Below are 40,863 nucleotides of genomic sequence, written 5' to 3' on the forward strand. Positions count from 1 at the left end.
TGCGGTGGACGTCGCCACTGTTCGGTTGGCTCGGCAAGCTGCCGCTGGTCGGACGGATGAGCGTGGTTCGCGCTGCCTGATTGATCACAGGGGCCGCTTTGCGGTCCCTTTCATTCGAAGCTGCCATGCAGTTGATGAATCTGCCGCCGCTGCTTCTTGTTCGGTCGCCCGTCGGTGGTCATGCCCAGGGCGCCGGCCTTGCGCATCTCGGCCGCCTGCTCGCGGCGCTTCACGCTTTCAGCCGTCTCCTCGTAGAGCAGCTGCGCATCCGGCGCCCCGCGCCGCACCAACGACAGCGCCTTGACCACCACGGTGCGCTCGTCGAAACCGGTGCGCAGCACGAACTCGTCGCCCACCCGTGGCTCCTTGCCCGGCTTGCAGCGCTCACCCCGGCAGTGCACCTTGCCGCTTTCGATCGCCGCCTTGGCCAGGGCGCGGGTCTTGTAGAAGCGCGCCGCCCACAGCCATTTGTCCAGGCGTACCTTGTCATCGTCTTCAGGCTTTTGTGCCATGGTTTTTCCTCGAATTCTGTCTTTCACGGAACTGTACTACCGTGACTGACGGATGCAAAAAATCCGTGCCGTCATTACAGTTCATCTCCATATCCCCAGGGCACGCTTCGTGAAGACATTTGACCACCTGACTGTGATCGGCCTGCGCGAGTGGGTCGCCCTGCCCGAGCTGGGTGTCGCCGGCCTGCGCGCCAAGATCGACACCGGCGCCAGCACTTCTAGCCTGCACGCCACCGAGGTCGAACCGTTCGAGCGCGATGGCCAGCCATGGGTGCGCTTCACCGCGCACCTGGGCTCGGTGGTGCAGTTGCGCCACCGGCGTTGCGAGGCGCCACTGGTGACCATGAAGACCATCAAGAGCTCCAACGGCCAGGCCCAGATCCGCTACGTGATCCGTACGGCCCTGGCGCTCGGCGACCGGGTCTGGGAGGTCGAGTTCACCCTGGCCTGCCGCAAGAGCATGCGCTATCGGCTGCTGCTCGGCTCGAAGGCGCTCATCCATGGCCAGTTGGTGGTCAACCCAGGCCTTAAGTACGTCCAGGACAAACCGGCCTTCCCGGCCACCCTTTCCCCTGTCACAGGTGCTGCATGAAGATCGCTGTGCTGTCGCGCAATCCGCGTCTGTATTCCACCCGCCGCCTGGTCGAGGCCGGTACCCAGCGGGGCCACGAAGTGGTGGTGATCGACACGCTCCGGGCCTATATGAACATCGCCAGCCACAAGCCGCAGATCCATTACCGCGGCAAGCCGCTGGAGGGGTTCGATGCGGTGATCCCGCGCATTGGCGCATCGGTCACCTTCTATGGCTGCGCGGTGCTGCGCCAGTTCGAGATGATGGGCGTGTACCCGCTCAACGAGTCGGTGGCCATCGCCCGCTCCCGCGACAAGCTGCGCTCCCTGCAGCTGCTGTCTCGGCGCGGTATCGGCCTACCGATCACCGGTTTCGCCCACTCGCCGGACGACATCCCCGACCTGATCCAGATGGTCAACGGCGCGCCGCTGGTGATCAAGGTGCTCGAAGGCACCCAGGGCATCGGCGTGGTGCTGTGCGAGACCACCAAGGCCGCCGAGTCGGTGATCGAGGCGTTCATGGGCCTGAAGCAGAACATCATGGTCCAGGAATACATCAAGGAGGCCGGGGGCGCCGATATCCGTTGCTTCGTGGTGGGCGACAAGGTGATCGCCTCGATGAAGCGCCAGGCCAAGCCGGGCGAATTTCGCTCAAACCTGCACCGCGGTGGCGTGGCCAGCCTGATCAAGATCACACCCGAAGAGCGCATGACCGCGATTCGCGCGGCGAAGGTCATGGGCCTGAGCGTGGCGGGCGTGGATATCCTGCGTTCCAATCACGGGCCGCTGGTGATGGAGGTGAACTCATCGCCTGGGCTGGAGGGTATCGAGGTGACCACCGGCAAGGACGTGGCCGGGATGATCATCGAGCACCTTGAGAAGAACAGCGGGCCGAATCAGACGCGGACCAAAGGCAAGGGCTGAGAGCGACATGATGTCGCGAAAGGGCCGCACAGCGGCCCCGGAAATCACACGGCGTTACGCGGCAGCAGCAACCCCAACGGCAACCTCACCCGTGCTTCAATGCCACCGCCAGAGCGGTTGCGCAATTCCACATTGCCGCCATGCTGCGCGGCGATACGCTTGACGATCGCCAGCCCAAGGCCGGTGCCCTTGCCGCCCCGCGCCCGGTCGCCACGGATGAACGGGTTGAAGATAGTCTCCAGTTCCGACTCATCGATACCCGCGCCACGGTCCAGCACGCTGAGCACCACATACGGCGCGCTCTGGTCGCCCGACACATAGGCCGCCACCTCGACGCCCTTGCCAGCGTGATGCAGGGCGTTGCCAATCAGGTTGCCCAGCATGCGCTTGAGCGATACCCGACGCAGCGGGAACGGCGGAATCGGCTCCAGGCACAGCCGCACCTGCTCCTTGTGCTGGTTGTAGGGCGCCACCACCTCGTAGATCAGGTCGTTGAGGTCGACCTCCTCCACCGGTTCGTCGCGCCCGTCCCGAATGAACGCCAGGAACTGGTCGAGAATCGCGTCCATGTCCTCGATGTCGCGGACCATGTCCTCGCTGAGGTCGCTGTCGTTGCCTATCAGCGACAGCGAAAGGCGCAGCCGGGTCAGCGGTGTGCGCAGGTCATGGGACACCCCGGCCAGCATCAGCTCGCGCTCACGCCCGGCCTGCTCGACATCCTCGGCCATCTGGTTGAACGCGCGGTACACCTCGGTCATTTCGCTCGGGGTGTCGCTGATCGGCAGGCGCACGCTGCGCCCCTGGCCCAGCTGGCGGGCGGCGAACACCAGGCGCTTGAGCGGCTGGTTGAGCTGACGCACGAAGATCCAGGCCGATGCCGTGGACAACAGGCCGATAGCCAGGAACCAACCGAGCACGTTCCAGATCTTCTGCCCACGCAGCGGGTGCGGATACAGCGGCACCTTGAGCCAGCCCGGGCCCAGGCTGGGGGCATTGACCCACAGCGCGGGCGGCGCGTGGATGCGCAGGCGCACCTCGGTGTCATCGCCCAGTTCGGCCTGCATCTGGCGCTGGTAGATCTCGCTGTAAGGCCAGTGCTGCTCGCCCTCCGGCACGCCGGCGCCGGTCACGCGGATCAGGCCGGCCGCCTCGGCGATCTGGTCACGGTTCTCTTCATCCGCGGCCCAGTAGGCGCGCAGCGTCAGGGCCACGCCGTGGCTGTACTGGCGGTCGACCAGCACGTCTTCGTTCATCAGCAGGTACACGAGCGTCAATGCCTTGGAGAACAACACGACGATCAGCACCAGCCAGAGGGTGCGGGCGAAGAAGCTTTGTGGGAACCAGAGAGGCGTTTTCATCGATCAACTACTGTGCTGAAAAGGCCGGCCGTCACAGACGAAAACAGGGCGACCCGCGTGGGTCGCCCTGCTGCACCCTGACGAGCCGACAGGCTCATTTGCCGGCGTTTCCGTCCGGCACGAAGACGTAGCCCACACCCCATACGGTCTGAATGTAGCGTGGCTTGGACGGGTCGGGCTCGATCATCCGGCGCAGGCGCGAAATCTGCACATCGATGGAGCGCTCCAGGGCGTCCCACTCACGGCCGCGGGCCAGGTTCATCAGCTTGTCGCGGGTCAGCGGCTCGCGGGCATGCATGACCAGGGCCTTGAGCACGGCAAACTCACCGGTGGTGAGCATGTGCGTTTCCTCACCGCGCTTGAGTTCGCGGGTGGCCAGCGACAGCTCGTAGTCGCCGAAGGTGACGGTCTCTTCCTCGCTGCCCGGCGCGCCTGGCACGCTCGGGGACTGGCGGCGCAGCACGGCCTTGACCCGGGCCACCAGTTCGTCGGGGTTGAACGGCTTGGCCAGATAGTCGTCGGCGCCCAGTTCCAGGCCCTTGATGCGGCTGAGCTCATCGCCCTTGGCGGTGAGCATGATAATCGGGATCTGGTTGTTCGACGCGCGCAGGCGCTTGCACGCGGACAGACCGTCCTCGCCCGGCAACATCAGGTCGAGGACCACCAGGTTGAACACTTCACGGGCCAGCAGGCGGTCCATCTGTTCGACGTTGGGCACGGTGCGGACACGGAAGCCCTTGCTGGTGAAGAAACGGTCCAGCAGGCTGCTCAGGCCCGGGTCGTCGTCGACGATGAGAATCTTGTCGCCTTCGGCGGCGTTTGCGGTGCTGGTCATGAATAACTCCTCTGATATCGCCGCGCATTATGGCGTAGCCACTGCAGCGCGTGCCGTGTGCATTGTTAGCAGATTTTTCCCGGCATGCCACTGTCGCCCCGTCGTCGGCTGGCGCCGCGCCATCACCGCAAGCCAGGCGCGATGGGTATAATGCGCGGCTTTCACCCAGCGCCGCCGGGCCAGATCGCCCACCCGCGGCCTTGCATTCACTATTTGTCAGGTGGTTTTCATGGACAGCATCAACAGCCGTATCGCCGAGGAACTGGGCGTGCGCCCACAACAGGTCGAAGCGGCCGTGGGCCTGTTGGACGAAGGATCGACCGTGCCCTTCATCGCCCGTTACCGCAAGGAAGTGACCGGCAGCCTGGATGACACCCAACTGCGCCACCTGGAAGAGCGCCTGCGCTACCTGCGCGAGCTCGACGAGCGCCGCGCCAGCATCCTGGCCAGCATCGAGGAACAGGGCAAGCTGACACCGGAGCTGGCCCGCGATATCAAGCTGGCCGACACCAAGACCCGCCTCGAAGACCTGTACCTGCCGTACAAGCAGAAGCGCCGCACCAAGGGCCAGATCGCCCTGGAAGCGGGCCTGGGCGAGTTGGCCGACGGCCTGTTCAACGACCCTCAGCTGGACCCGGAAAGCGAAGCGGCACGTTTCGTCGACGCCGAAAAAGGCGTGGCCGACGTCAAGGCCGCCCTGGAAGGGGCCAAGTACATCCTCATGGAGCGCTTCGCCGAGGACGCCGCCCTGCTCGACAAGCTGCGCGGTTTCCTCAAGCAGGAAGCGGTGCTGACCGCCCGCGTGGTCGCTGGCAAGGAAGAGGAAGGCGCCAAGTTCCGCGACTACTTCGCCCACGACGAACTGCTGCGCACCGCGCCATCGCACCGTGCCCTGGCGATCTTCCGCGGGCGCAACGAAGGCGTGTTGAGCGCCTCGCTGAAAGTCGGCGAAGAGCTGCCGGGCACCCTGCACCCGTGCGAGCTGATGATTGGCAACCATGTCGGCATCGAAAACCGCAACCGCCCGGCCGACAAATGGCTGGGTGAGGTGGTGCGCTGGACCTGGAAGGTCAAGCTGTACACCCACCTGGAAACCGACCTGTTCGGCGAACTGCGCGACAACGCCGAAGGCGAGGCGATCAACGTCTTCGCCCACAACCTGCACGACCTGCTGCTGGCCGCCCCGGCCGGTCCGCGCGCAACGCTGGGCTTCGACCCGGGCCTGCGCACCGGCTGCAAGATCGCCGTGGTCGATGCCACCGGCAAGCTGCTGGACCACACCACGGTCTACCCGCATGCGCCGAAGAACGACTGGGATCGCACCATTTCCATCATGGCCGCGCTGTGCGCCAAGCACTCGGTCGAGCTGATCGCCATCGGCAACGGTACCGCCAGCCGCGAGAGCGACAAGCTGGTGGCCGAGCTGGTCAAGAAATACCCAGCGTTGAAGATCACCAAGATCATGGTCTCCGAGGCCGGTGCCTCGGTGTACTCGGCTTCCGAACTGGCCGCTCGCGAGTTCCCGGACCTGGACGTGTCGATCCGTGGCGCGGTGTCCATCGCCCGCCGCCTGCAGGACCCGCTGGCCGAGCTCGTGAAGATCGACCCGAAATCCATCGGCGTCGGCCAGTACCAGCACGACGTGTCGCAGGTGAAGCTCGCTCGCGGCCTGGACGCCGTGGTCGAGGACTGCGTGAACGCCGTGGGTGTGGATGTCAACACCGCTTCCGTGGCGCTGCTGACGCGCATCTCCGGCCTCAACGCGACCCTGGCACAGAACATCGTCGCCCACCGCGACGCCAACGGCCCGTTCGCCACCCGCGCCGCGCTGAAGAAAGTCAGCCGCCTGGGCGAGAAGACTTTCGAACAGGCGGCCGGCTTCCTGCGCGTGATGAACGGCGACAACCCGCTGGACGCCTCGGCAGTGCACCCGGAAGCCTACCCGCTGGTGCAGCGCATCGCCGCCGACACCGACCGCGACATTCGCTCGCTGATCGGCGACAGCGGTTTCCTCAAACGCCTGGACCCGAAGAAGTTCACCGACGAGACCTTCGGCCTGCCGACCGTCACCGACATCCTACAGGAGCTCGACAAGCCTGGCCGCGACCCGCGTCCGGAGTTCAAGACCGCCACCTTCCAGGATGGCGTCGAGGACCTCAAGGACCTGGAGCCGGGCATGATCCTCGAAGGCGTGGTGACCAACGTCACCAACTTTGGTGCCTTCGTCGATATCGGCGTGCACCAGGACGGCCTGGTACACATCTCGGCGCTGTCGGAGAAGTTCGTCAAGGACCCGCGTGAAGCAGTCAAGGCCGGTGACGTGGTCAAGGTCAAGGTCATGGAAGTGGACATCCCGCGCAAACGCATCGGCCTGTCCATGCGCATGAGCGACACCCCAGGCGAGAAGGTCGAGGGTAACCGCGGTGGCAACCGTGGCAATGGCGGCAGCCGCCAGCATCAGGCGCCGCGCCAGCGCGAGACCAGCACCGCCGCGCCGGCCAACAACGCCATGGCGTCGCTGTTCGCCAACGCCAAGCAGCTGAAGAAGAAGTGATGGACGTACCGAATGCGTACGTCGAGAGCGCCTTCAGCCAGCTCCTGGGCTGCCGCCTGCAACGCCTGGAAACGGGTGTTGCAGAGGTGGCCCTGGCGCTTGAGCCGCACCTGCGCAACCGTGGCCAGAAGCTGCACGGCGGGGCGATCTTCAGCCTGGTGGACATCGCCATGGGCCTGGCCTGCTCGGCCAGCCATGGCTTCGATCAGCAGAGCGTGACCATCGAGTGCAAAATCAACTACATGCGCGCCGTCAGCGAAGGCGAGGTGCTGTGCACCGCCCGGGTGCTGCACGCCGGTCGGCGCACGCTGGTGGTCGACGCCGACGTGCTTCAGGACGACAAGCTGGTGGCCAAGGCCCAGGGAACCTTCGCGGTTCTCTAGCTGACAGGCCCCCATCTGCGGTATTTTCGGCGTAATGCTGTACACCTGATCGCAGGGCAAGCCCGCTCCCACGCACGCTCACAGGCTCCGTGGGAGCGGGCTTGCCCCGCGATCAGGCGCATACAGGCCAGCGCCGGAACCGCGTAAACCAGGCGACAACGCCAGTTCCTTTCCCAACTACCCTTGTAGACCGTCATCCCTACCCCCATATTGGGGCGACTGACGCGTGAAGGAATCCATCTTGAGCGACCTCCTCAACCGCCGCCTGAGCCTGCTCGGCGACAATATCGACCTGCTCAAGCAGTGCCTGCACGGCATTGAGCGCGAATGCCTGCGCGTGACCAACGACGGTCGCCTGGCCCAGACCCCGCACCCCGAGGCCCTGGGTTCGGCGCTGACCAACGAGCAGATCACTACCGACTATTCCGAGTCGCTGCTGGAATTCATCACCCCGGCCCTGGCGGACCCTGCCAAGGTGCTCGAGAGCCTCGACCAGATCCACCGCTTCGTCTACACCAAGCTGGGCGACGAATACCTGTGGAGCCCGTCAATGCCCTGCACGCTGCCGGCCGAGGAAGACATCCCGATCGCCGAATACGGCAGCTCGAACATCGGCAAGCTCAAGCACGTCTATCGCAAGGGCCTGGCCCTGCGTTACGGCCGCACCATGCAGTGCATCGCCGGCATCCACTACAACTTCTCCCTGCCCGAGGCGCTGTGGCCGTTGCTGCGCGATGCCGAAGGCGGCGAGCAGGACGACCGCGACTACCAGTCCTCGGCCTATATCGCACTGATCCGCAACTTCCGCCGCTACAGCTGGCTATTGATGTATCTGTTCGGCGCCTCCCCGGCCCTGGACAAAGGCTTCCTGCGTGGCCGCCCGCACCAGCTCGAAGAGCTGGATGCCGAGACCCTCTACCTGCCCTACGCCACCAGCCTGCGCATGAGCGACCTGGGCTACCAGAGCAACGCCCAGGCGGGCCTGACGCCCTGCTACAACAACCTGGCCAGCTACACCGACAGCCTGCGCAAGGCCGTCGGCACGCCCTACCCGCCCTACGTCGAGGTCGGCACCCACAAGGATGGCGAGTGGGTACAGCTGAACACCAACATCCTGCAGATCGAGAACGAGTACTACTCGAACATCCGCCCCAAGCGCGTCACCTATACCGGCGAGCGGCCAATCCAGGCCCTGACCTCCCGTGGCGTGCAGTACGTGGAAGTACGCTGCCTGGACATCAACCCATTCCTGCCGGTGGGTATCGACCTGACCGAAGCGCGCTTCCTCGACGCCTTCCTGCTGTTCTGCGCCCTGGAAGAAAGCCCGCAGCTGGACAACGGCGAGTGCGGCCAGTGCACCGACAACTTCCTCACCGTGGTCAAGGAGGGCCGGCGCCCTGGCCTTGAGCTACGCCGTGACGGCCAGCCGGTCGCGCTGAAGACATGGGCGAGCGAACTGATCGAACGCATCGGCCAGCTGGCCGGGCTGCTTGACCGCGCCCAGGGCGGCAACGCACACGCCAAGGCCCTGGAAGCGCAGCAGGCCAAGGTCGACGACCCCGAGCTGACGCCTTCGGCCCAGGTGCTGGCGCGCATGACCGAACACGACGAGAGCTTCGTCAAGTTCTCCCTGCGCCAAAGCCGCCTGCACGCCGAGAGCTTCCGCGAGCAGCCGCTGCCCGCCGAGCGCCAGCAGGCCTTCGAAACCCTCGCCCGTGAATCCCTGGCCGAGCAGTCGCGCCTGGAGCAGCAGGAAGTGGGTGATTTCGACCTGTTCGTCGGGGCCTACCAGGCCAGCATCCTGGCGATCAGCAACTGATGACCCGACCCGCCTCCCCGCGCAAGCCACGCGCCAGCAGCCAGGCCAGGATCGAAACGATCCAGGCCGCGGCCCGCGAGCTGCTGGCCGAGCACGGGGTGGCAGGCCTGTCGATCTACAGCGTGGCCGAGCGGGCGCAGATTCCGCCGTCGTCGGTGTATCACTTCTTCGCCAGTGTGCCGGCCTTGCTGGAGGCGCTGACCGCCGACGTGCACCGGGCTTTTCGCGAGGCCCTGAGCGCGCCCATCGACAGCGCAGCGTTCAGTACCTGGCCGCAACTGTCGCGGCTGATCGAGCAGCGCATGCTCGACATCTACCACGAGGACGCCGCCGCCCGGCAGCTGATCCTCGCCCAGCACGGGTTGAGCGAAGTGGTCCAGGCCGACCGTCAGCATGACCTGGAACTGGGCAAACTGATGCACACGCTGTTCGACCAGCATTTCCAACTCCCGCCGATGCCCACCGAGGTGGACGTGTTCGCCTTGGCCATGGAGCTCAGCGACCGTGTCTATGCCCGCTCGATGCAGTTGCACGAGCAAATCACCGCGCGCATGGCCGAGGAAGGCATGCGGGTGTTCGAGGCGTACCTGGGGCTGTACTTGCCGCCGTTCTTGGCAAAACGCCACAGCAGCAACATGTAACGCAGACCATCCGAGGTCGGACGTTGAAATGAGCGCCTCTATCAGCACTCAGGCCAACGTGGACCACGACCATGACGCAAGCCACTGCTTTCCTTCATACCAACCCAGGCGAATTCGCCGAGTCCGTTACGCCGCCCAGCACCTGGATCGCCGCCGGGCGAGGTAACGCCCTGACCGAGGCGGATCAACGCCGACGCCAGGCCGCCAAGGCATTGCAGAGCCTGTTCGAGCAAGCCCCTTCGACAGGTGCACAGTCGCTCCAGCAGCATTGGGACAGCCGCATGCCCGGCCAGTCGATCGCGCGCCGGGCGTTCGCGCAGCGGCAACTGCGCGTGCATTTCCAGAGCGCGCTCGAGCTCAACCACGGCCTCGATCGCCTCCAGGCCAAGGCACTGGAGCAGTGCCAACTGAGTGACAGCACCCAGTACGCCCAACTGCACTGGCAGCAGCCGGGTCCACCGATCGGCGCCTGCCCAGGGGCCTTGCTGATCCGCCCGACGGCGCCAGGCAACCCCTGGGTTCTCTACCGCCCCGATGCCAACAACCCCATTCGCGCCTTCCAGGACGAAGCGTCGCTCAAGCAATGGGCGCACGAGCACCGCCAGCGCCTGTGGCGCAACCCACCCGTGGCACTGATGGACGACAGCGGCAGCATCGAGGTGATCGCCGGGTCCGCAGACGGCTTTACCGATCTGCTGGACAGCCTGTTGGCCGTTCAGGCACACCCGCTTGAGTTCAAGGCGGAACTCCCGGTGGCATTGAGCCAGGACCTGACGCAACGGGTCAGCGACGACGACGCCCTGGCGCTCGAAGAGGTTCATTTCGACGTGCTGGACGAACGCTTGCCGCTCGGCTGGCGCAAGCAGCGAATCGACCGTCAGGAACAGTTGCTGGCCTCCTACCTGGGGGGCGACACCGAGCCCAAGTCCCCACGCATGGCGACCTTGCGCACGCACCAGGCCAAGCTGGACGAACTGGACAACGCCCTGCAAAAACTGCTGGCCAAGCTCCCAGAGACACAGACGGAACAAACCTGGGGCGAGGCCAACCGCTTCGAGCACCTCAGCCAGCACTTCGCCAACCTCTTATTGCAGGAAGCCGAGTTTCAGCACACGCTGGGCGAGCTTGGCACGCCGCACCTGGCGTGGGTTCACGCATTGCTGGAGCGGCCTGAACCCAGCCTGCAGCGCCCCATCGTGCCAGGCGCCTTGAAGCTGGTGGTGGGCGACCGTACATGGCACCTGACCGGCTACCTCACCCTCAGGGCCCGCGCCGAAGACAACGCAAGCGAGCCCGACACCTCGGTGCTGCTCTACAAGCCGGGCCACGAGGGCGGCCTGATGCGCTTCGAGGATGAGGCGCAACTGTTCCGCCAACTGCTGAACACCGCCCAAGGCGCCTGGCCTGAAACGCTGCTGGAAAGCGCCTGGCCGCAAGACACCAACGCGTTGGTCCAGCGTTTGGACGACCCCGACCTGACGCCGAAGCTGGTCAACCCACCCATCACCAACCATGCCTTCGACTACCTGGTGCAAACCCACCTGGTCCTGCTCACCCAGGCCGATACCACCACGCAATTGCAATTGCGCTGGAAGCTCGGTGCCAGCCGCAATACCGCCAGGACGCAAGCGTTCGAACGGCTCGCCGAACGCAACCGCACCGCCCACCTGAACGCACGCCTGCAAACCCTGAAGCACCTCGATGCCCCCCAACGCGCCGCGCTGGCGGCAGCGTTGGACGCCCTGCGCACCGCCATGCGCGCCTCCAGTGCGCTGCTGGCCAAGGACCTGCCCGAGCGCGAGCGGTTCGCGCATGACCGACTGTACGCCCACCTGCGCACGACCTGCGCACTCACCATCGTCCCCAAGATCACCCTGAACATCGCCGATCGCACGGGCATACAGCGTGTGCCGCTGCCCGAATCCGGCTTCAGCAACGCCTACAAGGAAGTCGTCACCTTCAGCGCCGAGCGCAGCGACGTCGCGCTGGAGCGCTTCCTGCTCTGGGCACTGGATGAAGACCTGCGCCGGCGCCTGTGCAACGCCAGGATCGTGTTCGCCCCCCCTGCCCTCGCCCCCACTCTGCAAGCGCTGACCCACACCGACATCGCCGACCTGGTGAAGACCCTGGACCTGGCCGGCGCCTACGAAAAGCAGATACTCCGCGCCTTCAAGGGTGACCAGCAGCAGTCTGACTGGGAAGCGCAGTGGCGTCAGGAAACCCTGCGCGCACCGTTCGAGCACCAATTGCAGATCCTGGCCCTCAGCCAGCCTGCGGCCCTCGATGAAGAAGGCGCAGACATGTTCCAGCGCTTCTGCCGGGAACAGCTCGACGCTACCGTGACCAAAACGGTCAGCCACCTGGGCTTGGACCTGCGGCCAGGCGTTGCGGCCGACGGCAGCGCCCGCAACGTGCCGCTGGCCGGTCTGTTCCTCCTCGAAGCGGCCAGTGGGCCCGTGCTGTTGCTGATGCCGGATGCCCCGAACGGCAGGGTCGTCAGCCAGCACGCCAGCCGTGAGGCTGCGTGCCTGGCCCTGGAAGAGCTGGCCATCGATGATGCCATGCGCACCTTCCTCGCCAGCCGCCCCCTCGACGGGGACAGCCAAACCCACCTGTCCTACATCAACCAGGCCCTGCTCAAGTCGTTCTCCGGGTTCATCGCGGCGGGCACCGTGCGCTCCGAACCCATCGCCGAGGTGCAGGCCAGCCTGTTGATGGGCCGCCTGATCATGGAGCATCGCGCCTCATCCCGCAGCCAAACGGACCTGTTCCTGGAAAACGCAGCCATTAGCCACGGGCGAGTCTACGACTACATCAAGCTGGCCCTGGGCTTCCTGCCTGGGGTCGGTGCGCTGGTGGCCCTGTACGACGGCTGGCACGCCGCCAATGCCAGCGTGGAGGCGTTCCTGCGAGGTGACCCTGGCGAGGGTGTCGAACACCTGAACAGCGTGTTCCAGTCACTGATCGATGCCGTTTTCGACCTCACGCCCACCGTCCTGGCCAGCAACCCCCAGGTCCTGGCACGCACGCGCAGTCGCCAGCAGCTTGCCGGCCTGCGCGCCACGACCGTGACCCGCCAAGGGCGCCCCCAGCCCTTCCAGGGATACGCCAGCGAAGCCCCTGTCGGGCGCTGGACAACTCACCCTGATGCCCACGGCCGAGGCGTGTACCGGCATGTCGAGAGCGGGTACGACTATATCCTGCACCAAGGTGCGCATTACCCCGTGGAATGGGACACCACCTACCTGACCTGGCGTCTCAAGGGCAGCGCATCGCGGACCTACAAACAGCCCGTGCGGCTCGACGAGCTGGGGGGCTGGCAGCCTCATGGGGGCTTGAGCGGGCGCCTGGTGGACGGCGGCCTGGCCGGTGGCGGCGCCTTCCTCGGCCGCCTCTACCAGCAGGGTTGGGAGAATTTGCGTGGCTACCTTGGGCGCCAGCCTGCGCTGCGTTCGCCGCAACAAGTGGCGCTGGATATCGACCAAGGGCGCCTCACTCAGCAGGCCAAGGTAACCGCCAGCCTGGACAAGCTGAAACGCGCCATCGCCGATCACACGGCCAGCTCGGCGGCGCCCATCACCCAATCCAGGGCAGTCCTCCAAGCCCAGCACGCCTATACGGAGCAGTTGCAAACCTTCGTCATCTTCCACGAGCAAAGCCTGGCGCGCCTGCGCAGCAGCCGGGCCCTGTGGGGCCAGATGCCGAGGCAATTCCGCGACGGCCTGGCGTTCAACCTGGTGCACCAGCACCCCAGCCTGATTCGCCAATACCAGTTCCAGATGCAAGGACATTTCGATGAGGTCAGGCGACTGCAGCATGCGCTGGACAGCGACCCCACCGACCCGCTTGCGCAGTTGAAGGCGCTACGCGCCGAGCAAGGCCGCATGGCGCACTCGCTGGAAAAGCTGGAAACAGAGTTCCGCCGCGCAGCCACCCTCAGGAACACCGTCCAGGGCCCACAGCTCACCACCTACCAGTTGGAACTCGACAAGCTGGGCATGCCGCTGGACCCGAACGGCTACCGGGTCGTGCGCCTTTCGATCCAGGCGGCCAATGTGATCAGGTTGCCAGCAACGGCCGGCTACGACTTCTTGCTCGCGTTGCGCCAGATAAACCGGGAGCTCAGCCATCTGCGCAACATGCTGTTCAGCCATCAGGACATGACCTCCGCCGGGCTGAGTCGGGCGCAGGAGCACCGTTTCCTACAACAGGTGAAAGCACGCTATCAGCGCTTCGACAACCAGATGACCAGTTGGCAGGACACCTTCCCCGACTTCGTCACTGCGCAGAGCACCCAAGCGATGCGCGCGGAGTTGACCACGTTGATGGCCGAGGTCGACGCCGCCCTCTCTGCATCGGCACCGGTCAGGACGCCTGCTCGCATCAACCGAGGCGCGAGCAGGCCCCGCCTGTTCGAAACCGTCGACCAGCAACTGCTGATTGGCCGCGAGGTCACCATCGACGGGCAACCGCGGATGCAGATCGGCAACCAGCTGGCTCCGGAGTCACAGACCACCTTCTCGCGCACACCCGAAAACCGCTGGCAATCGCCCCGAGCCACACCACCGGTGCCGACGGCGAGCCTGCAGTCCCTGATGGCGACGGCCAGGACACGCCTGGGCAATGTCGCCAACCAGCAGGCCAAGCTGCGCCGATACAAAAACCTGAACATGGCACCGGCCAGCCTGCAGGATCTGGCAGACGGCTATGCCACCACGCTCAAGGACCTGGCCCAGGACATCCTGCGCAAGGGCGGCGACACCCTGAGCGAGGCGCAACGCGCCGTGGCGCGCAACCTCGAGCAAGCGGCCACGGGCCTACAAACGCTGGGCAAGCAACTGCGTATCGAGCAGACGAAAGCCACGCCGCAGCCGCTAGCCGGCCACTTGGAGTACCTGCACGCGCAAGAGGAGGTGGATATCAAGTGGTCCCGCCAGCTCGAGCCGGCGAAGAACAAACAGGGGCAGGCGATCGAATACCTGGAGGAATACCGCATCGATGACGCACGCACCGGCGAGCCGCTCTGGTACGCCCACTTCCACTTCAAGAAACGGCCCGGCAACGGCTTCGCCCGTCTGGAGGCCGGACACTTGAAGTTGGCCAGCGAGCGCAACCAGCGGGCCAACGCGTGGCGAGGCCCCCTCAACGAAAGCCAGGCCAGCGCGTTATTCGGCGGGTTGAGATCGACCGAGGGTTGAACCGCTACTGCGGGGCAAGCCTGCGATGGGCCGCACGGCGCCCTGCAGCCATCACAGCTTGGCGATGGACACTTCGGTGGATTTCACGAACGCGATCACTTCACTGCCCACCTGCAGCTCCAGCTCCTTCACGGAGCGGGTGGTGATCACCGAAGTGACGATACCGGAGGCGGTCTGCACGTCGATTTCCGACAGTACCGGGCCTTCGAGGATTTCCTTCACGGTGCCTTTGAATTGGTTGCGAACGTTGATGGCTTTGATGGTCATGGCGTCATTCCTTTTGGGGCTTCGAGGATTCAGTGGGCCCAACGCAACTGCGTGGGCAAGGGGGCTACAGGTTCCGGATCGGGCGGGGTGCCCGGGACGGACAGAACACGGTTGAGCACTTCGCTTTCCAGCGCCGCCAGGCGGTGCGAACCCCGCACCCGTGGCCGGGGCAGGTCGACGACCAGGTCCAGGCCGACGGCGCCGTCTTCGATCAGGATCACACGGTCGGCCACGGCGACGGCTTCGCTGACGTCGTGGGTGACCAGCAACACGGTGAAACCGTGCTGGCGCCACAGGCGCTCGATCAATTGCTGCATTTCAATGCGGGTCAGGGCATCCAGCGCACCCAATGGCTCGTCCAGCAGCAGCAGGCGCGGCTGGTGAATGAGCGCCCGGGCCAGGGCCACCCGCTGTTTCTGGCCGCCGGACAACGCCGCCGGCCAGTCGTTGGCGCGATCGACCAGGCCGACCGCCTCCAGTGCCTCCAGGGCACGGGGCCGCCAGTTGCCGGACAAGCCCAGGCCCACGTTGTCGATCACCTTCTTCCAGGGCAGCAGACGCGCGTCCTGGAACATCAGGCGGGTATCCTCGCGGGCCTCGGCCAGCGGTGCGGCCCCCGCCAGCAGTTGGCCGGCGCTGGGTTGGTCGAGCCCGGCCAGCAGGCGCAGCAAGGTGCTCTTGCCGCAGCCACTGCGACCGACGATGGCGACGAACTGGCCGGCCGGAATGTGCAGGTCGATGCCGCGCAGCACTTCACGCTGGCCAAAGGTGCGACGCAGATCGCGGGCCGCCAGGGGGATGCCACGCAGCAGGCGTGGCGGCTGTTCCTTGAGCACGGTCATCATGCGCCCTCCTTCTTCGCCACCTGGTACGCCGGGTGCCAGCGCAGCCATACCCGCTCCAGGCCCCGGGCAGCCAGGTCGGCCAGCTTGCCGAGCACCGCGTACAGGACGATGGCCAGCACCACCACATCGGTCTGCAGGAACTCGCGGGCGTTCATCGCCAGGTAGCCGATGCCGGCGTTGGCCGAGATGGTCTCGGCGACGATCAGCGTCAGCCACATGAAGCCCAGGGCGAAGCGCACGCCGACCAGGATCGAGGGCAGCGCCCCCGGCAGGATCACCTGGCGGAACAGCGCGAAGCCCGACAGCCCGTAGCTGCGCGCCATCTCCACCAGTGCCGGATCGACGTTGCGGATCCCGTGGTAGGTGTTCAGGTAGATAGGGAACAACGTCCCCAGCGCCACCAGGAAGATCTTTGCCGACTCGTCGATGCCGAACCACAGGATCACCAGCGGGATCAGCGCCAGGTGCGGCACGTTGCGGATCATCTGCACCGAGCTGTCGAGCAGACGCTCGCCCCAGTTCGACAGGCCGGTGATGAAGCCCAGCAACAGGCCGATGCTGCCGCCGATCACGAAGCCCAGGCCGGCACGCCAGCCGCTGATGGCCAGGTGGGTCCAGATCTGGCCGCTACGCACCAGCTCGACACCGGCACTGACCACCGCGCTCGGCGCCGGCAGGATGCGGGTCGACAGCCAGCCCGCGCTGACCGCCAGTTGCCATATCGCCAGCAGCAGGATCGGCAGGGCCCAGGGCGCCAGGCGCTTGGACCAGGTGGTGGTGGATGCACGACTCATGACCCCGGTCCTCAGCTCTGCGACACGGACTTGGGCAGGATGTCGTTGGCGACCATTTCACCGAACGGGCTCACGTAGCCACCGGTCTTCGGCTGCTCCGGGCGCTGCACGTCAAGGTGCGGGAACAGCAGCTCGGCGACTCGGTACGACTCCTCCAGGTGTGGATAACCGGAGAAGATGAACGTGTCGATGCCAAGATCGGCGTATTCCTTGACCCGCGCCGCAACGGTCGGGCCATCACCCACCAGCGCGGTGCCGGCACCGCCACGCACCAGGCCGACACCGGCCCACAGGTTCGGCGCCACTTCCAGCTTGTCGCGCTTGCCGCCGTGCAGCGCGGCCATGCGCTGCTGACCGACCGAGTCGAAGCGCGCCAGCGATGCCTGGGCGCGGGCGATGGTGTCGTCGTCCAGGTGCGAGATCAGCCTGTCGGCGGCGGTCCAGGCCTCTTCATTGGTTTCCCGCACGATCACGTGCAAGCGGATGCCGAAGCGCACTTCACGGCCTTGGGCCGCGGCCTTCTCGCGCACCTGAGCGATTTTCTCGGCGACGGCCGCCGGCGGCTCGCCCCAGGTCAGGTACAGCTCGACCTGCTCGGCGGCCAGGTCCTGGGCGGCCTCGGAGGAACCACCGAAGTACAGCGGCGGACGCGGTTGCTGGATCGGCGGGTAAAGCAGCTTGGCGCCCTTCACCTGGATGTGCTTGCCGTCGTAGTCGACCGTTTCGCCTTCAAGCACCTTGCGCCAGATGCGGGTGAATTCCACCGACGCCTCGTAGCGTTCCTGGTGGTTCAGGTGCAGGCCATCGCCGGCCAGTTCGTCCGGATCACCGCCGGTCACCAGATTGAACAGCGCACGGCCGTTGGACAGACGATCCAGGGTGGCGGCCTGACGCGCGGCCACGGTCGGCGAAATGATCCCCGGGCGCAGGGCCACCAGGAACTTCAGGCGCTCTGTCAGCGGAATCAGCGACGCCGCCACCAGCCAGGAGTCCTCGCAGGAACGTCCGGTGGGGATCAGCACGCCGCCGAAGCCAAGGCGGTCGGCAGCCTGGGCGATCTGGCTCAGGTAGCCGTGATCGACGGCGCGGGCGCCCTCGCTGGTGCCCAGGTACTTGCCGTCACCGTGGGTGGGAAGGAACCAAAAGATGTTAAGGCTCATTGGAGTTGTCTCCTCAAGGGTGGCTCATGCCGGGGCGGCGCCCCGGCGCAGGCGAATCGTTCAAGGCGCGCTGGCGACCTTGGCCGGGGGTGTCCAGATCACGTCCTTGATGCTCAAGGGCTTGGGAATCAGCTTCAGGGCCTGGAAGGTGTCGGCGATCTTCTGCTGCGCGGCGATCACTTCCGGGGTCAGCGGCGCGGCGCCGTAGCCCTGGCGTTTCACCGAGGTCAGGGTGATGTCGGCGGGCAGGCCGAGCAGCGGCGCGACCTGGTCGGTGACCTGCTGTGGGTTGGCCTGGGACCATTCGCCCACGGCACGCACCTCCTCGACCAGGGTGTTGATCACCGCCGGGTGCTGGGTGGCATAGCTGCGGGTGGCCAGGTAGAACTGGTGGTTGTCGACCAGGTCCTTGCCGTCACGCAGGGTGCGTGCCTGCAGTTGCTGCTCGGCGGCGGCCTGGTACGGGTCCCAGATCACCCAGGCGTCGACGCTGCCGCGCTCGAAGGCGGCGCGGGCATCGGCCGGTGGCAGGTAGACGGGCTGGATATCGGTGTACTTGAGGCCGGCGTCTTCCAGGGCGCGCACCAGCAGGTAGTGCACGTTGGAGCCCTTGTTGAGGGCGACTTTCTTGCCCTTGAGTTCCTTCACCGACTGGATCGTCGATCCCTTCGGCACCAGGATCGCCTCGCTGTGCGGGGCTGGCGGCTCATAGGCGACGTACAGCAGGTCGGCACCCGCGGCCTGGGCGAACACTGGCGGTGTTTCGCCGGTCACGCCGAAGTCGATGGAACCGACGTTGAGACCTTCGAGCAGTTGCGGGCCGCCGGGGAACTCGGTCCACTGCACGTCAATGCCCTGTTCCTTCAGGCGCTTTTCCAGCGAGCCCTTGGCCTTGAGCAGCACCAGGGTGCCGTACTTCTGGTAACCGATGCGCAGGCTTTCGGCCTGGGCTTGAGTGATGGCGCCGAAGGACACAGCCGCCGCAAACAGGGCGACCAGACCGCGACGCAAGAAGATTGTGCGCATGGCGCTCTCCTGTGCGAGTGGGTTCGGGTAGCACCTGCTTGCCTCGTTGACGGGCGAGTAAGGTGGGAACAACGGTCAAGCGGTATAGCGAGGAATCAGATGCTCCAACGGGCACTGATCAGGCGTTCGTTGAGCTCGCCCGGCACCACCGGCCGAGGCCGGCGCGCCAGGGCGCTGTGGAACGTTTCCAGCGAATCCTGCAGGCGCTGTTCCAGGGCAGCGGCCAGTTGCGCGGGCCGGGTGCCTTCGCCGTAGGCGACCTGGCTGTCGTCGGCGAAGATCCCCTGCAGGGTCTCCTGCGCCTTGAGCGCCGACAGCACCGGCTTGAGGGCGTAGTCCACGGCCAGCATGTGGGCGATGCTGCCGCCGGTGGCGATCGGCAGGACCACCTTGTGTTCCAGGGCTCGCTCAGGCAGCAGGTCGAGCAAGGTCTTGAGGGCACCGGCGAACGATGCCTTGTACACCGGCGTGGCGACCACCAGGCCATCGGCCTGTGCCACCAGTTCATTGAAGTGACGCACCTGCGGGCTGTCGAAGCGCGCGTGGAGCAGGTCCTCGGCGGGGAATTCCCGCACCTGGAAGGTCACCACCTCGACGCCGCGCTCCTGCAGCCAGTCGCGCGAGCGTTCTAGCAGCACGCCGGAGCGTGAACGAAGACTGGGGCTACCACCGACAGAAACAACCAGCATTGAAAGCGCTTCCTTCGATTCGATTGCAGGGCCGCGAGGGGTTGTCCCCGCTGGATGGAAGTGACATTAACAGTTCGTCATATATATCTATAAATCATATTTTTGCATTTGTTTATTCCATAAATAGATATTAATTCTTATCTCTGTAAGAGATCACCCAGCCCTTCGGGCTACGCTGTCGCGCAGGCAACTATCCCCCTGTGGGAGCGGCCTTGTGTCGCGAAAGGGGCGCGCAGCGGCCCCAGATTCCGAGCCACCATCGACATTGCTGGGGCTGCTGAGCAGCCCTTTCGCGACACAAGGCCGCTCCCACAGGGATCGCGCAAGGCTCAATTTGGCAATACCTGCCTTTCTGCCAGACATAAAAAAGGGCCGTCGAAACGGCCCGAAGATCCCTGCTTGGCTAAGAGCAATGCAACGAGGAATACGTCATCGATTCGGTTGCGGGGTCAGTCGCAGATAGGGTTTCACCGCCCGGTACCCTTTCGGGAAGCGGCGTTTGATTTCGTCCTCGTCCTTGAGCGAAGGCACGATCACTACCTCGTCGCCGTCCTGCCAGTTGCCTGGGGTGGCGACCTTGTAGTTGTCGGTCAGTTGCAACGAGTCGATCACCCGCAGGATCTCGTTGAAGTTGCGCCCGGTACTGGCCGGATAGGTGATGGTCAGGCGCACCTTCTTGTTCGGATCGATGACGAACAGCGAGCGCACCGTCAGGGTGTCGCTGGCGTTAGGGTGGATCAGGTCGTACAGGTCGGAGACCTTGCGGTCGGCGTCGGCGATGATCGGGAAGTTGACCACGGTGTTCTGGGTCTCGTTGATGTCATCGATCCACTTGTGGTGCGAGTCGACCGGATCCACCGACAGGGCGATGGCTTTCACGCCACGCTTGGCGAAGTCTTCCTTGAGCTTGGCGGTCAGCCCCAGCTCGGTGGTGCACACCGGGGTGAAGTCGGCCGGGTGGGAGAACAGCACGCCCCAGCTGTCGCCCAGCCATTCGTGGAAACGGATCTTGCCGGCGCTGGAATCCTGTTCGAAATCGGGGGCGATATCGCCGAGTTTGAGGCTCATGGAAGCGGCTCCTGTGCTGTGTCTGGCCTTGTGGGTTCAATGTGCCTGCTTCCGAATAAAAACAAAAAGAATAAATATCGATTTATTTATAACCATTAAGCATACGGATTCGCAGACACAAAAAAGCCTCGCACTAGACGAGGCTTTCTTGATGCCGCTACGACTTACATGAAGGCGTAAGTGTAGTTGACGATGAAGCGAGTCTGGTCCTGGTCCGCGCTGCTTTCGCCGGCACCACGATAGACGCCTTGACGCAGGCTGAAGCCCAGGCCTTTCAAGGTACCCTGCTGAATGGTGTAGTCGACGCGTGCGTCGCGCTCCCACTCGTTATAGGTGCCGTTACCCGACTTGTTACGGATGTCGTCACCACGCAGGTAGGAAACCGAAGCCTTCAAGCCCGGTACGCCCAGGGACGCGAAGTCATAGGAGTACTGACCGAAGGTGGTGTTCTCGCCAGCACGGGCGAACTGGTTGATCATGCTGTCGGTGAACAGGTAGAAGCTGGAGCCGCCAGCACCTTCAGGACGGTTGTTGCCGTCGCGTACAGCACCTTGGTTCAACCAGACAAAGCCACCGTCGTCGCCGATCTGCTGATGACCCAACAGGAAGGCATGGCCACCCAGGGTATAGGTGAACATGGCGGACCAGGTCTTGTTGTCGACCTTGCCGGCGTTCTTGGCGTAACCGCCGTTGTTGTCGAAGGCGTAAGTGCCTACGTCGCCGTTCTTGCCGTCGCTGCTGCTGTCGAAGTAGCGCAGGTCAGTCTTGAAGGACTGGTTGTCAGCGATCTTGAAGACGTGGGTAGCACCCAGGAAGTGCTGCTTGTAGAAGTCTTCTAGGTTCGAGTAGTAGTACTGCAGGGTCAGGTCCGGAGTGAGTTTGTAGTCCAGACCGCCGTAGCGGAACTTGTTGCTGTCGGCGGAGGCACCGGCAACCGACAGGCCGGTACGGTTGCTCGAAGCACGGCCCATGGCGTGGGTCAGCTGACCGGCGTTGATGGTCAGGTTGTCGATTTCCTTCGAGGTGATGGTACCGCCTTCGAAGGTTTGCGGCAGCAGACGACCGTCGTTGGAAACAAGGATCGGCAGCATCGGTGCCAGCGCGCTACCGAAATGCGCTTCGGTTTTGGAGAAGCGAGCCTTGGCGTTACCACCGATGCGCGCCCACTGGCTTACCGAGGAGCCATTGCTGTCGTCTGGGAGAAAGCCGCTTTTGTGGTAGCCCTTGCCACCATCCAAGTGAATACCCCATACGGCTTGGGCATCAACACCAAAACCAACCGTACCTTCGGTGAAGCCGGAGATGTAGTCGAGCTTGAAACCTTGGCCAGTTTCCCGCTGATCCGGACGCTTGAAGTTAGTAGAGGCACTTGGATGGGCCTCACGGTTGTTGTTGTCGAAGTACATGGTGCGCGAGCTCAGGGACAGCTTGCTGTCCTCGATGAAACCGGCAGCGCCTGCTTGTTGGGCGAGAACCCCCAGTGCCACGGCCAGGGCCAGGCTGGACTTGTACATGTTTTGCTCCTCTACGTTCTAATTTTTGTGCGTCTCAAGCGGCGGGATCTGCTGCCCCACTCGCCCGGATTGGCGATTTAGCACCAATGCGTGACCGCCAAGTCAATCGCTAACGGTCGATCTGCGACTTTGGTCTAACCCGCTGACCTGCGCTACAGGATAATGACAATCCTATAAATCCAAAATGACCGTTTTATGAATCTGTAAGATTTTTACGGAATAACATCGGAACCATTCCTACGAAACGTTGTATCGACGCCGTCAATCATACCTTTAGGTTATGTGCAAACGTTTGCCGAGCTGTCGACCAGCAGTCCCCCCGCAGAAATCGATAAAGACTAGCTGTCTTCAGCGATTGCGCCAGCTTCGCACCGTCCTGTCGAAACGAACCAAGCCAGGGATCACGACGAGCCTGCATCCCGCGCAGGTTCAGAGCGTTTGGCTTTTAAGCTAATTCTAAAAAGTTATTTATTTACTATTTCTTAGATCATCTAGTCTTCTCGCCATCCATCCCAGAATGCCTGACGAGAGGTTCAATCATGATCCCGCACGCTCCGCTGCGCCTGTTCGCCGCCCTGACCCTCGCCAGTGCCAGCTGGCTGGCCCAGGCCGCCGACCTGACCGTCGCCTACCAGACCACCGTCGACCCGGCCAAGGTGGCCCAGGTCGATGGCACCTATGAAAAGGACAGCAAGGCCAGCATCGACTGGCGCAAGTTCGACAATGGCGCCGACGTGATCACCGCGGTCGCCTCGGGCGACGTGCAGATCGGCTACCTCGGCTCCAGCCCGCTGGCCGCCGCCGCCACCCGCAAGCTGCCGGTCGAGACCTTCCTGATCGCCACCCAGATCGGTGCCGGCGAGGCCCTGGTCGCCCGCGACAGCATCAAGACCCCGCAGGACCTGGTGGGCAAGAAGGTCGCCGTGCCGTTCGTTTCCACCGGCCACTACAGCCTGCTGGCCGCACTGAAGAGCTGGAACATCGACCCATCGAAAGTACAGATCCTCAACCTCGCCCCGCCAGCGATCATCGCCGCCTGGAAACGCGGCGACATCGATGCCACCTACGTCTGGGACCCGGCCCTGGGCGTGGCCAAGGAGAACGGCAAGGTGCTGATCACCTCGGGCGAGCTGGCCGAGAAAGGCGCGCCGACCTTCGATGCCTGGATCGTGCGCAAGGACTTCGCCGCCAAGCACCCGGAAATCGTCAAGTCGTTCGCCAAGGTCACCCTCGACGCCTACGCCGACTACCGCAAGGACCCGAAAGCCTGGCTGGCCGACCAGGACAACGTCGCCAAGCTGGTCAAGCTGTCCGGCGCCAAGCCGGCCGATATCCCGGTGCTGCTGCAGGGCAACGTCTACCCGCTGGCCGCCGACCAGGCCAGCGCACTGGGCACGCCGACCACCCAGGCGCTGACCGACACCGCCACCTTCCTCAAGCAACAAGGCAAGGTCGACGCCGTGCTACCCGACTACTCGCCCTACGTCAGTGCCCAATACCTGCCCAACTGATCCGGAGCCCGTCATGGCCTTGCTCGAACTGGAGCGCATCAGCGCACAGTACCCCGGCGCCGCTACCCCGGTGCTGGCCGACATCAACCTGAGTCTGGGCCCGCGCCAGCTGCTGGTGGCCCTCGGGCCGTCCGGCAGCGGCAAGACCTCGTTGCTCAACCTGATCGCCGGCTTCGTCGCCCCCAGCGGCGGGCGCATCAGCCTCGACGGCGCGCCGGTGCAAGGTCCGGGCGCCGAACGTGGCGTGGTGTTCCAGGACGATGCCCTGCTGCCCTGGCAGGACGTGCTCGGCAACGTCGCCTTCGGCCTCGAGCTGGCTGGCATGCCCCGTGCCCAGCGTGAAGCCAAGGCCCGCGAGATGCTGGCGCTGGTCGACCTGGCCGGCTTCGGCGAGCGGCGTATCTGGCAGTTGTCCGGCGGGCAGAAGCAGCGCGTGGGTCTGGCCCGGGCGCTGGCCGCCGACCCACGGGTGCTGTTGATGGACGAGCCGTTCGGTGCCCTCGATGCCTTTACCCGCGAACAGATGCAGGAGCTGCTGCTGCAAGTCTGGCAGCGCACCGCCAAGCCGGTGTTCCTGATCACCCACGACATCGAGGAAGCGGTGTTCCTCGCCACCGAACTGGTGCTGCTGGCGCCCAATCCGGGCCGCGTCGTCGAACGTCTGCAGCTGGACTTCGGCCAGCGCTACGCCGCTGGCGAGTCGGCCAGGGCGATCAAGTCCGATCCCCGTTTCATCGAAACCCGCGAGCACGTGCTGGCGCGGGTATTCTCGCAACGTCAGGAGTCCGCATGAGCAGCATCGAATTGCCGGCCACCACCAAGCAGGCACAGCGCACACTTCCTGTGGTGAAGCCCCGCAAGCCCTTGTCGACCCGCTGGATCAGCACCCTCACCCTGGCCACCCTGTTGCTGGCGTGGTGGCTGGTGACCGCGGCCGGCTGGATCGAACCGCTGTTCCTGCCCTCGCCCGCCGACATACTGGCCAAGGGCTGGACACTGCTCACCCAGGGCTACATGGACGCCAGCCTGTGGCAGCACCTGGGCGCAAGCCTGGGCCGTATCGGCCTGGCGCTGGTGGCGGCGACCCTGACCGCCATCCCCGTCGGCCTGGCCATCGGCTACAACCGCGTGGCCCGCGGCATCCTTGACCCACTGATCGAGTTCTACCGGCCGATCCCGCCACTGGCCTACCTGCCGCTGATCGTCATCTGGTGCGGCATTGGCGAGCTGTCGAAGGTGCTGCTGATCTACCTGGCGATCTTCGCCCCGATCGCCATCGCCACCGCCACCGGCGTGCGCACCGTCGACCCGGCCAAGCTGCGCGCCGCGCAGTCGCTGGGGGCCACCCGGGCGCAACTGATCCGCCATGTGATCCTGCCCAGCGCCCTGCCCGACATCCTCACCGGCATTCGCATCGGCCTCGGCGTGGGCTGGTCGACCCTGGTCGCCGCCGAGCTGATCGCCGCCACCAGCGGCCTGGGCTTCATGGTGCAGTCAGCGGCGCAGTTCCTGGTCACCGACGTGGTGGTGCTGGGGATCCTGCTGATCGCCCTGATCGCCTTCGCCCTGGAGATGGGCCTGCGCGCCCTGCAGCGCAAGCTGGTGCCCTGGCATGGCCAGAGCCATTGACCAAATGACCACGCCGGCAACCCGGCACCTGGAACGAGAAAAGACATGAGCCTGACCGTTACCCCCTTGAGCCCAGCCCTTGGCGCGCAGATCAGCGGCGTGGACATCAGCCACGACATCACCCTCGAACAGCGTGACGCCATCGAGCAGGCGCTGCTCGAACACCAGGTGCTGTTCTTCCGCGACCAGCCGCTCACCCCCGAACAGCAGGCCCGTTTCGCCGCCCGCTTCGGCGACCTGCACATCCACCCGATCTACCCCAATGTGCCGCAGACGCCGCAGGTGTTGATCCTCGACACCGCGGTCACCGATGTGCGCGACAACGCCGTCTGGCACACCGACGTGACCTTCCTGCCGACCCCGGCGCTGGGCGCGGTGCTCAGCGCCAAGCAACTGCCGGCCTTTGGCGGCGACACCCTGTGGGCCAGCGGCATCGCCGCGTTCGAGGCGCTGTCGGCGCCGCTGCGCACGATGCTCGACGGCCTGACCGCCACCCACGATTTCACCAAGTCGTTCCCGCTGGAGCGCTTCGGCACCACGCCCGAGGACCTGGCACGCTGGGAGGCGACCCGGCGCAACAACCCGCCGCTGTCGCACCCGGTCGTGCGCACCCATCCGGTCAGCGGGCGCAAGGCATTGTTCGTCAATGAAGGGTTCACCACGCGGATCAACGAGCTGAACGAGCAGGAGAGCGAGGCGCTGCTCAAGCTGCTGTTCGCCCATGCGACGCGGCCGGAGTTCAGCATTCGCTGGCGTTGGCAGGAAAACGACGTGGCGTTCTGGGACAACCGCGTCACGCAGCACTTTGCGGTGGATGACTACCGCCCCAGCCGGCGGGTGATGCATCGGGCGACCATCCTGGGGGATGCGCCTTTCTGAAAGATCCGGGGGAGGCCTTTGGCCTCCTTTCGCTGGCAAGCCAGCTCCCACAGGTTTTGCAACAACCCTGTGGAAGCCAGCGATCTACCTGACCAGATGCAGGTACTGCATATGCCGCTCGTACTGGTCGAGGATGTCGTTGATGATCTGCTCCTTGCTGTAGCCCACCAGGTCGTAGTTCTGGCTGCCTTCGCTCAAGTGCACCTCGGCCCTGTAGTAGCGGCGATTCTTCAACTCCTGCGTCCCCAGCCCACCCAACGCGAACGACGGCGTGAAGTACCCGCGCATCTGTACCTGGTAGATGAACGGCTGCTCCTCGCCATGACCGATCTTCAGGCTGACGTTGTCGTGGCTCGGGTCATCCTGGGTGATCAGCACCAATCCCTTCTGCTCGAACACCTCGCGCACCTCGGCGATCGCCGGACGCACCACGTCGTCCATGAAGCGATACACCTCGTCCCGCGACGGGAAGTGCACAGCCTGGCTAAGACGCTGGCGCCAGCCGCCACGCCCGCGCCGGGACTGGGCGAAGGGCGCCAACGAGTGCATCTGCGCGATCTGCCGCTGGCTTTCCAGGTAGAAGGCCTTGTGCAGCCCCCACATCATGCACAGCAGGATCAGCGAGAACGGCAGCGAGGTCAGCACCACCGCCGACTTCAGCGAATCGATGCTGCCGGCGAACAGCAGCCCGCTGGTGATCAGCGCGGTCATCGCGCCCCAGAAGATGCGCAGCCAGTTCGGACCGTCCTCATCGGCGCCGCCGCCCTTGGCCGACAGCGTCGACAGCACCACCGTGCCGGAGTCGGCCGAAGTGACGAAGAACACGAAGCTGATGAACACCGTCACGGCGATCACCGTCTTGCTCCACGGGTAGGTTTCCATCAGCAGGTACAAGCTCATCGACGGGTTGTCGATGGCCGACTGGCCCAGCGCGGTCATGCCGTGGTTGATCACCTGGTCCAGGGCGCTGTTGCCGAAGATCGACATCCACGCCAGGGTGAAGCCCAGCGGGATCAGCAGCACGCCGAAGACAAACTCGCGAATGGTGCGTCCGCGCGAAATGCGCGCGATGAACAGGCCCACGAACGGCGCCCAGGCAATCCACCAGGCCCAGTAGAACACCGTCCAGCCGCCCAGCCAGTCGCGTTGCTCGCCGTAGGCGTAAACATCGAAGCTCTTGCGCGGCAAGGCGCCCAGGTAGTCGCCCAGGTTCTGGATCAAGGTGTTGAACAAGTGCTGGGTGGGCCCTGCGAACAGCACGAACAGCAGCAGCGCGCAGGCCAGGAACAGATTGATGTCACTCATCACCCGCACGCCCTTCTCCACCCCAGCGACCGCCACGGCCACCGCCGCGCCCATCATCAGGGTAATGAGGATCACCTGCACCCACTGGCTGTGGCTGATACCGAACAGGTAGTCGAGGCCGGCGTTCAGGTGCAACACGCCGAAGCCCATGTCGGCGCCCAGGCCGAACACCGTGGCGATGATGCCGAAGCCGTCCACCGCATAGCCGATCGGACCGTTGATGCGCTTGCCGATCAGCGGGTACAGCGCCGAACGCAGGGCCAGCGGCAGGTTGTGCCGGTAGGCGAAGTAGGCCAGCGCCATGCCGACGAAAGCGAACACGCCCCAGCCGTGCAGGCCCCAGTGCAGGAACAGGATCTGCATCGCCTGACGCCCGGCCTCGGCCGTGCCGGCCTCGCCCTGCGGCGGCTGGAGCATGTGGGTCAGCGGCTCGGAAACGCAGAAGAAGAACAGGGTGATGCTGATACCGGCAGCGAACAGCATGCCGGCCCAGGACAGGTAGCTGAACTCGGGTTCGTCGTGGTCGGCACCGAGCTTGATCTTGCCATAGCCGGACAAGGCGGTGACCACCACGAAGACCAGATACAAGGTCATGGCCAGCATGTAGTACCAGCCGACGGTGTTGGCCGCCCAGTTCTGCGCCGCCAGCAGCCAGTCGCCGGCCGCCTTGGGCTGGGCGATGACGATCAGGCCGAAGACAAGGATGAAGCTTGCCGCGAAGTAGAACACGGGGGGGTTCATGCGGATCTTGCCGTGGGCAAGGTCGGGGGTCGGTGCACTCATTGAACGGGCACCTCGTCGAAGGACGTGAGGTTCGGATTGAACGGGTTCAGCAAAGGCGATTCCTCCTTTTGAACACCGGCAATGGACCAGCGTTTTTCGTTGAACAAGCGTTCAAGTTAAACATGGATCGGATTTCAATGCGACCCGATGCCGCTTCAGGAGCGGTCGAAGCAGGAGCGGACTTGCCCGCTCCCACGCGACTTAACCCTTGAGCTAGAGGGCTTTCTTGTCCTCGCAATCCAACTGCAGGTTAGCCTGGGTAATGTTGCTGTCAGCCGGCACGCTGCGGGTCAGCCACACATTGCCGCCGATGGTCGAGCCCTTGCCGATGGTGATCCTTCCGAGAATGGTCGCACCCGCGTAGATCACCACGTCGTCCTCGACGATGGGGTGGCGTGCCAGGCCCTTGTGCAGGGTGCCCGACTCGTCGCTGGGGAAACGCTTGGCGCCCAGGGTCACGGCCTGGTAGATCCGTACCCGCTCACCGATGATCGCGGTCTCGCCGATCACCACGCCGGTGCCGTGGTCGATGAAGAAGCTCGGGCCGATCTGCGCGCCGGGGTGGATGTCGATACCCGTGGCCGAGTGCGCCAGCTCCGAGCTGATCCGCGCCAGCAGCGGCAGGCCGGCCCGGTACAGGTGGTGGGCCAGGCGGTGGTGGATGATCGCCAGGATGCCTGGGTAGCACAGCAGCACCTCGTCGACGCTGCGCGCCGCCGGATCGCCGTGGTAGGCGGCGAGCACGTCGGTGTCCAGCAGCACGCGCAGGGCCGGCAGGGCCGCGGCGAAGTCCTGGATCAGGCGCAGGGCGTGACCATCGACATCGACCACATCGGTCTTGCCATGGCGCGCCGCGTAGCGCAACTCCAGGCGGGCCTGGGCCAGCAGCGCGGTGAGCGCGGCGTCCAGCGTGTGGCCGACATAGAAGTCTTCGCTTTCTTCACGCAGGTCCACCGGGCCAAGGCGCATGGGGAACAGCGCACCACACAGCTGCTCGAGAATCTGGCGCAGCGCCTCGCGCGACGGCAGCTCGCGCCCGCCCTGCTCGCCGCTGCTGCGGCCATTGTTGCTGCGCCACTGCTCACGGGCGCTGCGCAGGCCACTGACGATGGTCTGCAGTTGCCAGTGCCCGGTTGATGGTTGTTCGCTCACGGGTGTTTCTCCTGCCAGGCGGCGTTGTCGATATGCCCACGTCCCTGGAACGGCCCTTTCGCGGCACAAGGCCGCTCCTACAGGGAGGGTGTAGGCAACGATACGTCAAATCTGCCTCTTGGAAAAAACAACGCTTTATTCCATCCTGAGCTAAGTCGGGCATAAGCGACTGCAAAATGCAGAAACGGGAATAACAACCTGATTTTTTATTATTTCCCGACCTATGAAGCCCACCTCTATAGTCGCCACCTCACTACTTCCACAACAAGCGCGGGGCCTGCCATGACCAAATTCGCCAAACCCCTTCTCAACGCCAGCCTGGCGCTCCTGCTGGGCGCCGGCCTGCTCGGCCAAGCCTTTGCCGGCGAGCAGTTGAAGACCATCCAGGAGAAGGGCGTGATCAACGTCGGCCTGGAAGGCACCTACCCACCGTTCAGTTTCCAGGACGAGAACGGCAAGCTGACCGGCTTCGAAGTCGAACTGTCCGAGCTGCTGGCCAAGGAGCTGGGGGTCAAGGCCAAGGTCCAGCCGACCAAGTGGGACGGCATCCTCGCCGCCCTGGAGTCCAAGCGCCTGGACGTGGTGATCAACCAGGTGACCATCTCCGAAGAGCGCAAGAAAAAGTACGACTTCTCCGAGCCCTACACCGTTTCCGGCATCCAGGCCCTGGTGCTCAAGGGCAGCGATAACGAGAAGAACATCAAGACCGCCGCCGACCTCGCTGGCAAGAAGGTCGGTGTCGGCCTGGGCACCAACTACGAGCAGTGGGTGAAACAGGACGTGCCGACAGCCGATGTCCGTACCTATGAAGACGACCCGACCAAGTTCGCCGACCTGCGCAATGGCCGCATCGACGCTATCCTGATCGACCGCCTGGCCGCGCTGGAGTACGTGCAGAAAACCGCCAAGGACAAGAAACCCACCGCACTGGCTGGCGAGAAATTCTCCAAGCTGGAATCGGGCGTGGCCCTGCGCAAGGGCGAGCCTGAACTGCTCGAGGCGCTGAACAAGGCCATCGACAAGCTCAAGGCCGACGGCACGCTGGCCAAGCTGTCCGAGAAATACTTCGGTGCCGATGTCACCAAATGATCGCTGAAAGCCTGCAACTCGTTGTCGATTCCGCGCCCTTCCTGCTAAAGGGCGCGGGCTATACCGTGCTGCTCAGTGTCGGCGGCATGTTCTTCGGCCTGGTGCTGGGCTTCGCCCTGGCACTGATGCGCCTGTCGAAGATCCTGCCGCTGGACTGGCTCGCCCGTATCTATGTGTCGTTCTTCCGCGGCACGCCGCTGCTGGTGCAGCTGTTCGTGATCTACTTCGGCCTGCCGCAGATCGGCATCGAGCTCGACCCGATCCCGGCGTCGCTGATCGGCCTGTCGCTGAACATGGCGGCGTACGTCTGCGAAATCCTCCGGGCGGCGATCTCTTCGATCGACCGTGGCCAGTGGGAAGCGGCGGCCAGCATCGGCATGACCCGCACCCAGGCCATGCGCCGGGCGATCCTGCCGCAAGCCTTGCGCACCGCGCTGCCGCCACTGGGCAACAGCTTCATCTCGCTGGTCAAGGACACTGCCCTGGCGGCGACCATCCAGGTGCCCGAGCTGTTCCGCCAGGCGCAGCTGATCACCGCCCGGACCTTCGAGGTCTTCACCATGTACCTGGCTGTCGCGGTGGTCTACTGGATCCTCTGCAGCATCCTGGCGCACTTCCAGAACCGCATGGAAGCGCGGGTCAACCAGCACGACCAGGAGCACTGAGATGATCGTAGTAGAAGGCCTGAGCAAGCAGTTCAAGGGCCAGACCGTGCTCAACGGCATCGACCTGACCGTGCAACCCGGCGAGGTGGTCGCCATTATCGGTCCCAGCGGCTCGGGCAAGACCACTTTCCTGCGTTGCCTGAACCTGCTGGAAACCCCCGATGCCGGGCGTATCCAGATCGGCGACATCAGCATCGACGCCAATCGCCCGCTGGGCGGCCAGCAGGGTGCGATCCGCCGCCTGCGCCAGCAGGCCGGATTCGTGTTCCAGAACTTCAACCTGTTTCCCCACCGCACCGCCCTGGAGAACGTCATCGAAGGGCCGGTGATCGTCAAGAAGACGCCCCGCGACAAGGCCATCGAGCTGGCCAGGCGCCTGCTGGCCAAGGTTGGCCTGGCGGGCAAGGAAGACGCCTACCCGCGCCGCCTGTCCGGCGGCCAGCAACAGCGGGTTGCCATCGCCCGCGCCCTGGCCATGGAGCCCGAAGTGATCCTGTTCGACGAGCCCACCTCGGCACTCGACCCGGAGCTGGTGGGCGAGGTGCTGGAGACCATCCGCGGCCTGGCCGAGGAAAAGCGCACCATGATCATCGTCACCCACGAAATGAGCTTTGCCCGCGATGTCGCCAACCGGGTAATCTTCTTCGACAAGGGCGTGATCGTCGAGCAGGGCGAGGCCAAGGCACTGTTCGCCAATCCCAAGGAAGAGCGCACCCGCCAGTTCCTGCGCAAGTTCCTCGGCACCGCCGCCGGCCAGGAATGAGCCCGATGCGCGGGGCTCACACCTCGCGCAGGTTGTGGCAACGCCTGAAGCGGGCTTCCAGGTTGCGATCGGGCATCTGGTGGCTGCGCAGGGCGTTGAGGGTCTGCTCCACGTAATCGCGCGTCGTGCCGTAACGTCCCTTGGCGCTGGCAAGTATCTGGCTGAGCAGGGTGTCCGGCAGGTTGCCCGCGTAGCACGGCAGGTGTCGTTCCAGCACGAAGCCCAGGGCCTGGACCTTGCTGCCATCGCCCAGGCGGCAGCTGAGCCAGTGCGGGCGATAGGCCGGGAACGGCATTTCCCGTTGCCACAGGGCCATCAGCGAATCATCGAGGTTGCTTTCATCCAGGCGGTAGGCGAAACCGCTGCAAGAACCGCCACGGTCCAGACCGAATACCAGGCCCGGGCACTCCGGGGTGCCTCGGTGCTCGTGGGACCACAGGTACAAGCCACGATGGTAGCCATGTACCCGCGCCCGCTGGCGCTCGACCGAATTGCATTCAGGGCGCCAGATCAGCGAACCATAGGCGAACAGCCAGACCGGGCCGCCGTCGTGCTGAGACATGGTTTCCTGCATCGAGCGCTGCAGTTGTTCGCGGGTTAACTGTTGTCCGAAGTCGAGCGACGGCGGATAAGCTACTTGCCAGGATGAACTTTCAAGTGTCGACATAAGATGCCGCCATTAATTCCGGTGAACCACCAAAGTGCGGGTGCCGCGGTACCTGAGGGATGCTATCGCGGGCTACAAGCCCCCAAGGTCGCGAGGGCGCGGGCTTGCCCTGCAATTTTCCATGCGCCTAACGTAAGGCAAATTGCACTTTGCACTCAACCCCGAAAACAGGATTTCATTTAACCATCCGCTGAACGGAAACTAATAGTCCGAGTATAGCGAAACTTATTACCCGCGCCGGTAACAATCCCCGCCATATAATCAAATGGAAAACACTTGGTTATTAAATCCGGCACGCCCTTGCAGCGTGCCGTTTAGTTTCACCCACGCGGCGCGTAGGCGAACACGTCGGCGCGCATGCGGTGGGCATCCATGCCGGCCTCGACCAACGCATCGAGGGTGGCATAGACCATGTTTGGCGAGCCACTGGCATAGACATGCACCTGGTTCAGGTCGCCGATGTCCTCGCACACCGCCTCGTGCAGCAGGCCACAGCGCCCTTCCCAGCCGCACAGGTCGCTGACTACCTTGTGCAGGAACAGGTTGGGCAGGCGCTGCCACTCGTCCCAGTGCTCGATCTCGTAGAAGTCTTCAGGCCGACGCACGCCCCAGTACAGGTGCACCGGATGCTTGAAGCCCTGAGCGCGGCAATGCTCGACCAGGCTGTGCATCTGGCCCATGCCGGTACCGGCTGCGATCAGCACCAGCGGACCATCGGGCAACTCCGCCAGGTGGGCGTCGCCGAACGGCAGCTCGATCCGCGCCAGGCCAGTGCGCTGCAACTGCTCGATCAACTGCACGGCACTGCTTTCCCGGGCCAGCACGTGCAGCTCCAGCTCACGGCCACCGTGGGGCGCCGAGGCGAGGGAGAATGCCGCCTTGTCCATGCCCTCGCGCTCGATCATCAAGTACTGCCCCGCGTGATAGCGCGGCGGCTTGCCGGCGGGCGCGCGCAGGCGCACGCGCCAGACGTCGCCACCGACCTCGACGCATTCGCTCACGGTACAGGCCAGCTTGCGCACTGGCAGCTCGCCCAGGGCCAGCACACCATCCCACAGCAACACGCAGTCCTCCAGCGGCTCGGCGATGCAAGTGAACAGTTCACCGTGATCGCGGACTTGGCCTTCCTGGCGAACACGGCCTTCCACCAGCAGCGCGGCACACACATGGCAATTGCCGTTGCGGCAGCTGCTTGGGCAGTCGTAGCCCAGGCGCCGCGCGGCATCCAGAATCCTTTCACCCGGTTCGACCGCCAGCACCGCCCCGGAAGGCTGCAAGGTTACCTGCATCAATCTATTCCCAACTGGTCCCACAGCTCATCGATACGGCGGGTGACGGCCTCGTCCTTGACGATGACCCGGCCCCATTCGCGTGTAGTCTCGCCCGGCCATTTGTGCGTGGCGTCCAGGCCCATCTTCGACCCCAAGCCCGACACCGGCGACGCGAAGTCGAGGTAGTCGATCGGGGTGTTGTCGATCATCACCGTATCACGCTTGGGGTCCATGCGCGTGGTGATGGCCCAGATCACATCGTTCCAGTCGCGGGCGTTGATATCGTCGTCGGTGACAATAACGAACTTGGTATACATGAACTGTCGCAGGAACGACCACACACCCAGCATGACGCGCTTGGCGTGGCCTGGATACTGCTTCTTCATGGTCACCACCGCCATGCGGTACGAGCAGCCTTCCGGCGGCAGGTAGAAGTCGGTGATCTCGGGGAACTGCTTCTGCAGGATCGGCACGAACACTTCGTTCAGCGCCACGCCTAGAATCGCCGGCTCATCCGGCGGCCGGCCTGTGTAGGTGCTGTGGTAGATCGGTTTCTGCCGGTGGGTGATGCGCTCGACGGTGAACACCGGGAAGCTGTCCACTTCGTTGTAGTAGCCGGTATGGTCGCCGTACGGGCCCTCCGGGGCCATCTCACCGGGGTGGATCACGCCTTCGAGGATGATCTCGGCGGTGGCCGGCACCTGCAGGTCGTTGCCACGGCACTTGACCAGCTCGGTACGGTTGCCGCGTAACAGGCCGGCGAAGGCGTATTCGGAAAGGGTATCCGGAACCGGCGTCACGGCGCCGAGGATGGTCGCCGGGTCCGCGCCCAGGGCCACGGCCACCGGGAACGGCTGGCCGGGATGCTTCTGGCACCATTCGCGGTAGTCCAGCGCGCCGCCGCGGTGGCTCAGCCAGCGCATGATCACCTTGTTGCGGCCGATCACCTGCTGGCGGTAGATCCCGAGGTTCTGGCGGTCCTTGTTCGGCCCGCGGGTGACGGTCAGGCCCCACGTGATCAACGGCGCCACGTCGCCCGGCCAGCAGTGCTGGATCGGCAACTGGCCCAGGTCGACGTCGTCGCCTTCGACCACGATTTCCTGGCATACCGCGTCCTTGACCACCTTCGGCGCCATGGACACGACCTTCTTGAAGATCGGCAGTTTCGACCAGGCGTCCTTCAGGCCCTTCGGCGGCTCGGGCTCCTTGAGGAATGCCAGCAGCTTGCCGATCTCGCGCAGTTCCTCGGTCGACTCAGCGCCCATGCCCATGGCCACCCGCTCGGGGGTGCCGAACAGGTTGCCCAGCACCGGGATGTCGAAGCCGGTGGGCTTTTCGAACAGCAACGCCGGGCCCTTGGCGCGCAGGGTGCGGTCGCAGACTTCGGTCATTTCCAGTACAGGGGAGATGGGAACCTGGATGCGCTTGAGTTCACCGCGCTGTTCCAGACCACGGATGAAGTCGCGCAGATCGCGATACTGCATGCAAGGGCCTCGTATGGGCATGTCGGTCGGGGTGCAGAGTGTAGCGCCGTTCACGCCTTGTTTGGGGGCAAAAATGAACTGGGGCCGCTTCGCGCCCCATCGCGACACAAGGCCGCTCCTACAGGCGAATGAGTAATCCTGTAGGAGCAGCCTTGTGTCGCGATGGGCTGCGGAGCAGCCCCAATCAGTTCCAGCCTGAAACGCTTACTTGCGCTTCATCGACAGGAAGAACTCATCGTTGGTCTTGGTCTGCTTGAGCTTGTCGACCAGGAACTCGATGGCGGCGATCTCGTCCATCGGGTGCAGCAGCTTGCGCAGGATCCACATGCGCTGCAGTTCGTCGTCGGCGGTCAGCAGCTCTTCGCGACGGGTACCGGACTTGTTGATGTTGATGGCCGGGAACACACGCTTCTCGGCAATACGACGGTCCAGGGGCAGCTCCATGTTGCCGGTACCCTTGAACTCTTCGTAGATCACTTCGTCCATCTTCGAGCCGGTCTCGACCAGCGCGGTGGCGATGATGGTCAGCGAACCACCTTCCTCGATGTTACGCGCGGCACCGAAGAAACGCTTCGGCTTCTCCAGGGCGTGGGCGTCGACACCACCGGTCAGCACCTTGCCGGAGCTCGGGATCACGGTGTTGTAGGCACGGGCCAGACGGGTGATCGAATCGAGCAGGATGACCACGTCCTTCTTGTGCTCGACCAGGCGCTTGGCCTTCTCGATGACCATTTCGGCGACCTGCACGTGGCGGGTCGGCGGCTCGTCGAAGGTCGAGGCAACCACTTCGCCGCGCACGGTGCGCTGCATCTCGGTCACTTCTTCCGGGCGCTCGTCGATCAGCAGGACGATCAGGTGGCACTCGGGGTTGTTACGGGTGATGTTGGCCGCGATGTTCTGCAGCATGATGGTCTTGCCCGCTTTCGGCGGGGCGACGATCAGGCCGCGCTGGCCTTTGCCGATCGGGGCGCACAGGTCGATGACGCGACCGGTGAGGTCTTCGGTGGAACCGTTGCCGGCTTCCATCTTCAGGCGCTTGTTGGGGAACAGCGGCGTCAGGTTTTCGAAGAGAATCTTGTTCTTCGCGTTTTCCGGACGATCGAAGTTGATGGTATCGACCTTCAGCAGCGCGAAGTAACGCTCGCCTTCCTTCGGTGGACGGATCTTGCCGACGATGGTGTCGCCGGTGCGCAGGTTGAAGCGACGGATCTGGCTGGGCGAAACGTAGATGTCGTCAGGGCCGGCCAGGTAAGAGGCATCCGCCGAACGCAGGAAACCGAAACCATCCTGGAGAATCTCCAGCACGCCGTCACCCGAGATCTCTTCGCCGCTTTTCGCATGCTTTTTCAGCAGGGCGAAAATCACGTCCTGTTTGCGCGAACGGGCCATGTTTTCGATGCCCATCTGTTCGGCCATTTCCAAAAGATCGGTAATCGGCTTTTGCTTGAGTTCTGTCAGGTTCATAAGGGGAGTGACGTAATCATGTAAGGAAGGGAGAAATTAAGCGTTGGCTTAATGAGGCCGCGCCGCTAGATGGCGACAGGATCGCGTACTGATTCGAATTAGGGATGCTTCGGCGACGGCGTGCAGAGGGCACTGGAGAAGCAGTGCGAGGCCGAATGTAACACTTGCTTTTTTCGACGTCTAGTGGTTTTGGCCACCGATTTCCGGGGCTATCCGCCTGGATGGGCGCAATAGCGAGGCTCGCCGGCCCTCACGGAAAATGCCTACAGCAGATAAAGAAAAGCCCCGCATTTGCGGGGCTTCATCACATCACAGGCTGGCGTCGAGGAACGCCTTGAGCTGCGATTTGGACAGCGCGCCGACCTTGGTCGCCTCGACGTTGCCATTCTTGAACAGCATCAGCGTCGGGATGCCACGCACGCCGTGCTTGGCCGGGGTATCGGCGTTTTCGTCGATGTTCAGCTTGGCGATGGTCACCTTGCCCTTGTATTCAGTGGCGATGTCGTCCAGTACCGGAGCGATCATCTTGCATGGGCCGCACCATTCAGCCCAGTAGTCGACCAGCACCGCGCCTTCAGCCTTGAGTACGTCGGCTTCGAAGCTGGCGTCGGTGACATGTTTGATAAGATCGCTGCTCATGGATATCTCCAGGTCGTAAGCACAAAAAACGTTGCCCATCATAGCCGCACCCAGGCGCGACAGGAAGCCACGGACGATTGAGTCTAACTATAGTTGTGCAAGACGCCACGAATCGAAACTGTCATGTCACGGTCATAACATTGCTATGACATTGCCATGCATCAAGCCTTGCCGTGCCGCTCGTTGGCGTATGCCCGCGATCGTGGCACGATTGCCGGGTTAACGACCGAGAACCTCCAGACCATGCCGCAAACCACCGCGAAGAACCTGTCTCTGATTGCCGCCATCGACCTGGGCTCCAACAGCTTCCACATGGTCGTGGCCAAGGCCCATCACACGGAAATCCGCATCCTCGAAAGGCTTGGAGAAAAGGTTCAGCTCGCCGCCGGCATCGACGATGAGCGCAAGCTCAGCGAAGAAGCCATGCAACGCGGCCTGGAATGCCTCAAGCGCTTCGCCCAGCTGATCAACGGCATGCCCCAGGGCTCGGTGCGCATCGTCGGCACCAACGCCCTGCGCGAAGCGCGCAACCGCAACGAATTCATCCTGCGCGCCGAAGCCATCCTCGGCCACCCGGTCGAGGTCATCTCCGGCCGCGAAGAGGCCCGCCTGATCTACCTGGGCGTGTCCCACACCCTGGCCGATACCCCCGGCAAGCGCCTGGTCGCCGACATCGGCGGCGGCAGCACCGAGTTCATCATCGGCCAGCGTTTCGAGCCGCTGCTACGCGAAAGCCTGCAGATGGGCTGCGTGAGCTTCACCCAGCGCTACTTCCGTGACGGCAAGATCACCCCGGCGCGCTACGCCCAGGCCTACACCGCCGCGCGCCTGGAGCTGATGAGCATCGAGAACGCCCTGCACCGCCTGACGTGGGACGAGGCCATCGGCTCGTCCGGGACCATCCGCGCCATCGCCGCGGCGATCAAGGCCATCGGCCAGGGCAGCGGCGAGGTCAACGCCGAGGGGCTGGCGGCGGTCAAACGCAAGTTGTTCAAGCTCGGCGAGACCGACAAGATCGACTTCGAAGGGGTCAAGCCCGATCGGCGGACCATCTTCCCGGCGGGCCTGGCCATCCTCGAGGCGATCTTCGACGCCCTCGAGCTGCAGCGCATGGACCACTGCGACGGCGCCTTGCGCGAAGGCGTGCTGTTCGACCTGCTGGGCCGCCATCACCACGAGGACGTGCGTGAACGCACCCTGAACTCGCTGATGGAGCGCTACCACGTCGACCAGGGCCAGGCCGCGCGCGTGGAGCGCAAGGCGCTGCACGCCTTCGACCAAGTGGCCGCAGCATGGGACCTGGAGGAGGGCAACTGGCGCGATCTGCTGGGATGGGCGGCGAAAATCCATGAAATCGGGCTGGATATTGCCCACTATCACTACCACAAGCACGGTGCCTACCTGATCGAGCACTCGGACCTGTCGGGCTTTTCTCGCGAAGACCAGCAGATGATGGCCCTGCTGGTGCGTGGCCACCGCCGCAACATTCCCAAGGACAAGTTTGCCGAGTTCGGCGACGAAGGCGTCAAGCTGATCCGCCTGTGCGTACTGCTGCGCTTCGCCATTCTGTTCCACCATATCCGCGGCACCCAGCAGATGCCCAAAGTGGAGCTGCAAGCCGGCGACAACAGCCTGGAGGTGGTCTTCCCGGGCGGCTGGCTGGAGCAGAACCAGCTGACCCAGGCCGATTTCGCCAACGAGGCGGAGTGGCTGGCGCGGGTCAATTTCGTGCTTAGCGTGCGCTGAAAGTCCATGGGGGCGCGTTGCGCCCCTTTCGCGACACAAGGCCGTTCCCACAGGGAAATGCGATCACCTGTGGGAGCGGCCTTGTGTCGCGAAAGGGCCGCAAAGCGGCCCTAGCAATCCAACTAGCGTACGTTGAGCACCGGATTGCTCAGCCGCTCCAGCAGCGTCGACTGGGCACTACGCGGGTTCTGGTTGCCGGTCGGCGTGCTGCGCACGTAGCGCCCGTCCGGCTGCAGGGTCCAGGCCTGGGTGTTGTCGGTCAGGTACCCCTCCAGCTCCTTCTTCACCCGCAGCAGCAGCTTCTTGCCCTCCACCGGGAAGCAGGTCTCGACGCGCTTGTCGAGGTTGCGCTCCATCCAGTCGGCACTGGACAGGTAGATCTGCTCCTCGCCGCCGTTGAGGAAGTAGAACACCCGGGTGTGCTCGAGGAAGCGGCCGATGATCGAGCGCACATGGATGTTGTGCGATACCCCCGGGATGCCCGGGCGCAGGCAGCACATGCCGCGCACCACCAGGTCGATGCGCACGCCCGACTGACTGGCCTTGTACAGCGCCTTGATGATCTTCGCGTCGGTCAACGAGTTGAACTTGGCGATGATGTGCGCCGGCTTGCCTTCCAGGGCGAACTGGGTCTCCCGGGCGATCATGTCGAGCATGCCCTTCTTCAGGGTGAAGGGCGCGTGCAACAGCTTCTTCATGCGCAGGGTCTTGCCCATGCCGATCAGTTGGCTGAACAGCTTGCCGACGTCCTCGGTGAGGGCGTCGTCAGAGGTCAGCAGGCTGTAGTCGGTGTACAGGCGGGCGTTGCCGGCGTGGTAGTTGCCGGTGCCCAGGTGCGCGTAACGAACGATCTCGCCTTGCTCGCGGCGCAGGATCAGCATCATCTTGGCGTGGGTCTTGAAACCGACCACGCCGTAGATCACCACCGCGCCGGCGGCCTGCAGGCGGCTGGCCATCTGCAGGTTGGACTCTTCGTCGAAGCGCGCGCGCAGTTCGATCACCGCGGTGACTTCCTTGCCGTTACGCGCCGCGTCCACCAAGGCGTCGACGATTTCCGAGTTGGCGCCCGAGCGGTACAGGGTCTGGCGCACGGCGAGTACGTGCGGGTCCTTGGCGGCCTGGCGCAGCAGGTCGATCACCGGGGTGAACGACTCGAACGGGTGCATCAGCAGCACGTCCTGCTTGCCGATCACGCTGAAGATGTTGTCGGCGTTCTGCAGCAGCTTGGGGATCGCCGGGGTGAACGGCGTGTACTGCAGCTCCGGGTGGCTGTCGAGGCCAGTGATGCTGAAGAGGCGGGTCAGGTTGACCGGACCGTTGACCTGGTACAGCTCGCTCTCGCTCAGGCTGAACTGCTTGAGCAGGTAGTCGGAAAGGTGTTTCGGGCAGGTGTCGGCCACCTCGAGGCGCACGGCATCGCCGTAGCGGCGCGAGAACAGTTCGCCGCGCAGGGCGCGGGCCAGGTCGTCGACCTCTTCCGAATCCAGCGCCAGGTCGGCGTTACGGGTCAAGCGGAACTGGTAGCAGCCCTTGACCTTCATGCCCTGGAACAGGTCATCGGCGTGGGCGTGAATCATCGACGACAGGAACACATAGTTGTCGCCCGGGCCACCGACCTCTTCCGGCACACGGATGACCCGCGGCAGCAGGCGCGGCGCC

The 40,863-nt window shown here is 64.3% G+C and carries 34 protein-coding genes and 1 pseudogene; 16 read left to right on the forward strand and 19 right to left on the reverse strand.

Annotation, left to right across the window (positions count from 1 at the left end):
* A pseudogene (locus tag CC207_RS27405) lies at positions 1-80 on the forward strand (phosphoesterase); the annotation flags it as partial.
* A gap of 30 nt (positions 81-110) precedes the next feature.
* Here the strand turns inward: CC207_RS27405 and CC207_RS05675 are convergent.
* Complete coding sequence (locus CC207_RS05675) at positions 111-512, reverse strand: RNA-binding S4 domain-containing protein (RefSeq protein WP_088851709.1); 402 nt, start codon at positions 510-512, stop codon at positions 111-113.
* Between the two features lie 109 nt (positions 513-621).
* On the opposite strand from CC207_RS05675, the gene CC207_RS05680 reads away from it, so the two are divergent.
* On the forward strand, positions 622-1,104 hold the full coding sequence (locus CC207_RS05680) for an ATP-dependent zinc protease (protein ID WP_028689207.1): 483 nt from the start codon (positions 622-624) through the stop codon (positions 1,102-1,104).
* A complete protein-coding gene (rimK, locus tag CC207_RS05685) occupies positions 1,101-2,006 on the forward strand; it encodes a 30S ribosomal protein S6--L-glutamate ligase (RefSeq protein WP_011531656.1) in 906 nt (301 codons plus the stop codon). The genes CC207_RS05680 and rimK overlap by 4 nt, the downstream gene beginning before the upstream one ends.
* A gap of 44 nt (positions 2,007-2,050) precedes the next feature.
* On the opposite strand, the gene CC207_RS05690 is transcribed toward rimK, so the two are convergent.
* Together CC207_RS05690 and ompR are read right to left on the reverse strand one after the other, a co-directional pair.
* Complete coding sequence (locus CC207_RS05690) at positions 2,051-3,364, reverse strand: ATP-binding protein (RefSeq protein WP_028689208.1); 1,314 nt, start codon at positions 3,362-3,364, stop codon at positions 2,051-2,053.
* 94 nt (positions 3,365-3,458) lie between these two features.
* Positions 3,459-4,199, reverse strand: a complete 741-nt coding sequence (gene ompR / locus CC207_RS05695; RefSeq protein ID WP_028689209.1) for a two-component system response regulator OmpR — start codon at positions 4,197-4,199, stop codon at positions 3,459-3,461.
* Positions 4,200-4,428: 229 nt separating this feature from the next.
* On the opposite strand from ompR, the gene CC207_RS05700 reads away from it, so the two are divergent.
* From CC207_RS05700 to CC207_RS05720, 5 genes are all read left to right on the forward strand, one after another.
* Complete coding sequence (locus tag CC207_RS05700; RefSeq protein WP_088851710.1) at positions 4,429-6,753, forward strand: Tex family protein; 2,325 nt, start codon at positions 4,429-4,431, stop codon at positions 6,751-6,753.
* Complete coding sequence (locus CC207_RS05705) at positions 6,753-7,136, forward strand: PaaI family thioesterase (protein WP_069016501.1); 384 nt, start codon at positions 6,753-6,755, stop codon at positions 7,134-7,136. The genes CC207_RS05700 and CC207_RS05705 overlap by 1 nt, the downstream gene beginning before the upstream one ends.
* A 241-nt stretch (positions 7,137-7,377) precedes the next feature.
* On the forward strand, positions 7,378-8,955 hold the full coding sequence (gshA, locus tag CC207_RS05710) for a glutamate--cysteine ligase (RefSeq protein ID WP_162175249.1): 1,578 nt from the start codon (positions 7,378-7,380) through the stop codon (positions 8,953-8,955).
* Positions 8,955-9,596, forward strand: coding sequence for a TetR/AcrR family transcriptional regulator (locus CC207_RS05715; RefSeq protein WP_028689212.1), 642 nt, complete (start codon positions 8,955-8,957; stop codon positions 9,594-9,596). The genes gshA and CC207_RS05715 overlap by 1 nt, the downstream gene beginning before the upstream one ends.
* A gap of 71 nt (positions 9,597-9,667) precedes the next feature.
* Entirely contained in the window at positions 9,668-14,794 is a 5,127-nt protein-coding gene (locus CC207_RS05720) for a dermonecrotic toxin domain-containing protein (RefSeq protein WP_088851711.1), read from the forward strand.
* 51 nt (positions 14,795-14,845) lie between these two features.
* Here CC207_RS05720 and CC207_RS05725 read toward each other — a convergent pair whose 3' ends face one another.
* From CC207_RS05725 to CC207_RS05760, 8 genes are all read right to left on the reverse strand, one after another.
* Positions 14,846-15,061 carry a molybdopterin-binding protein gene (locus tag CC207_RS05725; RefSeq protein ID WP_008095172.1) on the reverse strand — a complete coding sequence of 72 codons (216 nt, stop codon included), beginning with the start codon at positions 15,059-15,061 and terminating at the stop codon, positions 14,846-14,848.
* Between the two features lie 29 nt (positions 15,062-15,090).
* The gene (gene ssuB, locus CC207_RS05730) at positions 15,091-15,903 is read right to left on the reverse strand and encodes an aliphatic sulfonates ABC transporter ATP-binding protein (RefSeq protein WP_028689214.1); all 813 of its coding nucleotides are present in this window, start codon (positions 15,901-15,903) and stop codon (positions 15,091-15,093) included.
* A complete protein-coding gene (gene ssuC / locus CC207_RS05735; RefSeq protein WP_028689215.1) occupies positions 15,903-16,700 on the reverse strand; it encodes an aliphatic sulfonate ABC transporter permease SsuC in 798 nt (265 codons plus the stop codon). The genes ssuB and ssuC overlap by 1 nt, the downstream gene beginning before the upstream one ends.
* Positions 16,701-16,711: 11 nt before the next feature.
* On the reverse strand, positions 16,712-17,860 hold the full coding sequence (ssuD, locus tag CC207_RS05740) for an FMNH2-dependent alkanesulfonate monooxygenase (RefSeq protein ID WP_028689216.1): 1,149 nt from the start codon (positions 17,858-17,860) through the stop codon (positions 16,712-16,714).
* A gap of 60 nt (positions 17,861-17,920) precedes the next feature.
* Positions 17,921-18,886: a sulfonate ABC transporter substrate-binding protein gene (locus tag CC207_RS05745; RefSeq protein WP_028689217.1), complete on the reverse strand. Its 966-nt coding sequence runs from the start codon at positions 18,884-18,886 to the stop codon at positions 17,921-17,923.
* Positions 18,887-18,981: 95 nt separating this feature from the next.
* Positions 18,982-19,575 (reverse strand): NADPH-dependent FMN reductase, encoded by a 594-nt coding sequence (gene ssuE / locus CC207_RS05750; protein ID WP_028689218.1) that lies wholly within the window; start codon positions 19,573-19,575, stop codon positions 18,982-18,984.
* 429 nt (positions 19,576-20,004) lie between these two features.
* Positions 20,005-20,643, reverse strand: a complete 639-nt coding sequence (locus tag CC207_RS05755) for a peroxiredoxin (protein WP_028689219.1) — start codon at positions 20,641-20,643, stop codon at positions 20,005-20,007.
* A gap of 164 nt (positions 20,644-20,807) precedes the next feature.
* Entirely contained in the window at positions 20,808-22,157 is a 1,350-nt protein-coding gene (locus tag CC207_RS05760; RefSeq protein WP_088851712.1) for an OprD family porin, read from the reverse strand.
* A gap of 539 nt (positions 22,158-22,696) precedes the next feature.
* On the opposite strand from CC207_RS05760, the gene tauA reads away from it, so the two are divergent.
* Genes tauA through tauD form a run of 4 tightly spaced genes read left to right on the forward strand, consistent with a single transcriptional unit; the run spans position 22,697 to position 26,176 of the window.
* Complete coding sequence (gene tauA / locus CC207_RS05765; RefSeq protein ID WP_028689221.1) at positions 22,697-23,668, forward strand: taurine ABC transporter substrate-binding protein; 972 nt, start codon at positions 22,697-22,699, stop codon at positions 23,666-23,668.
* A 13-nt stretch (positions 23,669-23,681) separates the two neighbouring features.
* Positions 23,682-24,461, forward strand: a complete 780-nt coding sequence (gene tauB / locus CC207_RS05770; RefSeq protein ID WP_062362686.1) for a taurine ABC transporter ATP-binding subunit — start codon at positions 23,682-23,684, stop codon at positions 24,459-24,461.
* Complete coding sequence (gene tauC, locus CC207_RS05775; protein WP_028689223.1) at positions 24,458-25,297, forward strand: taurine ABC transporter permease TauC; 840 nt, start codon at positions 24,458-24,460, stop codon at positions 25,295-25,297. Before tauB ends, tauC begins: the two co-directional genes overlap by 4 nt.
* A 45-nt stretch (positions 25,298-25,342) precedes the next feature.
* Entirely contained in the window at positions 25,343-26,176 is an 834-nt protein-coding gene (gene tauD, locus CC207_RS05780; protein ID WP_028689224.1) for a taurine dioxygenase, read from the forward strand.
* An 84-nt stretch (positions 26,177-26,260) separates the two neighbouring features.
* On the opposite strand, the gene betT is transcribed toward tauD, so the two are convergent.
* Together betT and epsC are read right to left on the reverse strand one after the other, a co-directional pair.
* Positions 26,261-28,222, reverse strand: a complete 1,962-nt coding sequence (gene betT / locus CC207_RS05785; protein ID WP_178080951.1) for a choline transporter BetT — start codon at positions 28,220-28,222, stop codon at positions 26,261-26,263.
* A gap of 255 nt (positions 28,223-28,477) precedes the next feature.
* Complete coding sequence (gene epsC, locus CC207_RS05790) at positions 28,478-29,416, reverse strand: serine O-acetyltransferase EpsC (RefSeq protein ID WP_028689226.1); 939 nt, start codon at positions 29,414-29,416, stop codon at positions 28,478-28,480.
* Positions 29,417-29,698: 282 nt separating this feature from the next.
* Here epsC and tcyJ point away from each other — a divergent pair, with 282 nt between their 5' ends.
* From tcyJ to tcyN, 3 genes are read left to right on the forward strand one after another with little or no spacing between them, the layout of a single operon-like run.
* Positions 29,699-30,505: a cystine ABC transporter substrate-binding protein gene (gene tcyJ, locus CC207_RS05795; RefSeq protein WP_028689227.1), complete on the forward strand. Its 807-nt coding sequence runs from the start codon at positions 29,699-29,701 to the stop codon at positions 30,503-30,505.
* Positions 30,502-31,170: a cystine ABC transporter permease gene (gene tcyL, locus CC207_RS05800; RefSeq protein ID WP_028689228.1), complete on the forward strand. Its 669-nt coding sequence runs from the start codon at positions 30,502-30,504 to the stop codon at positions 31,168-31,170. The genes tcyJ and tcyL overlap by 4 nt, the downstream gene beginning before the upstream one ends.
* A 1-nt stretch (position 31,171) precedes the next feature.
* On the forward strand, positions 31,172-31,933 hold the full coding sequence (gene tcyN, locus CC207_RS05805) for an L-cystine ABC transporter ATP-binding protein TcyN (RefSeq protein WP_028689229.1): 762 nt from the start codon (positions 31,172-31,174) through the stop codon (positions 31,931-31,933).
* A 16-nt stretch (positions 31,934-31,949) separates the two neighbouring features.
* On the opposite strand, the gene CC207_RS05810 is transcribed toward tcyN, so the two are convergent.
* From CC207_RS05810 to trxA, 5 genes are all read right to left on the reverse strand, one after another.
* Positions 31,950-32,600: a gamma-glutamylcyclotransferase gene (locus CC207_RS05810; RefSeq protein WP_028689230.1), complete on the reverse strand. Its 651-nt coding sequence runs from the start codon at positions 32,598-32,600 to the stop codon at positions 31,950-31,952.
* Positions 32,601-32,920: 320 nt separating this feature from the next.
* On the reverse strand, positions 32,921-33,889 hold the full coding sequence (locus tag CC207_RS05815; RefSeq protein WP_028689231.1) for a CDP-6-deoxy-delta-3,4-glucoseen reductase: 969 nt from the start codon (positions 33,887-33,889) through the stop codon (positions 32,921-32,923).
* Positions 33,889-35,355, reverse strand: coding sequence for a 4-hydroxy-3-polyprenylbenzoate decarboxylase (gene ubiD, locus CC207_RS05820; protein ID WP_062575556.1), 1,467 nt, complete (start codon positions 35,353-35,355; stop codon positions 33,889-33,891). Before ubiD ends, CC207_RS05815 begins: the two co-directional genes overlap by 1 nt.
* Positions 35,356-35,559: 204 nt before the next feature.
* Complete coding sequence (rho, locus tag CC207_RS05825; protein WP_011536308.1) at positions 35,560-36,819, reverse strand: transcription termination factor Rho; 1,260 nt, start codon at positions 36,817-36,819, stop codon at positions 35,560-35,562.
* Positions 36,820-37,128: 309 nt separating this feature from the next.
* A complete protein-coding gene (trxA, locus tag CC207_RS05830; RefSeq protein ID WP_028689233.1) occupies positions 37,129-37,458 on the reverse strand; it encodes a thioredoxin TrxA in 330 nt (109 codons plus the stop codon).
* A gap of 243 nt (positions 37,459-37,701) precedes the next feature.
* On the opposite strand from trxA, the gene ppx reads away from it, so the two are divergent.
* Positions 37,702-39,204, forward strand: coding sequence for an exopolyphosphatase (ppx, locus tag CC207_RS05835; protein WP_028689234.1), 1,503 nt, complete (start codon positions 37,702-37,704; stop codon positions 39,202-39,204).
* A 122-nt stretch (positions 39,205-39,326) separates the two neighbouring features.
* Here ppx and ppk1 read toward each other — a convergent pair.
* A partial coding sequence (gene ppk1 / locus CC207_RS05840) for a polyphosphate kinase 1 (RefSeq protein WP_088851714.1) occupies positions 39,327-40,863 on the reverse strand: 1,537 nt, incomplete at its 5' end.

The organism is Pseudomonas sp. DrBHI1 (genome assembly GCF_002205115.1).
In the GTDB taxonomy this organism is placed as follows: Bacteria; Pseudomonadota; Gammaproteobacteria; order Pseudomonadales; family Pseudomonadaceae; genus Aquipseudomonas; species Aquipseudomonas mosselii.

What these genes read in the sequence shown, in the direction of transcription:
- CC207_RS05675 (WP_088851709.1), bottom strand. Translation starts at nt 512, where the DNA reads ATGGCACAAAAGCCTGAAGACGATGACAAGGTACGCCTGGACAAATGG.
- rimK (WP_011531656.1), top strand. Translation starts at nt 1,101, where the DNA reads ATGAAGATCGCTGTGCTGTCGCGCAATCCGCGTCTGTATTCCACCCGC.
- CC207_RS05690 (WP_028689208.1), bottom strand. Translation starts at nt 3,364, where the DNA reads ATGAAAACGCCTCTCTGGTTCCCACAAAGCTTCTTCGCCCGCACCCTC.
- ompR (WP_028689209.1), bottom strand. Translation starts at nt 4,199, where the DNA reads ATGACCAGCACCGCAAACGCCGCCGAAGGCGACAAGATTCTCATCGTC.
- CC207_RS05700 (WP_088851710.1), top strand. Translation starts at nt 4,429, where the DNA reads ATGGACAGCATCAACAGCCGTATCGCCGAGGAACTGGGCGTGCGCCCA.
- CC207_RS05705 (WP_069016501.1), top strand. Translation starts at nt 6,753, where the DNA reads ATGGACGTACCGAATGCGTACGTCGAGAGCGCCTTCAGCCAGCTCCTG.
- CC207_RS05715 (WP_028689212.1), top strand. Translation starts at nt 8,955, where the DNA reads ATGACCCGACCCGCCTCCCCGCGCAAGCCACGCGCCAGCAGCCAGGCC.
- CC207_RS05720 (WP_088851711.1), top strand. Translation starts at nt 9,668, where the DNA reads ATGACGCAAGCCACTGCTTTCCTTCATACCAACCCAGGCGAATTCGCC.
- CC207_RS05725 (WP_008095172.1), bottom strand. Translation starts at nt 15,061, where the DNA reads ATGACCATCAAAGCCATCAACGTTCGCAACCAATTCAAAGGCACCGTG.
- ssuB (WP_028689214.1), bottom strand. Translation starts at nt 15,903, where the DNA reads ATGACCGTGCTCAAGGAACAGCCGCCACGCCTGCTGCGTGGCATCCCC.
- ssuC (WP_028689215.1), bottom strand. Translation starts at nt 16,700, where the DNA reads ATGAGTCGTGCATCCACCACCACCTGGTCCAAGCGCCTGGCGCCCTGG.
- ssuD (WP_028689216.1), bottom strand. Translation starts at nt 17,860, where the DNA reads ATGAGCCTTAACATCTTTTGGTTCCTTCCCACCCACGGTGACGGCAAG.
- CC207_RS05745 (WP_028689217.1), bottom strand. Translation starts at nt 18,886, where the DNA reads ATGCGCACAATCTTCTTGCGTCGCGGTCTGGTCGCCCTGTTTGCGGCG.
- ssuE (WP_028689218.1), bottom strand. Translation starts at nt 19,575, where the DNA reads ATGCTGGTTGTTTCTGTCGGTGGTAGCCCCAGTCTTCGTTCACGCTCC.
- CC207_RS05755 (WP_028689219.1), bottom strand. Translation starts at nt 20,643, where the DNA reads ATGAGCCTCAAACTCGGCGATATCGCCCCCGATTTCGAACAGGATTCC.
- CC207_RS05760 (WP_088851712.1), bottom strand. Translation starts at nt 22,157, where the DNA reads ATGTACAAGTCCAGCCTGGCCCTGGCCGTGGCACTGGGGGTTCTCGCC.
- tauA (WP_028689221.1), top strand. Translation starts at nt 22,697, where the DNA reads ATGATCCCGCACGCTCCGCTGCGCCTGTTCGCCGCCCTGACCCTCGCC.
- tauB (WP_062362686.1), top strand. Translation starts at nt 23,682, where the DNA reads ATGGCCTTGCTCGAACTGGAGCGCATCAGCGCACAGTACCCCGGCGCC.
- tauC (WP_028689223.1), top strand. Translation starts at nt 24,458, where the DNA reads ATGAGCAGCATCGAATTGCCGGCCACCACCAAGCAGGCACAGCGCACA.
- tauD (WP_028689224.1), top strand. Translation starts at nt 25,343, where the DNA reads ATGAGCCTGACCGTTACCCCCTTGAGCCCAGCCCTTGGCGCGCAGATC.
- betT (WP_178080951.1), bottom strand. Translation starts at nt 28,222, where the DNA reads ATGAACCCCCCCGTGTTCTACTTCGCGGCAAGCTTCATCCTTGTCTTC.
- tcyJ (WP_028689227.1), top strand. Translation starts at nt 29,699, where the DNA reads ATGACCAAATTCGCCAAACCCCTTCTCAACGCCAGCCTGGCGCTCCTG.
- tcyL (WP_028689228.1), top strand. Translation starts at nt 30,502, where the DNA reads ATGATCGCTGAAAGCCTGCAACTCGTTGTCGATTCCGCGCCCTTCCTG.
- tcyN (WP_028689229.1), top strand. Translation starts at nt 31,172, where the DNA reads ATGATCGTAGTAGAAGGCCTGAGCAAGCAGTTCAAGGGCCAGACCGTG.
- CC207_RS05810 (WP_028689230.1), bottom strand. Translation starts at nt 32,600, where the DNA reads ATGTCGACACTTGAAAGTTCATCCTGGCAAGTAGCTTATCCGCCGTCG.
- CC207_RS05815 (WP_028689231.1), bottom strand. Translation starts at nt 33,889, where the DNA reads ATGCAGGTAACCTTGCAGCCTTCCGGGGCGGTGCTGGCGGTCGAACCG.
- ubiD (WP_062575556.1), bottom strand. Translation starts at nt 35,355, where the DNA reads ATGCAGTATCGCGATCTGCGCGACTTCATCCGTGGTCTGGAACAGCGC.
- rho (WP_011536308.1), bottom strand. Translation starts at nt 36,819, where the DNA reads ATGAACCTGACAGAACTCAAGCAAAAGCCGATTACCGATCTTTTGGAA.
- trxA (WP_028689233.1), bottom strand. Translation starts at nt 37,458, where the DNA reads ATGAGCAGCGATCTTATCAAACATGTCACCGACGCCAGCTTCGAAGCC.
- ppx (WP_028689234.1), top strand. Translation starts at nt 37,702, where the DNA reads ATGCCGCAAACCACCGCGAAGAACCTGTCTCTGATTGCCGCCATCGAC.